This window comes from Pseudomonas sp. GW822-FHT04C11, assembly GCF_058800905.1.
The window spans coordinates 1-56309 of record NZ_JBXAMS010000014.1 but is presented as its reverse complement, the minus strand read 5'-3'; the positions used below and the strand labels follow the sequence as shown (position 1 = coordinate 56309).

The 56309-nt window shown below is 60.3% G+C and carries 49 protein-coding genes (1 of these 49 running past the window's edge); 21 read left to right on the top strand and 28 right to left on the bottom strand.

Annotation, left to right across the window (positions count from 1 at the left end; genetic code table 11):
• Nucleotides 1–102, top strand: the 3' portion of a protein-coding gene (gene glsB / locus AC1RJ3_RS21170) for a glutaminase B (RefSeq protein ID WP_054597690.1). The gene continues 807 nt to the left of window position 1, outside the view; only the last 102 of its 909 coding nucleotides appear in the window; the start codon falls outside the window, past its left edge; it ends in the stop codon at nt 100–102.
• 262 nt (nt 103–364) lie between these two features.
• Here glsB and AC1RJ3_RS21165 read toward each other — a convergent pair whose 3' ends face one another.
• Complete coding sequence (locus AC1RJ3_RS21165; RefSeq protein WP_493080325.1) at nt 365–730, bottom strand: DUF6124 family protein; 366 nt, start codon at nt 728–730, stop codon at nt 365–367.
• An 883-nt stretch (nt 731–1613) separates the two neighbouring features.
• Here AC1RJ3_RS21165 and AC1RJ3_RS21160 point away from each other — a divergent pair.
• On the top strand, nt 1614–1787 hold the full coding sequence (locus AC1RJ3_RS21160; protein ID WP_347926994.1) for a hypothetical protein: 174 nt from the start codon (nt 1614–1616) through the stop codon (nt 1785–1787).
• Between the two features lie 6 nt (nt 1788–1793).
• Complete coding sequence (locus AC1RJ3_RS21155; RefSeq protein WP_347926993.1) at nt 1794–2813, top strand: AbrB family transcriptional regulator; 1020 nt, start codon at nt 1794–1796, stop codon at nt 2811–2813.
• Between the two features lie 443 nt (nt 2814–3256).
• On the opposite strand, the gene AC1RJ3_RS21150 is transcribed toward AC1RJ3_RS21155, so the two are convergent.
• From AC1RJ3_RS21150 to AC1RJ3_RS21120, 7 genes are all read right to left on the bottom strand, one after another.
• Nucleotides 3257–5200: a DNA topoisomerase III gene (locus AC1RJ3_RS21150; RefSeq protein ID WP_493080322.1), complete on the bottom strand. Its 1944-nt coding sequence runs from the start codon at nt 5198–5200 to the stop codon at nt 3257–3259.
• Between the two features lie 96 nt (nt 5201–5296).
• A complete protein-coding gene (locus tag AC1RJ3_RS21145; protein ID WP_347926991.1) occupies nt 5297–5650 on the bottom strand; it encodes a DUF2493 domain-containing protein in 354 nt (117 codons plus the stop codon).
• Nucleotides 5638–7332, bottom strand: a complete 1695-nt coding sequence (locus tag AC1RJ3_RS21140) for a Na/Pi cotransporter family protein (RefSeq protein ID WP_493080320.1) — start codon at nt 7330–7332, stop codon at nt 5638–5640. Before AC1RJ3_RS21140 ends, AC1RJ3_RS21145 begins: the two co-directional genes overlap by 13 nt.
• 28 nt (nt 7333–7360) lie before the next feature.
• Nucleotides 7361–7573, bottom strand: a complete 213-nt coding sequence (locus AC1RJ3_RS21135) for a hypothetical protein (RefSeq protein ID WP_493080318.1) — start codon at nt 7571–7573, stop codon at nt 7361–7363.
• A 113-nt stretch (nt 7574–7686) separates the two neighbouring features.
• Nucleotides 7687–10401 carry a magnesium-translocating P-type ATPase gene (gene mgtA / locus AC1RJ3_RS21130; protein ID WP_054597685.1) on the bottom strand — a complete coding sequence of 905 codons (2715 nt, stop codon included), beginning with the start codon at nt 10399–10401 and terminating at the stop codon, nt 7687–7689.
• A 287-nt stretch (nt 10402–10688) separates the two neighbouring features.
• Nucleotides 10689–10979 carry a hypothetical protein gene (locus AC1RJ3_RS21125; protein ID WP_347926988.1) on the bottom strand — a complete coding sequence of 97 codons (291 nt, stop codon included), beginning with the start codon at nt 10977–10979 and terminating at the stop codon, nt 10689–10691.
• Nucleotides 10980–11369: 390 nt separating this feature from the next.
• A complete protein-coding gene (locus AC1RJ3_RS21120; protein WP_054598352.1) occupies nt 11370–11723 on the bottom strand; it encodes a hypothetical protein in 354 nt (117 codons plus the stop codon).
• Between the two features lie 280 nt (nt 11724–12003).
• On the opposite strand from AC1RJ3_RS21120, the gene AC1RJ3_RS21115 reads away from it, so the two are divergent.
• The gene (locus AC1RJ3_RS21115) at nt 12004–13437 is read left to right on the top strand and encodes a serralysin family metalloprotease (RefSeq protein WP_493080315.1); all 1434 of its coding nucleotides are present in this window, start codon (nt 12004–12006) and stop codon (nt 13435–13437) included.
• An 88-nt stretch (nt 13438–13525) separates the two neighbouring features.
• On the opposite strand, the gene AC1RJ3_RS21110 is transcribed toward AC1RJ3_RS21115, so the two are convergent.
• On the bottom strand, nt 13526–15148 hold the full coding sequence (locus tag AC1RJ3_RS21110) for an MFS transporter (RefSeq protein WP_103316448.1): 1623 nt from the start codon (nt 15146–15148) through the stop codon (nt 13526–13528).
• Nucleotides 15149–15326: 178 nt separating this feature from the next.
• A complete protein-coding gene (locus tag AC1RJ3_RS21105) occupies nt 15327–16979 on the bottom strand; it encodes a GMC family oxidoreductase (RefSeq protein WP_493080313.1) in 1653 nt (550 codons plus the stop codon).
• A gap of 134 nt (nt 16980–17113) precedes the next feature.
• Here AC1RJ3_RS21105 and AC1RJ3_RS21100 point away from each other — a divergent pair, with 134 nt between their 5' ends.
• On the top strand, nt 17114–18007 hold the full coding sequence (locus AC1RJ3_RS21100) for a LysR family transcriptional regulator (RefSeq protein WP_054597680.1): 894 nt from the start codon (nt 17114–17116) through the stop codon (nt 18005–18007).
• A 663-nt stretch (nt 18008–18670) separates the two neighbouring features.
• Here AC1RJ3_RS21100 and AC1RJ3_RS21095 read toward each other — a convergent pair.
• Together AC1RJ3_RS21095 and AC1RJ3_RS21090 are read right to left on the bottom strand one after the other, a co-directional pair.
• Entirely contained in the window at nt 18671–19774 is a 1104-nt protein-coding gene (locus tag AC1RJ3_RS21095; RefSeq protein ID WP_493080311.1) for a DNA alkylation repair protein, read from the bottom strand.
• Between the two features lie 299 nt (nt 19775–20073).
• Nucleotides 20074–21882 (bottom strand): monovalent cation:proton antiporter-2 (CPA2) family protein, encoded by a 1809-nt coding sequence (locus AC1RJ3_RS21090; RefSeq protein WP_493080309.1) that lies wholly within the window; start codon nt 21880–21882, stop codon nt 20074–20076.
• Nucleotides 21883–22077: 195 nt separating this feature from the next.
• Between AC1RJ3_RS21090 and AC1RJ3_RS21085 the strand changes: the two genes are divergently transcribed.
• Nucleotides 22078–22995: a LysR family transcriptional regulator gene (locus AC1RJ3_RS21085; RefSeq protein ID WP_103316663.1), complete on the top strand. Its 918-nt coding sequence runs from the start codon at nt 22078–22080 to the stop codon at nt 22993–22995.
• A 14-nt stretch (nt 22996–23009) separates the two neighbouring features.
• Here the strand turns inward: AC1RJ3_RS21085 and AC1RJ3_RS21080 are convergent, their stop codons facing one another.
• Complete coding sequence (locus tag AC1RJ3_RS21080; RefSeq protein WP_493080307.1) at nt 23010–23786, bottom strand: substrate-binding domain-containing protein; 777 nt, start codon at nt 23784–23786, stop codon at nt 23010–23012.
• Between the two features lie 25 nt (nt 23787–23811).
• Nucleotides 23812–25116 (bottom strand): MFS transporter, encoded by a 1305-nt coding sequence (locus tag AC1RJ3_RS21075; protein ID WP_054597675.1) that lies wholly within the window; start codon nt 25114–25116, stop codon nt 23812–23814.
• 241 nt (nt 25117–25357) lie between these two features.
• On the opposite strand from AC1RJ3_RS21075, the gene AC1RJ3_RS21070 reads away from it, so the two are divergent.
• Nucleotides 25358–25666 (top strand): RcnB family protein, encoded by a 309-nt coding sequence (locus AC1RJ3_RS21070; protein ID WP_347926980.1) that lies wholly within the window; start codon nt 25358–25360, stop codon nt 25664–25666.
• A 100-nt stretch (nt 25667–25766) separates the two neighbouring features.
• A complete protein-coding gene (locus tag AC1RJ3_RS21065) occupies nt 25767–26105 on the top strand; it encodes an FKBP-type peptidyl-prolyl cis-trans isomerase (RefSeq protein WP_493080305.1) in 339 nt (112 codons plus the stop codon).
• A gap of 182 nt (nt 26106–26287) precedes the next feature.
• Here AC1RJ3_RS21065 and AC1RJ3_RS21060 read toward each other — a convergent pair whose 3' ends face one another.
• On the bottom strand, nt 26288–27739 hold the full coding sequence (locus AC1RJ3_RS21060) for an MFS transporter (RefSeq protein ID WP_493080303.1): 1452 nt from the start codon (nt 27737–27739) through the stop codon (nt 26288–26290).
• 54 nt (nt 27740–27793) lie between these two features.
• Between AC1RJ3_RS21060 and AC1RJ3_RS21055 the strand changes: the two genes are divergently transcribed.
• Together AC1RJ3_RS21055 and dmeF are read left to right on the top strand one after the other, a co-directional pair.
• Nucleotides 27794–28069, top strand: coding sequence for a metal/formaldehyde-sensitive transcriptional repressor (locus tag AC1RJ3_RS21055; protein WP_493080301.1), 276 nt, complete (start codon nt 27794–27796; stop codon nt 28067–28069).
• Between the two features lie 14 nt (nt 28070–28083).
• Nucleotides 28084–29016, top strand: a complete 933-nt coding sequence (gene dmeF, locus AC1RJ3_RS21050; protein WP_493080299.1) for a CDF family Co(II)/Ni(II) efflux transporter DmeF — start codon at nt 28084–28086, stop codon at nt 29014–29016.
• A gap of 29 nt (nt 29017–29045) precedes the next feature.
• Here dmeF and AC1RJ3_RS21045 read toward each other — a convergent pair whose 3' ends face one another.
• Nucleotides 29046–30164 carry a cytochrome P450 gene (locus AC1RJ3_RS21045; RefSeq protein WP_493080297.1) on the bottom strand — a complete coding sequence of 373 codons (1119 nt, stop codon included), beginning with the start codon at nt 30162–30164 and terminating at the stop codon, nt 29046–29048.
• Between the two features lie 81 nt (nt 30165–30245).
• Between AC1RJ3_RS21045 and AC1RJ3_RS21040 the strand changes: the two genes are divergently transcribed.
• Nucleotides 30246–31016, top strand: coding sequence for an ArsR/SmtB family transcription factor (locus tag AC1RJ3_RS21040; RefSeq protein WP_347926974.1), 771 nt, complete (start codon nt 30246–30248; stop codon nt 31014–31016).
• 11 nt (nt 31017–31027) lie between these two features.
• Here the strand turns inward: AC1RJ3_RS21040 and AC1RJ3_RS21035 are convergent, their stop codons facing one another.
• Nucleotides 31028–31636: a LysE family translocator gene (locus tag AC1RJ3_RS21035; RefSeq protein ID WP_493080294.1), complete on the bottom strand. Its 609-nt coding sequence runs from the start codon at nt 31634–31636 to the stop codon at nt 31028–31030.
• Between the two features lie 105 nt (nt 31637–31741).
• On the opposite strand from AC1RJ3_RS21035, the gene AC1RJ3_RS21030 reads away from it, so the two are divergent.
• On the top strand, nt 31742–32635 hold the full coding sequence (locus tag AC1RJ3_RS21030) for a LysR substrate-binding domain-containing protein (protein WP_493080292.1): 894 nt from the start codon (nt 31742–31744) through the stop codon (nt 32633–32635).
• Between the two features lie 56 nt (nt 32636–32691).
• Here AC1RJ3_RS21030 and AC1RJ3_RS21025 read toward each other — a convergent pair whose 3' ends face one another.
• The 5 genes from AC1RJ3_RS21025 to AC1RJ3_RS21005 form a co-directional block, all read right to left on the bottom strand.
• Complete coding sequence (locus AC1RJ3_RS21025; protein WP_347926971.1) at nt 32692–33711, bottom strand: branched-chain amino acid aminotransferase; 1020 nt, start codon at nt 33709–33711, stop codon at nt 32692–32694.
• Between the two features lie 316 nt (nt 33712–34027).
• Entirely contained in the window at nt 34028–35413 is a 1386-nt protein-coding gene (gene lpdA, locus AC1RJ3_RS21020) for a dihydrolipoyl dehydrogenase (RefSeq protein ID WP_347926970.1), read from the bottom strand.
• A 6-nt stretch (nt 35414–35419) separates the two neighbouring features.
• A complete protein-coding gene (locus AC1RJ3_RS21015) occupies nt 35420–36697 on the bottom strand; it encodes a dihydrolipoamide acetyltransferase family protein (protein WP_493080290.1) in 1278 nt (425 codons plus the stop codon).
• Complete coding sequence (locus AC1RJ3_RS21010) at nt 36698–37756, bottom strand: alpha-ketoacid dehydrogenase subunit beta (RefSeq protein WP_054597663.1); 1059 nt, start codon at nt 37754–37756, stop codon at nt 36698–36700.
• 1 nt (nt 37757) lies between these two features.
• Entirely contained in the window at nt 37758–38993 is a 1236-nt protein-coding gene (locus AC1RJ3_RS21005) for a 3-methyl-2-oxobutanoate dehydrogenase (2-methylpropanoyl-transferring) subunit alpha (RefSeq protein ID WP_054597662.1), read from the bottom strand.
• A 187-nt stretch (nt 38994–39180) separates the two neighbouring features.
• On the opposite strand from AC1RJ3_RS21005, the gene bkdR reads away from it, so the two are divergent.
• Nucleotides 39181–39669, top strand: a complete 489-nt coding sequence (gene bkdR, locus AC1RJ3_RS21000; RefSeq protein ID WP_493080287.1) for a Bkd operon transcriptional regulator BkdR — start codon at nt 39181–39183, stop codon at nt 39667–39669.
• 195 nt (nt 39670–39864) lie between these two features.
• On the opposite strand, the gene AC1RJ3_RS20995 is transcribed toward bkdR, so the two are convergent.
• The gene (locus tag AC1RJ3_RS20995) at nt 39865–40728 is read right to left on the bottom strand and encodes an MBL fold metallo-hydrolase (protein WP_493080285.1); all 864 of its coding nucleotides are present in this window, start codon (nt 40726–40728) and stop codon (nt 39865–39867) included.
• A gap of 103 nt (nt 40729–40831) precedes the next feature.
• On the opposite strand from AC1RJ3_RS20995, the gene AC1RJ3_RS20990 reads away from it, so the two are divergent.
• The 5 genes from AC1RJ3_RS20990 to AC1RJ3_RS20970 all read left to right on the top strand — a co-directional run bounded on the left by AC1RJ3_RS20990 (nt 40832) and on the right by AC1RJ3_RS20970 (nt 46157).
• Nucleotides 40832–41167 (top strand): ArsR/SmtB family transcription factor, encoded by a 336-nt coding sequence (locus tag AC1RJ3_RS20990; protein WP_054598349.1) that lies wholly within the window; start codon nt 40832–40834, stop codon nt 41165–41167.
• Between the two features lie 36 nt (nt 41168–41203).
• Nucleotides 41204–42448 (top strand): NAD(P)/FAD-dependent oxidoreductase, encoded by a 1245-nt coding sequence (locus AC1RJ3_RS20985; RefSeq protein WP_493080283.1) that lies wholly within the window; start codon nt 41204–41206, stop codon nt 42446–42448.
• Nucleotides 42449–42457: 9 nt separating this feature from the next.
• On the top strand, nt 42458–43258 hold the full coding sequence (locus AC1RJ3_RS20980; RefSeq protein WP_103316641.1) for a sulfite exporter TauE/SafE family protein: 801 nt from the start codon (nt 42458–42460) through the stop codon (nt 43256–43258).
• Nucleotides 43259–43341: 83 nt separating this feature from the next.
• The gene (locus tag AC1RJ3_RS20975) at nt 43342–45009 is read left to right on the top strand and encodes an MFS transporter (RefSeq protein WP_493080280.1); all 1668 of its coding nucleotides are present in this window, start codon (nt 43342–43344) and stop codon (nt 45007–45009) included.
• Complete coding sequence (locus AC1RJ3_RS20970) at nt 45006–46157, top strand: HlyD family secretion protein (RefSeq protein ID WP_103316638.1); 1152 nt, start codon at nt 45006–45008, stop codon at nt 46155–46157. The genes AC1RJ3_RS20975 and AC1RJ3_RS20970 overlap by 4 nt, the downstream gene beginning before the upstream one ends.
• Before the next feature lie 30 nt (nt 46158–46187).
• Here the strand turns inward: AC1RJ3_RS20970 and copD are convergent, their stop codons facing one another.
• Both copD and copC read right to left on the bottom strand, forming a co-directional pair.
• Entirely contained in the window at nt 46188–47066 is an 879-nt protein-coding gene (gene copD, locus AC1RJ3_RS20965) for a copper homeostasis membrane protein CopD (RefSeq protein ID WP_493080278.1), read from the bottom strand.
• Nucleotides 47067–47069: 3 nt separating this feature from the next.
• On the bottom strand, nt 47070–47435 hold the full coding sequence (gene copC, locus AC1RJ3_RS20960) for a copper homeostasis periplasmic binding protein CopC (RefSeq protein ID WP_347926963.1): 366 nt from the start codon (nt 47433–47435) through the stop codon (nt 47070–47072).
• Nucleotides 47436–47560: 125 nt separating this feature from the next.
• On the opposite strand from copC, the gene AC1RJ3_RS20955 reads away from it, so the two are divergent.
• Complete coding sequence (locus AC1RJ3_RS20955; protein WP_103316632.1) at nt 47561–48181, top strand: TetR/AcrR family transcriptional regulator; 621 nt, start codon at nt 47561–47563, stop codon at nt 48179–48181.
• 122 nt (nt 48182–48303) lie between these two features.
• On the opposite strand, the gene preA is transcribed toward AC1RJ3_RS20955, so the two are convergent.
• From preA to hydA, 3 genes are all read right to left on the bottom strand, one after another.
• Nucleotides 48304–49578: an NAD-dependent dihydropyrimidine dehydrogenase subunit PreA gene (gene preA, locus AC1RJ3_RS20950; protein WP_347926962.1), complete on the bottom strand. Its 1275-nt coding sequence runs from the start codon at nt 49576–49578 to the stop codon at nt 48304–48306.
• Nucleotides 49579–50946, bottom strand: coding sequence for an NAD(P)-dependent oxidoreductase (locus tag AC1RJ3_RS20945; RefSeq protein WP_493080275.1), 1368 nt, complete (start codon nt 50944–50946; stop codon nt 49579–49581).
• A 231-nt stretch (nt 50947–51177) separates the two neighbouring features.
• Nucleotides 51178–52617 carry a dihydropyrimidinase gene (hydA, locus tag AC1RJ3_RS20940; protein ID WP_493080273.1) on the bottom strand — a complete coding sequence of 480 codons (1440 nt, stop codon included), beginning with the start codon at nt 52615–52617 and terminating at the stop codon, nt 51178–51180.
• A 622-nt stretch (nt 52618–53239) separates the two neighbouring features.
• On the opposite strand from hydA, the gene AC1RJ3_RS20935 reads away from it, so the two are divergent.
• Both AC1RJ3_RS20935 and AC1RJ3_RS20930 read left to right on the top strand, forming a co-directional pair.
• A complete protein-coding gene (locus AC1RJ3_RS20935; RefSeq protein ID WP_493080271.1) occupies nt 53240–54727 on the top strand; it encodes an NCS1 family nucleobase:cation symporter-1 in 1488 nt (495 codons plus the stop codon).
• A gap of 140 nt (nt 54728–54867) precedes the next feature.
• Nucleotides 54868–56151 carry a Zn-dependent hydrolase gene (locus AC1RJ3_RS20930; protein ID WP_493080269.1) on the top strand — a complete coding sequence of 428 codons (1284 nt, stop codon included), beginning with the start codon at nt 54868–54870 and terminating at the stop codon, nt 56149–56151.
• Nucleotides 56152–56309: the final 158 nt, after the last annotated feature.

Here is a 56309-nt window from a genome sequence, read left to right as displayed (position 1 = left end):
GTGTGCGTCTGGTCACCTGAACTGAACCCGGCAGGTAACTCGCTGGCCGGCATGGCGGCACTGGAATTGCTGAGCCAGCGCATTGGCTGGTCGGTGTTCTAGAAGTTAGGGCATGTCAGTCAAGCCCGAGAACCGTTACGCAAACCGTTACGTGAATGTTTACGCAAGCCGTTACGCAAAACCGTAGCAGCTGCCGAGCCTGCGAGGCTGCGTTCGGTCTGGGCCGCATCCGGACGAAGCGGTCGTGAAATCAGGCAGCCCGTTCTTTCAGGAAAACCGTGTATGCAGGATTTGCGAGGACTGCGTCCGAACGCGGCCCGCCTCTAACGCAGCCTCGCGGGCTCGGCAGCTGCTACGGGCGCTGTTACTCCGGTGGGTCGAGGTGATCCAGTGCGCGATTCACCGCCAACTCGGCCAGGGAAATCATCTGTTGAATCGCCAGCGCGGTGTTGCGTTTAGGGCCTTCGAGGTCGAACGCCAGATCGCTGGCCATGACATTGGCCGAGGCGAGGGTTTCGCAGGCGTGGGCCAGCAGAGTTTCAGAGTCAATGTCGGGGGCGATGACGAAAATGCAGCCGGGACGGCGGTCGGTTAACAATGCCTTGGTTTCAGGCAACACCAGGTAATGGTCGAGCGCACGGTGTGCGGCGGCGTGGAGTTCTTTTGAATCGAGGGAGGCGTAGGGAGAAACCGGATCGGTTTCGGGGGGATTTGGAGTGGCTTTGAACATGGTGAACCTCGCTTTGTCATTGTGAGTTACCACCGTCTGCCGCCAAGCAGATTAGGTGGCGGGTTACACAAGTTTGGCGGACCGGTTCAAAGCGAAAAAATACCGGCATCCCCGAAGGGATCCTTGGGCAACCCGCCATGACACAGGAGAGCAGGCACTAAAGAGTGCCGTCAATCATGGTTGGGACGCTGTTGCGCGCTTTGAATACCGAGCCGCCAAGCCCGTTCGCTGAATGGTCAGCGACACGGAAACGATAGAGGCGAGGACCAAAGCGCACAAGCCGGCGGATTCTGGCGCAGGTGTAGGCCGTGACGCAAGGCGTTGTAGCCTCCGATGGGCACTGCGTAGGCAAGCTTAAACACCCGTTGTAGCAGCTGCCGAGCCCGCGAGGCTGCGTTCGGCCGCAGAGCGGTCGTAAAATCAGGCAACACGTTCGTTCAGGTAAACCGCGTACGCCGGATTGACGAGGACTGCGTCCGAACGCGGCCCGCCTCTAACGCATCCTCGCGGGCTCGGCAGCTGCTACGGGCGCTGTTACTCCGGTGGGTCGAAGTGATCCAGTGCGCGATTCACCGCCACTCGGCCAGGGAAATCATCTGCTGAATCGCCAGTGCGGTATTTCGTTGATCGTTCCCATGCGACGCAAAAAAATGCCTCTGGGGACGCTCCGCGTCCAGTGACGCAGAGCGTCACGGGCTGCATTCCCACGCGGGAGTGGGAACGATCAGTTTCGCTCGCGCCCATCATTTTCGGAAGCGCCTTACAGCCAGCCATGAAGTAGTGTATTAACCTGCCAGTTGCACTGCTCATCGGTGAGTTACGAACCGAGTCAGAGTCGTTCCAGGCGAGTTTTTTCGCCGCACTCCAGCTTAAGGAAGAGTCTATGCTCGCGCCGGCACAACGCTGTGCAGTTCTTATTACTGATCCCCACCTTCGCAACGACATCTTCGCAATCGGCGCCCCTACCGCAGGAGTGTTCTACGCGGTCAGCAATATTGATGTCCTGCAGATGCAGGCTGAAATCATCTACAAAAACCTTCGTGCATTAGGCGCTTGAGAAACTATGAAAACCTTACTGTGTTTGCTGATTGCCACTGCGGTGGGCACTGGTTTTCAGTATGCCGGCGTCCCGCATGGCCTGTTGCTGGGCTCGATACTCGCGACTGCATTGATCGTCAGCAACCGCCAATTTTCGCCGAAGATGCCGCTCGGCCTTGGCTATGTGCAAATTGTATTGGGGATCGCCACCGGCCTGATGTTCGAGGCTTGGGACAGCCAGACAGTCGCCGCGCTGTTGCCCAGCCTGGGTTTGCTGCTGCTGTGCCTGACAGCGCAGATTGTCGCGGCGGGTTTGTGGCTGCGCAACGTGTCGGGATGGAACCTCAAGGACTCGCTGCTGGCCGTTTACCCAGGCGCACTCGCGGCGGTATTCGATTTGCTGGAGTCCGAGCGGGCATCGAGCAAGGTGATCGTCGTGCACCTGGTCCGTCTGTTGTCGATCACCGTGCTGGTCAGTTTTTGCATCCCCGGGCCTGTCGACGCAGTGCTTGTCGAGAACAGTCCGCTGGGCATCAACATCGTGCTGACGTTGTTGTCGCTGGTCGCCCTGTGCCTGGTGCTCGGGCGCCTGCTGTTGCGCATCGGCGTCCCGGCACCGTTCATGCTCACCGCGATTGTCACCACCGGCGTCTACGTCAAACTGGGTTATCTGCATGGCTTCCACATGCCGGCATGGAGCGTTGATGCCGCCGCCGTCGTCCTTGGTGTGCTGATCGGCTCGAAATTCAAGGACATTACCCCGGCGGAGCTCGTGCGCCACGGCCGTGCCGGGTTGATGTCTGTTGCGCTGATGTTGCTGGTCGCCGCGGCGTTTGCCGGGGTAGCGGGGCGGTTGCTGGGCAGCGATCCTTTGGCTTCATGGTTGGCGTACATGCCGGGGGCCATCGAAACCATCGCGATCGTCGCGTTCAGTGGTGGGCTGAACGTGGTGTTCATTCTGTCCCACCACTTGGTGCGGATGGTCGTGTTGCACTTCGCCCCCGCCTTGATTGTTCAGGCGCGTAGACGGCGGGAAAATGCCTGATCAGGCAAAGGCAGCGTAGCCTGTTGATCAGTTACTGCGGCACTGGCTGATCGAAACTATCCAGCGCGATATTTCGTTGATCGTTCCCATGCGGGTGAACGATCAATGATTACGCAAGCCGTTACGCAAACCGTAGCAGCTGTCGAGCCTGCGAGCCTGCGAGGCTGCGTTCGGCTCGGTCCGCGCTCGGGCGAAGCGGTCGTGAAATCATGCAACACGTTCCGTCAGGTAAACCGCGTATACAGGATTGGCGAGGACTCTGTCCTCGAACGCAGCCTCGCAGGCTCGACAGCTGCTACGGGCGCGACTCTGTAATTGGCTGTTCGTTTTTTGCGTTTTCAATAGAAGTGGGCGGACAGCCGATAGCGACCGCCCGCCGTCGTAGGAGCATGGCTTGCCAGCGATGGGGCCCGTGAGATCGCCATCGCCGGCAAGCCGTGCTCCTACAAGGTGGGTTTTGCTTTACGTTTGGTGGCAGGTGCGGTTTTGCGCTTGGTGGTCTTGCGTTTGTTCTTCCAGGGCGCGGCACCTTTGCCGGCCGGGCTTGCCGGGCCGCTGATGGTCAGGCGCAGGCCGGTGCAGCGGCCGACCTGTTTGCTCATCCAGGCGGCTTGTTTGGTGACGAACTCTTCAAGGCTCATTTCGCCGCTTTGCACCATGTCCAGGGCTTGTTCCCAGATGGCTGTGGTGCCGGGGTCGGCGATGGCTCGGGGCACGGCGTCGATCAGGCTGAAGGCCGGCGGTGTGGCGGCCAGGGCCTTGCCGTTCTTGATCAGATAGCCTCGGTCCAGCAACCCCTGAATGATCCCGGCGCGGGTCGCCTCGGTGCCGATGCCGGTGGTGTCCTTGAGCTTTTGCTTGAGCAGCGGATCTTCCACCAGTTTGGCGACGTTCTTCATCGCCTTGATCAGGTCGCCTTCGGTAAACGGCTTGGGTGGCTGGGTCCAGAGGTCCTTCAGCGTCACGTTGGCGACGGCGTAGTCGCACCCTTCAGCCAGTGCCGGCAGCGTCTGCGGCGCCGGAGCTTCCCGTCCTTTGGCCGGGGCCAACGCTTCGGGCAGTGCGCGCTTCCAGCCGGGCTCGACAATCAGTTTGCCCACCGCACGCAAGGCTTGCCCGGCGCAGTCGAAGTCAGCCTGGGTGCGGTCGTATTCGTGATTGGGCAGGAACTGCGCCAGATACCGCGCCCGGATCAAGGTGTAGACCGCACGGTGCTTGCCGGTCAGGCGTTCGAGGTTTTTCGCCGCCGCCGTGGGGATGATCCCGTGGTGGGCGCTGACCTTGGCGTCGTTCCAGGCCCGCGACCGGCGTTGTGGCTCAAGGTGCTTGAGCAACTCGCCAAGGCTGGGGTCGGCCCGCCCAAGGGCGGCGAGAATACCCGGTGCTTCGCTGTGCTGACTCAACGGCAGGTAGCCGCAGTCACTGCGCGGGTAGGTGATGACCTTGTGGGTTTCGTACAACGCCTGGGCCACATCCAGGGTTTCCTGGGCACCGAGGCCGAGTTTTTTCGAGCAGATTTCTTGCAGCGTGCCAAGGTCGAACGGCAGCGGTGCGGCTTCGCGGACCCGCTCGGTGCGCAGTTTGACCAGCTGCGCACTGGCGGCGTTACGCATGGCCGTGGCCGCTTCCTGGGCCAGCGCCTGATTCAGGCAGCGGTCCTGCTCGTCGCAGACGTCTGACGCTGCACGCCATTGGGCGGTGAACGGGATGTTGTCATGCAGCAGCTGTACGTCGATGGCCCAATACGGTACGGGCACGAAGTCGGCAATGCTGCGGTCGCGATCGACCACCAGCCGCAAGGTCGGGGTTTGCACTCGACCCACCGGCAGCACGCCTTGATAGCCCGACTGGCGCCCGAGCAGGGTGAACAGGCGGCTCATGTTCATGCCGATCAGCCAGTCGGCACGCGAGCGCCCGAGTGCCGAGTGATAGAGACTGAAGGTTTCTGCGCCGGGTTTGAGCGCCGCCAGGGCCTTGCGAATCGACGCATCGTCCAGCGCCGACAGCCACAGGCGCTTGATCGGCCCGCGATAGCGGCAATGCTCCACCAGCTCACGGGCAATCATCTCGCCCTCACGGTCGGCGTCGGTGGCGATCACCAGTTCATCCGCTTCGCCGAGTAGTCGTTTGACGGCTTTGAACTGGCTGGCGGTCTTGGGTTTGACCAGCATCTTCCACTTCTCGGGAATGATTGGCAGGTCTTCCAGGACCCAGCGTTTATAACGTGCGTCGTAGGCATCCGGCGGTGCGGTTTCCAGCAGGTGGCCGATGCACCAGGTCACTGTGACGCCCGTTCCCAGCCAGCAGCCGTCGCCGCGCCGGCTGGCACCGAGCACGGTCGCAATGTCTTTGGCCTGGGAAGGCTTTTCACAGAGAAACAGCTGCATAACCACCATCAGTCATCAGGGTTTGAAGGTGCACAGCATGCGGGGTACCGCGGCGTGGATCAACCTTTATCTGTATGGATGTACAGTTAAGGCGGGTTAAACCCCTTCGTTCATCTGCAACGTTTGAATACCGGCCGCCCTGGCCTGCGCGATCAGCTCTTCGGTGTCCTCCCCACCGGGTAGCGCAATGACGATGTCGGGTCGGCTGTCTTGCAGCATGAAGCTGTTGCGCAGACGCTCCGCCAGCTTGCCGTGCAGTTGCCAGTTGGCGGGGTAGCGCACGATGTTCGCGCCCAGTTCCCGGGCCCAGTTTTCGATGTCTCCGCCCAGAAACTGATTGCCGCCGTGGATCAGCACGCGCACTTCATGCAGGCACTGGAAGGCTTCCAGTACCCGGCGGCAGGTACGGGTGTCAGCGTAATAGCGCCCGGCACAGATCAGGACGCGCATGGCAGTTGATCCTTGTCGGCAGACGGTTGCGGATGACTATCTGCCAGGTCATTGCTCTCGATATCGCGTTCCCCGGCGCGTTCGAGTACCGGGTAGGCCAGCGCCGCGATGTGGTGATGCACGCGTCGGTAGTCGCGCAGCAGCCGTTGAAAGATGTCACCGGACTCGGCCCAGGCGCTTTTGTCTTCGCGCAGGGCACGAAAGTGCGCCCGGCTGGCCGCAGCTTCGAGCCTTCTGACCGATTCTTTGCGGTTGACCAGATAGTGGGCGGTTGCAAGGTCTTCGCGAAGAAACACGGTAATCGCCAGGCTCAGGCTTTCCAGCAGCTCGTTGTGCAGCGGATAGAGCGTGCCCAGTTCGAAGGCCGAAAAGTTTTCACCGCGCCGCAGTCGGCGCGCGGCCAACTGCGCAAGGCTGGTGGACAGGATGTCGGCGGCGTGCTCCAGGTTGATCACGAACATCAGGATTTCCTGCGAGCGATCGGCGTCACTGTCACTGATGCCTTCCTGGCCGATGTCCGCCAGATAGGCACGAATCGCTGCGCTGAGCAGATCCAGGGACTGGTCGATCTGCCGTACCTCATCGGCGTTGCGCTGGTCCGAGGTCTGGAACAGTTGCAGCACGCGGTTGAGCATAATCGAGAGCATGTCGGCCAGCCGCAGGGCTTCGCGTGCCGCGTTGGACAGGCCAATGTTCGCCACCGCGAGGCCGGCTTCATCCAGATAGAGCGGCATGCCGGGATCAACATCCCGCGCCGGTGACGGCAGCAGGTGCGTCAGCAGTTTCGCCAGCGGTTCTATCAGGCCGATGAACACCAGCGCCAGCAGCAGATTGAAGCTGGTGTGCAAGCAAACCACCCGTAGCGCGGGTGTCAGCTCTGCAATCGGGCTGCTCTGAGCCAGCATCGGCACGAACGGCAAACACACCAGCGCCCCGATGACCCGCACCAGCAGGTTGCCGACCGGCAAGCGCCGGGCCACGGCGGAACTGGCGTTGAGCACCGAGGGCAGGGCGCCACCGATATTCACCCCGAGCACCAGCGCCATGCTGGTCACCGGCGAGAGCAGACCAGTGGCGGCGAGCGAGGCGATCAGCAACACCACCGCGACGCTGGAATGGCAGATCCAGGTCAGCAGCATCGCCACCAGCAAGGCAATGATCATGTCACCATCGAGGCTGTGCATGAGTGCATGGAAGATCGGCGTGCCTTCGACCTCTCCCAGCGTCGACCCGAGCATGCGCAGCGCCAGCAGCATCAAGCCCAGGCCGATCAGCGCGCAACCGACGCTCTCGTAGCGTGAGTCATCACGCAGGCGGAAGACGATGAACCCGGCCAGCAGGACGATAGGGGTGACGATCGAAATATCGAAACTGAGCAGTTGCACCACCAGCGTCGAGCCAATATTGGCCCCGAGCATCACCGCCAACGCTGGCGCAAGGCCCAGGGCTCCGGCTGCGGTAAAGGAGGTCGCCATCAGGCTGACGGCGGTGCTGCTTTGTAGAATGCCGGTGATCCCGACGCCCGAGAGCACGGCCATCCAGCGGTTGTTGAGGTTTTTGCCCAGCCATTGGCGCAGAGGCGTGCCGAAGCCGCGCAACAGCGCCGAAGAAATCATATGGGTGCCCCAGAGCATCAGTGCGATGGAGCCGGCGAGGTTGATCAATAGAGTAGTTCCCGACATGAGGACTCTCCCTTTGCTGTTTCATTTTTTAGCGGACCGCGAGCCGCAGGGCGGTGCGATGTATGGCACTGGAGAACCCCAGCAGGAATCTGATTTCAATGCCGCTCAACCAGCCTCGGGCATACAGCCTGACGCTGGCGCAGGTGAGCAGTGTTGCGATTCGGGTCAGGCCGGTTACCAGCAGCGACACCAGTGCCCGTTTGGCCAGAGCGTAAAGGTGTTGTTGTGCGACAGGTTTCATATCTGTGCTCTCTGAAAACTCACCGCGTCATGGGCACCGAAGCCGCCCATGACGTCGCCGTTGAGTAAGGGCGCAATCGGCGATCACTCGCCAGCCGCGCCTGGATCAGGCCCTTAGAACCATTGCTTGAAGCGGCGGATGTAGAAGGTCTTCATCAACTGGGCGAACACGCAGTAGCTGAGCAGAGTGCCCACCAGCCATGGGAAGTACTGCCATGGCAGCGGTTGCAGACCGACCAGGGTGCCGAGTGGCGAGAACGGGATGTAGATGCCCAGCACCATCACCAGCCCGGTCATCAGGATCACCGGCAAGGCCGCGGTGCTCTGGAAGAACGGGATCTTCTGGGTCCGCAGCATGTGCACCACCAGCGTCTGCGACAGCAAGCCTTCGATGAACCAGCCGGACTGGAACAGGGTCTGCATTTCCACACTGTTGGCCGAGAACACGTACCACATCAGGGCGAAGGTGGTGATGTCGAAGATCGACGAGGTCGGCCCGATCCACAGCATGAAGCGCCCGATGTTCTTGGCGTCCCACTTGCGCGGCTTGCGCAGGTATTCCTTGTCCATCTTGTCCCACGGCAGCGCCAGCTGGGAGATGTCGTACATCAGGTTTTGCAGCAGCAGGTGGATCGCCAGCATCGGCAGGAACGGGATGAAGGCACTGGCCACCAACACTGAAAAGACGTTGCCGAAGTTCGAGCTGGCGGTCATGTTCAGGTACTTCATGATGTTGCCGAAGGTCTCGCGACCTTTGATCACACCTTCTTCGAGCACCATCAGGCTCTTTTCCAGCAGGATGATATCCGCCGATTCCTTGGCAATATCGGTGCCGCTGTCGACCGAAATACCGACATCGGCGTCGCGCAGGGCAGGGGCGTCGTTGATGCCGTCGCCGAGGAAACCGACGGTGTGACCGTTCGACTGCAGCGCCTTCAGTACCCGGGATTTCTGCAGTGGCGTGAGCTTGGCAAACACCGTGCGTTCTTCAACCCGCAACTTGAGGGTCGACTCGTCCATCTTCTCGATGTCTTGGCCGAGCAGCGGCGTGCCGGGCTCCAGGCCGACTTCGCGGCAGATCTTGCTGGTGACCACTGCGTTGTCGCCGGTCAGCACCTTGACGGTCACGCCCATGTCGCGCAGCGCGGCAATCGCCGGGCCAGCGGTTTCCTTCGGCGGATCGAGGAAGGTCAGGAAGCCGCGAATCACCAGCTCGCGTTCGTCACTGGTCTTGTACTGGTTTTTGCTCTGGGCTTTCGGGATCTCTCGAGTCGCCACCACCAGCACCCGGAAACCGTCTTCGTTGTACTCGTTGGCCATCGCCAGCAGCGCTTTGCGACGCTGCTCATCCAGTGCAACCACCACGCCGTTCTCGTGGATGTGGCTGGAAATGCTCAGCATCTCCTCGACCGCACCCTTGCAGACCAGCAGATGATCGTCGCGACTGTCCTTGACGATGATCGACAGGCGCCGACGAATGAAGTCGAACGGCAGCTCATCGATCTTGCTGTAGGCGAACGGGATCTTGAACGTCGGGTTGCGCTCGGCGAATTGCACCACCGCCTGGTCCATCAGGTTGCGCAGACCGCTCTGGTGATGGCTGTTGAGCCACGCCAGTTCAAGAATCGAGTCGTCGCGCCGGCCATTGATGTCGACGTGGTGCTCGAGGATGATTTTGTCCTGGGTCAGGGTGCCGGTCTTGTCGGTGCAGAGCACGTCCATCGAGCCGAAGTTCTGGATGGCGTTGAGGCGCTTGACCACGACTTTGCGTTTAGCCATCGCCATCGCGCCTTTGGCGAGGTTGGCGCTGACGATCATCGGCAGCATTTCCGGGGTCAGGCCGACCGCGACGGCCAGGGCAAACATCAGCGCATCAGCCCAATCGCCTTTGGAAAAACCGTTGAGCAGGAACACGATCGGCACCATGACCAGCATGAAGCGGATCAGCAGCCAGCTGACGCTGTTCACCCCACGGTCGAAGGCGGTTTGCACCCGCGAGCCGACGATGGCTTTGGCCAGCGATCCAAAGTAGGTGCGTGGACCAGTCGCGACCACCACCGCTCGGGCGGTGCCGCTGACCACGTTGGTGCCCATGAAGCAGATGTTCGGCAGGTCCAGCAGGTTTGACTGGTCGGCGGCTGTCGCGGAGGCGGACTTCTGTGCGACGTTGCCCAGGGTGTCGTATTTCTCCACCGGCAAGGCTTCGCCGGTTAGCACCGCTTGGCTGATGAACAGGTCACGGGATTCGATCAGGCGAATGTCAGCCGGGATCATGTCACCGGCCGACAGCTGAATGACGTCGCCGGCCACCAGTTCACGCATCGGCACTTCGCGCAGTTTGGGCTTCATGCCCATTTGCTCGCGACGCAGCACGGTGGCGGTGGTGCGGACCATGGCCTTGAGCGCTTCAGCCGACTTGGCCGAGCGGTGTTCCTGCCAGAACCGCAGCAGGCTGCTGAGCGACACCATGGTCATGATAATGATGACTTTGGTGAGGTCGATTTCTTCGCCTGCCTGGAGTGGGAGCCAGTAATCGGTCACGAAGCTGATGCCGGCCAGCGCCAGCAGCACATAGATGAACGGATTGTTGAGGGCCTGGAGAAACTGGACGATGGCGTGAGGTGGCTTGTCATGCGCCACTTCGTTGAAGCCTTCGCGTTGCAGGCGGCCTTCGGCATCAAGCTCGGTCAGGCCGTCGGCGGAAGTCTTGACGTTGGCGAGGGTAACTGCGAGGCCGTTTTGCGCCTCACGGGCGGCGCGCATCGACAGCTTGGTGTCGTCGTTCGTGGCGCCCCGGACGTGCTTTTTCGGATCTTTTACAAGGGTCATTGCGTGTGCTCCTGCCGCAGTCTTGCGGCACGACACACTGCAAACTCAGCTAATTAAAGGCGAGCGAATGTAGGTCGAGTCGCAAGTAAGCGGTCGATTAAAGTTATTGTGTTTTTTAGTGTTTAACGTTCGCTGCACGCCCAATAAAAAACGGCATGCAGCGAACCTACTACTGGCCTCGTCCATAACGAACCTCATGAAGTCTGTGTGTTAAATAGGCAATAGAAAGTTGCCGAATTCCTTATTAAGGAAAACGCTGGTTATACACCCTTGGAAGTACTTTCAGATCAACTGAAAGTGCGTGCCCCGAGGTGCAGGCCGAGCCATACGCTGGCCTGCTGCAGGAGGTGCGCAAAGCACCAACTCGGTGGTTCCTGGCTTTCGTCGAGGCTCCAGCGTTGCTGAAGTTGGCCGGTCGACGGGCAGACGCGCCAAGTGGCACGCAACTGAGCCTGAGTGCGCGAAGAAGGGGAGGAAAACGGCGAACGAGTCGCCACAGGGCGCTCACGGCAAGGCTTTACGCGCATCGTCGAGGCGAAGGCGCGTACACCTGGCATTACAGTAGATTTGAAGTTCATAACATGCCTCGCAACCGGACTGACGCCGGAGAGGCAAGTTACGATGGAGCGTCAAGCCCTAGCGCAGCTCACCCGACCGAGGAGTCGAGTCCCGTCATTTTCTGGGTTAAGTGCCCAGCTCTGCGAAAACGCATCAGCCAGACAGCGTCTAGATACTGTGTCCATTGGATTCTTTTGTGAGTTGAAAAAAGGCCTGAGTTACCGGCCCGGGCAATGTACTCAGGCAGCCCGCTGACGTCAACCTTAAATCCATGTTGTTAAGGCATTAGACAGATAAGGACAGTGCAGAAGGGACGGTCAGAATAATTGCAGTCGACAGTGATCGATATTAAGGCGCGAAGTGCTCATGACATTCAGTCGTCATGAGCACAAGGGATTACGCTGTAACGCTTAATGATGCATGTGTCGGGAAATATCCCGGTAAGTATCGCTGTCCGTTGCCGCCAACAGCTTGCGACCATCCTTGAGCGTGGCGATGAACGTAATCTCGGTCTCCTTGCCCGCCATCAGGTAGCCGGCGATTGCCCCGATGGGGCCGAGCAGCATGGCGCCGGCGATGCTGTAGCCAATCGCATCCTTGTTGGTCACGCTGTCCTCGGTTGCCACTTCCAGGGTTTTGAATGCCGAGGGCCGCACTTTGATTTCCTGGTTAGGGTTGAAAAGGGTTTTCAACTGCAACGCCCCTTCACGGTACTCGCTATCGCCTTGTTGAAAATCTCCTGCCAAAACGGTGACATTGACCATGTTGAACTCCCCTTGTTCGAACATTGCTGAACCTGTTATCTCGCGCTTGCAGGGGGCAGACGTCAATCAGCTGGCGATGAAGGGGCGTACCATCAGTCCGGTCAAAAAAAGAGGCATGACGCTTCGCCCTTGAGCGGTGGCTATCTAAAAATTCAATAGCCCCGCTGCTTCAAACTGTGTCAGTTTCGTTACGCCTTCAACAGGGCGAGTGATAGGACGATCTCGCGAAGGGGTCGCCGTGGTCTATCGGAACCGACTATTTGAAACAAGGACGTAAGTGATGTCACAGGCCAAAGCAAAAGCGCTCATTTCTTCAGGGCAGGTCAGTTCGGCCTACAGTCAGGTCGATGCCTTCAGCCATTTGTATGATCGCGGTGGCGCTGAGCTGATTAACGGCAAACCGTCGTTCACCGCGGATCAGGCGGCTGATCAGATTCTGCGTAAAAACCTGTCCTGGCACGACACGGACGGCAATGGCAAAGTCGAACTGAGCTTCAGCTTCATGACGTCGGCGCCGGCGAACTACAACACCAAGCTGGGTCATTTCAGCGAGTTCAGCGATCTGCAGAAAGCCCAGGCGAAACTCTCTCTGCAATCCTGGTCGGACGTGGCCAATGTCACCTTCAAGGAAGGGGCCGCAGGCGGTGACGGGCACCTGAGCTTCGGTAACTACGATGTCAGCACCGGTGGCGCGGCGTTCGCCTACTTGCCGTCGGGCGGTAGCTACGACGGTCAGTCCTGGTACCTTATCAACGATCAGTACCGGGTCAACGAGACGCCGGGCACCAACAACTACGGGCGTCAGACCCTGACCCACGAAATCGGTCACAGCCTGGGCCTGTCCCATCCGGGCGTCTATAACGCGGGTAGCGGCAACCCGACCTATAACGACGTGACCTACGCTCAGGACACGCGCGGCTACAGCCTGATGAGCTACTGGAGCGAGAGCAACACCGGTCAGGACTTCAGCAAGGATGGCAGCGGTGCGTACGCCTCGGCACCGCTGATGGATGACATTGTCGCGGTGCAAAAACTCTACGGTGCCAACCTCGAGACCCGTGCCGATGATACGGTCTATGGCTTCAACTCCAACGCCGGTCGCGATTTCTACAGCGCCACGTCGGCTGAATCGAAAGTGGTGTTCTCGGTGTGGGACGGTGGCGGCAACGACACCCTGGACTTCTCGGGCTTCAGCCAGAACCAGAAGATCAACCTCAACCAAGGCTCGTTCTCTGACGTTGGCGGCCTGGTCGGCAACGTGTCCATCGCCCACGGCGTAACCCTGGAAAACGCTATCGGTGGTTCGGGCAATGACCTGCTGATCGGCAACGCGGTGGCCAACCTGCTCGAAGGCGGTGTCGGCAACGACATCCTCTACGGCGGCGGTGGCGGCGATAGCTTGTGGGGCGGGGCAGGGGCGGACACCTTCGTGTTCGGCGCGGCATCCGATTCGACCATGACCGCGCCGGACTGGATCATGGATTTCACCAGCGGTGAGGACAAGATCGACCTGTCGGGCATCGCGCAGTTCGCGTCTGGCGCCGCCACGCTGAACTTCGTCAGTGGCTTCACCGGCCATGCCGGCGACGCGATCCTGACGTACTTCGCACAGACCAACCAGACCAGTTTGTATATCGATCTCACCGGCCACGGTGCGGTAGATTTTGCCGTGGGAACGGTCGGTCAGGCGGCAACCACTGATATTGTCGCCTAAACTCTGCTGACAGGAACCGCCGATGCGGTTCCGTGCAGTGAAATGAAAGTCCGCCCAGGGCCAACATGGGCGGACTTTTTTTATGCCGTCAGTTTTTCTCCAGGTCCACGTCCTTGGTTTCGCGCAAGCAGAGCATGCCCACCACCAGGCTCACCCCGGTGATCAGTATCGGGTACCACAGCCCGTAGAAAATATCCCCGGTGTAGACCACCAGCGCGAACGATACGGTCGGCAGGAAACCACCAAACCAGCCGTTGCCGATGTGATACGGCAGGGACATCGAGGTGTAGCGGATGCGCGTCGGGAATAGTTCGACCATCAGCGCCGCCAGCGGCCCGTAGCACATCGCCGAAATGATGATCAGCGCGACGATCAGCACGACGATCATCGGTTTGTTGATCTGCTGGGTGTCCGCCTGTTGCGGGTAACCGGCCAGGGTCACGGCACCGCGCAGGGCGGCTTCGTCGTAACCATCGATAGTGACATCGCCAACGCTGACCTGCACCGCGCTGCCAGCGGCGGCGGCTTTGCTGCTGTAAGGCAGGCCTTGTTTGACCAGGAAGGTTTTGACTTTGTCGCAGGGGCTGTCAAACCGCGCCTTGCCAACCGGGTCGAACTGGAAGGTGCAGGTGGCCGGGTCGGCCAGCACGCTGATCGGCGCTTGTTGACTGGCGCGGTCGATGGCCGGGTTGGCGTAATGGGCCAGGGTTTTGAAGATCGGGAAGTACAGCACGGTGGCCAGCAACAGGCCGATCATCAGGATCGGTTTGCGCCCGACCCGGTCCGACAGCCAGCCGAAGAAAATGAAGAACGGTGCACCGATCACCACGCTGACAATCAGCAAGGTGTTGGCCAGGGCCGGGTCCATTTTCAGGAACTGGGTGAGGAAGAACAGCACATAGAACTGTGCGGCATAGAAGGTCACCGCTTGCCCGGCGTTGATGCTGAACAATGCAATCAGCACGACTTTGAGGTTTTCCCAGTTACCGAAGGATTCGCGGATCGGTGCTTTGCAGGACTTGCCTTCTTCTTTCATTTTCAAAAAGGCCGGCGACTCGTGCAGGCTCAGGCGAATCCAGGTCGAAATGCCCAGCAGCACGATCGACAGCAGGAACGGAATGCGCCAGCCCCAGACTTCGAATTGATCACCGGTGAAGTAGCGGCAGCCGAGCACCACCAGCAGCGAGAGCAGCAAACCGAGGGTCGCGGTGGACTGAATCCAGCTGGTGTGGAAACCGCGTTTGCCGACGGGCGCGTGTTCTGCCACGTAGGTCGCGGCACCGCCGTACTCGCCGCCGAGTGCCAGACCCTGAAGCATGCGCAGCACCACCAGAATGATCGGTGCGGCAATACCGATACTGGCGTAGGTCGGCAGCAGGCCGACGGAGAAGGTTGCCAGGCCCATCAGGATGATCGTGGCGAGGAAGGTGTATTTGCGCCCGATCATGTCCCCCAGTCGACCGAACACCAGAGCGCCGAACGGCCGCACGATGAAACCGGCGGCGAAGGCCATCAGCGCGAAGATGAAGGCGGTGGTGTCGTTGACCCCGGCGAAGAACTGTTTGCTGATCACCGCCGCGAGGGCGCCGTAGAGGAAGAAGTCATACCATTCGAACACCGTCCCGAGGGACGAGGCGAAGATGACTGTCCGGGTTTCCTTGCTGGTGCCGGCGCTGAGCGTTGCGGCGATGGCTTGAGCCTGTTCTGACATGTCGGTATCCCTCACAGTGTTTATTTATTGTTGTTCCACTGTCAGCGCCGGCCGTATGGGCTGGTGCTGCTCCTGCTGGTATTGCACGGTCCTCGTAGGAGCCGAGCTTGCTCGCGATGCAGGCGACGCGGTGTATCCGGTGATCCGCGTCATCGTTCATCGCGAGCAAGCTCGGCTCCTACAGGTGCGGCTCGGTGACCCGTTCTATTTCCGCGGTAGCGTTCCAGGTCGATGCGGCGAGAATCAGCTGCGCCGCTTTTTCGGCGATCATCAGTGTTGGTGAACAGGTATTGCCCGAGGTGATGTGCGGCATGATCGACGCATCGGCGATACGCAATCCGGGAATGCCGTGAACCCGCAACTGGGCATCGACCACGGCATCGGCATCGTTGCCCATGCGGCAGGTACCGACCGGATGGAAAATCGTCGTGCCGATGCGCGCGGCGGCTTCGTGCAGTTGTTCTTCGCTTTGCAAGGCCGCGCCCGGCAGGTATTCGACCGGGTTGAACGGTTGCAAGGCCGGTGCGGCAACGATGCGCCGGGTCAGGCGAATCGCATCGGCGGCTACGCGCAGGTCTTCGGGATGGCTCAGGTAATTGGGTTGAATCAGCGGCGGCTGTTGCGGGTCGGCCGAGCGAATCTCGACGCGGCCACGGCTTTGCGGGCGCAGGTCGCAGACCGACGCGGTAAACGCCGGGAACGCATGCAAGGGTTCGCCAAAGCGTTCGAGCGAGAGCGGCTGGACGTGGTATTCGAGGTTCGCCGAGGTTTGTTCCGGTCCGGAGCGGGCGAAAGCGCCGAGTTGACTGGGGGCCATCGACAGCGGGCCACTGCGGTCGTACAGATAGCGCAGGCCCATGCCGATTTTGCCCCACAGGCTGCCGGCGATCTGGTTCAGGGTCCGGGCGTTTTCCAGCTTATAGATCAGCCGCAACTGCAAGTGATCCTGCAGGTTGCCTCCCACGCCATTGAGTTCGTGGGCGACGCCGATACCCAGGCGTTTGAGTAGGTCGCCCGGGCCGATGCCGGAACGTTGCAGGATGCTCGGCGAACCGACTGAACCGGCGCTGAGGATGATCTCCCGGCGGGCCGCAAAGGTTTTTTCCTGGCCTTGCCAGCGGGCGCTGACCCTGGATGCCCGGCCGTTTTCCAGCAGCACACGGTCGACGTCGACACCGGTCAGGACGGTAAGGTTTGGTCGGCGGCGAACCGGTTTGAGAAAGGCCTTGGCAGCATTCCAGCGCACCCCGGCTTTCTGATTCACCTGGAAGTAGCCGCAGCCTTCGTTGTCGCCCTGGTTGAAATCATCGACGCTGGCGATGCCGCTTTGTTCGGCGGCGCTGCGGAAGGCGTCGAGAATCGGCCACGACAGCCGCTGGCGCTCGACGCGCCATTCACCGGCGGCGCCGTGAAACGCCGAGTCACCGGCAAAATGGTTTTCGCTCTGTTTGAACAGTGGCAGTACGTTGTTCCAGCTCCAGCCGGGGTTGCCTTCGGCGGCCCAGCGGTCGTAATCGCCGGCCTGGCCGCGCATGTAGATCATGCCGTTGATCGATGAGCTGCCGCCCAGCACCTTGCCGCGTGGATAACTCAGGCTGCGGCCTTGCAGGCCGGTTTGCGCTTCGGTCTTGAAGCACCAGTCGGTGCGCGGGTTGCCGATGCAGTACAGGTAACCGACGGGTATGTGAATCCACGGGTAGTTATCGCGCCCGCCGGCTTCAAGCAGCAACACCCGGTGCTGCGGGTTGGCGGAGAGTCGATTGGCCAGCAGGCAGCCGGCCGGTCCGGCGCCGACCACGATGTAATCGTATGCATCAACGGCAGGTTGCATCCATGACCTCGCAGCGTGTTGTTCTTATTGGGATCCATCCTAGTTGTTAGTTTTCGGCAAAAGAATGTTAGTTTTTGCTCAGCTGCTGTGCGTTTTTAAACAGTGATCAACTCCCACGCATGTAAGGAAGGCTGATGTTCGACTGGAATGACTTGCGGTTTTTTCTCGAATTGCAACGCAGCGGCCGCTTGCTGACCGCCGCCCGGCGTTTGAAAACCACCCACGCTACGGTGGCGCGACACATCGAGGCGATTGAAACGAGCCTCGGCACCGCGCTGTTTGTCCAGCAAGCCCAGGGTTACCAACTGACCCCGGCTGGCGAAGCGCTGCTCAAACATGCTGAAGCCATGGAGAATGTCGCCTTGCTGGCGCAGGAGGAGATCACCCAGTCCAGTGCGCCGCTGGGCAAGATTCGCGTCGGGGTGACCGAAGGCTTGGGGATCATGTTTCTCGCCAGTCGCATGCAGGGTTTGTTTGATCGCTATCCGGGGCTGGAAGTGGAGTTGGTGGCGGTGCCGCGTTTCGTCAGTATCCTCAATCGCGAAGCCGAGATCAGTATTCATCTGGAGCGCCCGGCGGCTGACATGCTGGTCACTCGCAAGCTCACTGATTACCGTTTGGCGCTTTACGCCAGTCAGGCTTACCTCGACCGTTCGCCGCCGTTGCGCAGCCGTGAGGACCTGGCGCGGCATGCCTGGATCGGTTACGTCGACGATCTGTTGTTCAGTCAGGAATTGATGTTTCTCAACAGTTTTTGCCGCAGTCCTCAGGTGGTGTTTCACAGTACCAGTGTGATTGCCCAGCAGCAGGCGGCGCGCTCGGGGTTGGGGATTGCGGTGTTGCCGTGTTACATGGCCAGCCATGATCCGGAACTGGTGCCGCTGTTACCGGCTGAAAGTATTCAGCGTAGTTACTGGATCAGTACCCGGCGTGAGTTGCACAAGTCGGTGCGGTTGCGGGTGTTGTGGGATTATGTGGTGGGGTTGTGTGATCGCGAGCAGGCGCTGCTGCTTGGGCCCGGCTCTTAAGTGTAGGCTGCGATTTTTTGGTCCAGGCGGCCTGATAGCCGGCCTATCTCTCGCAGGTGTACATATCCATTCCTGTGGTAACGGCGACTTATGGTTTCGCTCTTACAGCGAGTCCCTTTTTCAAACGCCAAAAAGGAACCAAAAGGCTTCGCCCCAAGCGTACGGCACCTCGCTTAGGCTCGGCGTTCCCTCGCTACGGTATTCATCAGGAGGCATCGCCTACGGTCTGCTTCGCGACGACCTCCTCTCGATGTGTCCGGCTACGCCGTACGGCGCTACGCGCCAACCTCCTGATGAACACCTCCGCTCGGCCTCCCGAAGGGGCGGGTGGATCAAGATCAACAGCGGCAGGCGAGCTAACGCTCGGCCTGTTGAGTGGTGAAGGCGACGGTATGCGCTGCTTTGCCTTTTTGCCTTTTTGCCTTTTTGCCTTTTTTGTGGGAGCCGGGCTTGCCCGCGATGATGACCTGGCAGCCGGCCTATCTTTTGCGGATGTACCCCAATCAAAAGTGTGGGAGCTGGCTTGCCTGCGATGGCAGCCTGACAGCCGACCCATCTCCCGCAGATGTACACCAATCAAAACTGCGGGAGCGCGGCTTGCTGGCGGTAGTGATTTTACCGACCCCATCGCTGGCTAGGGCTAGGCGCGTGCCTGCTCCGGGATTACGGGGTAATTTCGAACGCGGTGCTTCCCAGTCGCTCGCCATTGACCATGATGTGTACCGCATGCGTGCCTGCGTAATGTTTGCGGGTGGTCAGCTCGCGGATCTGCTGGGTGCGGCTGAGGGTTTGGCGGGCGTGGGCGGGCAGGGTGAGGCCCTTGAGTTTGAAGACTTTCGCCGAGGTAGCGCCTGAGGCTTTGACGTAGTCGATGGCGTAATCGACCACCAGTCGCTGGTTGTCACTGGCGGTTGAATGAAGGTCGAACGAGAGCTTTACGGTCTCGCCGAGACTGATCACCGCCGGTTCAACCTTGAGGTTATGGATCTGGACCTCGGGCTTGCCGCCAGCGCCGATAATGGCCAGTGCCCGTTGGTTGCCCTGTTTGATCAGGCTGCGCAGGGCGTGTTTGGCGATCCACGCGGTGCGCGGGTTTTCCAGCGACCAGCCTTCGATCAGGTTCAGCACCCACTCGGGGTGGTCTTTGGTGATGTCGTTGAGGTGGTTGGCCACCGACTTGCGCACGTAAAGGCTGCTGTCGGCCTTGAGGTTGTCGAGGATTGCTGCTGCCAGCGTCGGGTCGGCTTGTACCGGTTCGAGGCGAAACGACCACGGCAGGCGCGGGCGACTGCCTTCGCTGGCCAGGCGGCGGACGTGTTCGTTGTCGTCCAGCGACCAGTCGTGCATCAGTGCCAGTGAGCGTTCGAAGTCGCTGCGCAGGAAATGCCGGATCGCGAACTCCGAGGAACCGAACGTGGTGAAGTACTTGAGCGCGTCCATCGACAGCTCGAACGCGTGGGCACCATAAGTGGCGACGTACTGAGGCAGGAACATGCTGACGAAGCCGCTGTTCAAGCGTGGTGCGAGCGGGCGCAGGATTTCCAGTGTCTGCTCATAGCTCAGCGGCAACACCGCGTGCAGGCATTCACCGACCCGCGCCATGCGCTGCATCACCGACAACTCGGCCAGGCCTTCATTGGCGAGTTTCAGGAACGCCTTGGCGTTGAACGCCGGGTACACCGCGTGCATTTCGCTGGCGATGTGTTGCAAGCGCTCGGTGTTGAAGATTTCCTTCAGGGCGGGGGAGGATTGCTCGACGGTGCTCATCAAGGACTCCTTTGAAAAATCGGTTACCGGATAGGCCGCGATGGGCATAAGTATCTATACATTTCTGTGTTCTAACTCCCGTAGCAGCTGCCGAGCCTGCGAGGCTGCGTTCGGCTGCGCAGCAGTCGTTAAATCAGGCAATGCGTTCTTCCAGGTAAAACGTCGAACTAGGATTTGCGAGGACTTCGCCCGATCGCGGTCCGCCTCGAACGCAGCCTCGCAGGCTCGGCAGCTGCTACGGACATAGTCCTTCACCGTACTTCAAAATTGCGTAGATACCTATGCCGCGATGAGCATCCTCAATGCTGCCCCGTTTCTTCCTCAATCCGATCCGCCTCGAACAACCGCGCCAGTTCGGCTCGGGCTTCCTGGGCGCTTTGCATGACTTTCGCGGCATCGTCGTAGATCGCGTGCTGGGCTTCGAGCACTTGTTCGTCGTGATGCTTGAAACGCTCGATGCGGGCGTCGGCCTGGGTCTGGCTCAGGCCCAGACCGATCAGGGTCCGGCGACTCATTTCCAGGCTTGAATAATAGGTTTCGCGGATCGCCTCGGCGCCGAGGTCGACCAACCGGTGCACATGCTGACGGTTACGCGCACGGGCGATGATTTTCATGTGCGGGTAGAGTTTGCGCACCAGTTCGGCGGTCTTGATGTTGGTGTCCGGGTCATCGGTGGCAATCACAAAGTATTCCGCCTGCCCGACCTTGGCCGCATGGAGTATTTCCGGGCGCATCGGATCGCCATAGAACACCGGCACACCGCCAAAACTGCGCGACAGCTCGATGGTTTCCACCGATGTATCGAGGGCGACGAACTGGATTTTCTGTGCCCGCAGGATCCGCGCGACGATCTGTCCCATACGGCCCAGGCCGGCGATGACTACGCGCGGGGCGTCGGTGTCGATTTCACGCAGGTGCGGCGGCACGGCAACGGGTTGGACTTTCGATTTCACCAGTCGGCCGCACATCAGCAGCAACAGCGGGGTCACGGCCATCGACAGGGTGATGGTCAGCACCTGCAGGTCGTACATCCGTGGGTCGAACAGGCCTTGGTCGCGGCCGATCTTGAACACCACGAACGCAAATTCACCACCCGCCGCCAGCACGATGCCCAAGCGCAACGCACTCAGCCGGTTCAAACCTCCGGCCAGTCGCCCGACGACAAACAGCATCGGCAGCTTGAGCATGATCAGCAGCAGGGTCAGGCCCAGCACCGTCGCTGGGGCGCTGAACAGCAGGCTGATGTTGGCGCCCATGCCGACGCTGATGAAAAACAGCCCCAGCAGCAGGCCTTTGAATGGTTCGATTTGCGCTTCCAGTTCATGGCGGTATTCCGAGTCCGCCAGCAGCAGGCCGGCGAGGAATGCGCCGAGTGCCATCGACACGCCGACCAGGTCCATCAGCCAGGCAGTGCCGATCACCACCAGCAGCGCGGTGGCGGTCGAGACTTCCGGCAGACCGGTTTTGGCGACCACACGAAACACCGGCCGCAACAGGTAACGCCCGCCGATCACCACCACTGCAATGCTGCCCAGCACCCGCAGGACATGGTTCAAATCGTCAGCGGCGGACGTGCTGTGATCACCGCCAGCGAGCAGTGGCACCATGGCGATCAGCGGGATCGCGGCGATGTCCTGAAACAGCAGAATCGCAAACGCCAGTCGCCCGTGCGGGCTGGTCAGTTCCTTGCGTTCAGCCAGGCTTTGCAGGCCGAAGGCGGTGGACGACAACGCCAGCCCCAGGCCGAGCACGATCGCGCTATTGAGCGCCTGGCCGAACACGTAGAACGCCAGCACGCCGATCACCGAACCGGTCAGCAGCACTTGCGCCAGACCGACGCCAAACACCGCTTTGCGCATCACCCATAACCGTCGCGGAGACAGCTCAAGACCAATGATGAACAGCAGCAACACCACGCCGAGCTCGGAAATATGGCTGACACTTTGCGGGTTGCCGATCAACCCCAGCACCGACGGCCCAATGATGACGCCGGCCAGCAGATAGCCCAACACCGCGCCCAGTTGCAGGCGTTTGGCCAAAGGCACGGTGAGCACCGCCGCGAACAGAAAGACGACAGCGGCTTGCAACAGGTTGCCTTCATGGGGCATGGCTTACTCCTGGGAAAACGTCGAACAACAAAAATTGCAGACAATCATGGGTTGGAAAGGCGACAAGGATAAAGGCTGGGCCGGCATCAGTCAGTCATGAGTGCCGTCTATTGCGGATTTTCGCGTTACATTTTGCATCAGTTTGTTACATTCATAGGATAAGCTGATCAATTCGTTTGCCGCTGAGTGCGCTTCATGGCCATCAACTTCGACCTGAATGACTTGCAGGCTTTTCGCGCCGTGGTCGAGCAGGGCAGCTTTCGCAAGGCCGCCGACGCGGTGCGCATCTCCCAGCCGGCGCTGAGTCGACGGATTGAAAAGCTCGAAGACGCACTGGGCGTCAAACTGTTCGAGCGCACCACTCGCCGCGTTAGCCTGACCCAGGCAGGGCGCGCGTTTGCGCCGAGTGTCGACCGGTTGCTGGATGACCTGGATGTGGCGTTGCTGGGGATCAGCGACGTGGCGTCGACCCGTTTGGGCTACGTCACTGTGGCCTGCGTGCCGTCGGCGGCCTATTACTTCATGCCGCGGGTGGTCGCCCAATACCATCAGCGATTTCCACGAATCAAGGTCAAGGTGCTCGACTCCAGCGCCCATGACGTGCTGAGCGCAGTGGTCAATGGCGAGGCGGATTTCGGCTTGAGTTTCATGGGCACGCTGGAGGCCGACGTCGAGTTCGAACCGCTGGTGCAGGAACGTTATGTGGTCGCTTGCCGGCGTGACCACGCCTTGGCCAACCGCGCCAGTGTGAGCTGGAGCGAGCTGTACCAGCAGGATTACATCTCCCTCGACAAGACGTCGGGCAATCGCTTTCTGCTGGATCAGGCGTTGAGCGGGATTGTGCCGGCGCGTCAGAGCATCTGCGAAACCCGACACGTCACCACTATGATCGGTCTGGTTGAAGCCGGGCTGGGTATTGCTGCGGTGCCGTTGATGGCGATGCCCGGCAGTGACCACCCGATTCTGACTCACGTACCGCTGACGGATCCGCAAGTGATGCGCAGCGTCGGCCTGCTCAAGCGTCGGGGACGGACGCTGACGCCGGCGGCGCTGGAGCTGGAACGGCTGATTATTGAAATGAAGGTCAAACCGGCCTCAGCCTGGATTGGCTGAGGCCGGTATCAGGCTTAACGGCTGACCGAGTCCAGTCCGGTTGCCTTGACATCTGGCTGGGCGGCCGGGGAGGCGAGGTAGTCGAGCAAGGCCTTGGCTTGCACCGGATGTTGCGCACCAACCGGAATGCCGGCGGCGAAGCGTGTCACTGACTGCACGGATTCCGGAATCTTGCCGACGAAGGTCACGCCGGGCACCGGGAGCAATTCACTGACCTGTTGAAAGCCCAATTGGTAGTCGCCCGTGGCAACCACAGAAGCCACCGGGATTTTAGGCACCATGGTCGATTTGGCTTTGAGCTGCGGCTCGATCCCCAGGCGCTTGAACAGCTGATCCTGGATGTACACGCCGCTGGCGCTGTCGGAGTAGGCCACGGATTTGGCATTGAGCAATGTCGTCGTCAGCCCTTCGACCGAGCTGATATCCGGCTTCGCCGCACCCTCGCGCACCACCAGGCCAATCCTCGAATCGGCCAGTTCAACCCGTGACCCGGGCAAGACCTTGCCTTGCTTGATCAACTCATCCAGGGCGTAGCCGACCATGATCACCACATCGGCGTGCTCGCCACGGGCCAACCGGTTGGGGATCGCTTCAGGCGCCTTGCCCATCGACGGGCCAAGCGCCGTATCGAGGGTGTTGCCGGTGGCGGCGGCGAACTTCGGACCGAGTACTTTATAGGCGGCCGTGAAGCCACCGGAGGTCATCACGTGCAGCTCTTCAGCCTGGGCAACGCTGCTCAGGCCCAGGGCGCCGATCAGGGTCAGCGCCGCAAGGTTCAGTAATTTTTTCATCGATACCTCTCTGTCTGGGGTTGGCTTATTGCACGGCGACTTGTAAACGACCGGTCGAGCGCCGGTACAGGTACAGCGTTGCGCACAACGCACACAGCGCGGCGAAACTCATCCAGTAACCGGGGGCGGCTTTGTCGCCGGAGTACTGAATCAGGAAGGTCGAAATCGCTGGGGTGAAGCCGCCGAATACTGCGGTCGCCAGGCTGTAGGCCAGGGAGAAACCGGCCACGCGGACTTCCACCGGCATGATTTCGGTCAGCGCTGCAACCATGGCGCCGTTGTACAAACCGTAGATGAACGACAACCACAGCAGCACCAACAGCATGTTGATGAAGCTCGGTGCCTGGACCAGATACGTCAATGCCGGGTAGGCCGTGGCCAAGGTCAGCAGGGTCATCGCCACCAGCACCGGGCGCCGACCGATGCGGTCCGACAGTGCGCCACCCAGTGGTAGCCAGCAGAAGTTCGACACGCCGACCAGCAAGGTCACCAGTAGCGCATCGGAAGTGCTCAGGTGCAGCACGGTTTTGCCAAAGGTCGGCGCGTACACGGTGATCAGGTAAAACGCGGTGGTGGTCAGCGCCACCATCAGCATCCCGGCGATCACGATCTGCCAGTTTTGCAGCAAGGTGCCGAACACCTGACGCATGCTTGGGCGGTGGCGGCGGGCGGTGAACTCTGCGGTTTCTTCAAGGCTGCGCCGCAGCAGGAAAATAAACGGCACGATCATGCAACCGACGAAAAATGGAATGCGCCAGCCCCAGTCGGCAACCACTGTCGCCGGCATCCATTGGTTCAGCGCATAGCCCAGCGCCGCAGCAACGACGATCGCCACTTGCTGGCTGGCCGACTGCCAACTGGTGAAAAAGCCCTTGCGGCCCGGCGTGGCGATTTCCGCCAGGTACACCGACACGCCGCCCAGTTCCGCACCGGCGGAGAAGCCTTGAAGCAGACGGCCGATCAACACCAGCGCCGGAGCGAACAGACCGATGGTCTCGTAGCCGGGCACCAGCACAATCAGAATCGTGCCGCTGGCCATGATCGACAGGGTGACGATCAACCCTTTGCGGCGGCCGACATCATCGATGTAGGCACCAAGAATCACCGCGCCCAAAGGACGCATCAGAAAACCTGCGCCAAACACTGCGAAGGTCATCATCAGCGAGGCGAATTCGCTGCTGGCAGGGAAGAACGCCGCCGCAATATAGGTGGCGTAGAAACCGAAGAGGAAGAAGTCGAACTGTTCCAGGAAGTTGCCCGAGGTGACCCGGAAAATTGCACTGACTTTGCTGCGAGCGGATGTCGCTGGCGGATGGGTTGTAGCCTGCATGTTGTGTCTCCCGCGCTTTTATGACATGCGCAACGTGGCGCATGGATATTATTAAGGCCGGATACTGGGGCAGGTCGATCGATATGATAAGTGCATATTTAACATCCATTGATGCGTATGGATTATCACTGCGGTGAGATCAATCGCAGAATCATCGCTACAGTGAGGTGTGAGCGTTTCGAATGACCGGACGCAATGGCGGTCCTAGAGCGGGTGTCACCCATTCACTGGAGAAATACCGATGCTGCGTCAAAGAAATCTGGCTGCCATGGCGGTGCTTGTGAGTCTTGCAGTTATCTGCCCGACGGTCCTGGCCGCCGATACCCTGCAAACTATCGTCCAGTCGGCGCCAATCAATGCCCGCAACCTGCACGTCGGCGACCAGGCGCCGGACGTCTACACCCGCAGCGAAAAAGCCCTGGTCGACTGGAAAAGACGCGGCTTGAATACCCCGCAAAGTCAGAGCCAGTGGGTGCAAATCAACGACAAGTACATGCTGGTGCAGACCACCAACGGGCAGATTCTGGCGGTCATGCCGATAGAGCGTTGAGCGGGTGCCTGCATCAGCGTCTTCAACAGGATTGCCCTGCAGCGCGAAATCTGAGAAAACGCGGACCGTGTTTACGGTCACCGCGAACGAGAGAGCAGTAATGAACGAAGAATTGCAGGTCATCGACCTTGAACTGGGTGACGGCAAAGTCGCCGTCAAAGGCGCCTTGATTACCACCCAGTACCGCGGTTTTCTGGAGGACGGTACGCCGTTCGATTCTTCCTGGGAGCGCGGTAAACCCTTTCAATGCGTGATCGGCAGCGGCCGAGTGATCAAGGGCTGGGATCAGGGCTTGATGGGCATGAAGGTCGGCGGCAAGCGCAAGTTGCTGGTGCCGGCACACCTGGGGTATGGCGAGCGCTCGATGGGCGCCATCCCGCCCAATTCCAACCTGGTTTTCGAGATTGAATTGCTCGAAGTGCTGACCCGCGACGACTGACCACTGTTACGCCTCGAACCCCGGTAAATGGCAGATTCGCTCGCTGAGAAACTCGGTGAGCAACCGCGCACGCAACGGTCGGTAGCGGCGTTCGGGGTAGAGCGGATTTCAGATCGGCCCTTGAAGTCCGGCATAGTGAAAGGCAACTCCGTTTGTAAGAGGCAGAGGCATGGCGAAGCACGTCAGTGCGCAAACGCTTCAGGGTATTTGTCCAGATAGGCATCATTGAGCTGCGTATCCTGGGAACGCATGAACGTTTTGAAGTCGGGTACCAGAAAGACCAGCAGAGACAACAGCAGCACCATGACGCCCAGCAGCGTGATTGTCAGTGCAACCCCCAGATAGGCGATCAGGGTATTCATCGCGAAACTGCCCAAGGGGCTAGCCGCCGCAGACAGAAATGAAACCGTGGCAAAAATCCGGTTGCGATGGAGCTTTGGCGTCGCCAGCAACCTCACAGCGGAGGTGGGGATGTTGATCAACATCAGGCCGACGCCGCCGCAGAAGAAGGCCACGGGCACGATGAACGACGATGAAACGGTGCCGACTGCCACCAGATTGCCCCCCAGTAATGCAAAACCTGCGGACACACACATGTCACGGGGGACCCGGTCGGATAACCAGCCGATGATCTTGTAACTGCCCGCCAGAATGCCCAGCCCGAAGCACGAATCCAGAAGACCGATGTAAGTGACCGGGTACTGGATGACGTCCTTTACGTACAGAGGGATCAGGATGGTGAAGAACGGAAACAGGGCAAAGTTGATCAGCATTGCAATGATGGCCAGGTAAAACTCGACTTTCACTCCGTAAACCACTTTGAAGCCGGAATAGATCATGCTGAAGCCACTGGCACCCGGGGCTTTTTCGTCTTGGCCAGTGGCACCGATGTGGCTCGGGATGGTCGCGATCAACGTCCCGGCGATGAGAATCGCAAAAAAGTCGGCGGCAAAGGCGAAGGTGATACCCAACCTGTAAATCAGCCCGCTGGCCAACACCGGCCCCAGCAGAATGGAAAAGGACGACATCACGCTTTTGGTCCGAAAGGCCAGGGAGACTTTATCGTCGTCTGCAAACAAAGGAATGATCGACGCCTGGAGAGGGTCGCGTACGCCGACGATCGCACTGCTGATCATCATCAGTGCGCCCACGGTCCAGGGGTTGAACGACCCCGTGGCGGACAGCACCACCATCAACAGCGCTGTCAGCAGGCTGATGCATGAGGCCAGCTTGATTATCAGGATTTTGTTGTACTTGTCCCCCAGCCATCCCAGCACGGGTTTGGCTAACACTTCCGCCGCGATGGAACAGGCAATCATGTTGGCGAAATAGAGCGCAGAGCCTGTTTCCTGCAAGGTCCACCAGGCCACCGCCAGTTGATTGCACCGTCCTCCCAGAACCATCAGCAAAAAACTGAATTGCACTTTCAGCAGACGCCGGTCGATGCCGGGAAAGCCCCACGTAATGCCTGAAAAATTTGCACTCATTGACATTCCTTTGATCGGGATAGGGCGACTGCGCAAGCAGGAACGTTCAAGAGTACAGGTCGACGCGGCCCCTGAAACAAACTCAACTTGTTCTAGCGCTGTTCCGCGGCATATCCCATGACCATTGGGTGAATGCAGGGTTGCCAATATTGACGTGATCGACGACTATTCTTTCCGTAGATAGGTATAGGGGGTATGGGTATGTCGCACATTCACGAACACAAGGACGATCTGCTGAAGCGGGTTCGTCGTATCGCCGGCCAGGTTCAAGCCGTCGAGCGGGCATTGGAGTCGGAAGCCGACTGCGCCAAGACCCTGCATCTGGTCGCGGCAATCCGTGGCGCGGTCAACGGTCTGATGGACCAGTTCATCGAAGCCCACGCCCGTGAACACGTGGCCAGCCCCGAGCTCAGCGATCATGAACGCGCCGAAGGCCTTGAAGAGTTGCTGCAAGCCATTCGTCGTTATTCAAATTGAAGGTCATGCAACCCATGAGCAGTACACCTCAGGTTTCACGTTATTCCCACGATCACATGTTCCTGGCGGCCACCCACGATGAGAATGCCAGACGTACGCTGTGGGTCGTCGCGCTGACGTTCGTCATGATGGTTGGCGAGATCATTGCCGGTTACATCACCGGTTCCATGGCGCTGTTGGCGGATGGTTTCCATATGGCCACCCACGTCGGTGCGCTGGGCATTACCGCAATTGCCTACGGGTTTGCCAGACGAAACGCCGGTAATGCGCGCTACAGTTTTGGTACGGGCAAAGTAGGGGATCTGGCGGGCTTCGCCTCGGCCATGGTGCTGGGGCTGGTCTCGATCTTCATTGCTGTAGAGTCCGTCATGCGGTTGTTTCAACCGACTACCGTGGCTTTCACCGAGGCAACACTGATCGCCGTAGTGGGCCTGGCCGTGAACATCGTCAGCGCGCTTTTACTGGCCGGCAACTTTGCGCATCATGACCACGGTCACGGTCACGGTCACGGTCACGGTCACGGTCATCATCACGACAACAATCTGCGTTCGGCTTATGTCCATGTGCTGGCCGATGCGATGACTTCCGTGCTGGCAATCGCTGCGTTGTTGGCTGGTCGTTATCTGGGTTGGGTCTGGCTGGACCCGGTGATGGGTATCGTCGGCGCAGTCGTCATCGCCAATTGGGCCTATGGCTTGATGCGAGACAGCGCCGCAGTGCTGCTGGACACGACCGATGAACACGTTGCCGCCGAAGTTCGTGAGCTGCTGGAGTCGACAGGCGATGTCAGCATCACCGACCTGCATGTCTGGCGCGTAGGCCCGCAGGCCCGGGCAGCGATTGTCAGCGTCGTGACCTCGGCAGCCGTCACGGCCGATGCCATCCGAGAACGACTGGCCCCGGTCCATGAGCTGTCACACCTGACGGTTGAATATCGCAACGCTTGAGCAGTCGCTGGCGATCATCGCTGAACCCCTCACCGCTCGCGAAACACCGGAATGCGCCCATTCAGTGACGGGCGGTACTCCCAGGCAAGCTGATCGAGCAAATCGTTGTGCGTCAGGATTTCGCTGAGCGTGGCGCTGGCGATGTTCAAGGCCAGTGCCTGGCCGGGGCACTGGTGGCGGCCGGCGCCGAAGGTGAAGCTGCGGCGGGTTGGGCGGTCGAGGAGCAAGGCGTCCGGGTTGTCATTGAGCTGTGGGTCGCGGTTGGCCGAGGCCAGCAGTACCAGGATGACATCGCCGGGTTTGAGACTCACGCCGTCGATTTCACAAGGCGCGCTGACGAAGCGACGGGTGTTCTGCACCGAAGGGTCATGGCGCTGGACTTCCGCCAACAGATCTTTGACCCGCGCCGGGTCGCGCTGCATTTCAGCCTTGAGCTGCGGATTACGGATCAATGCCAGCACCGCGTTGCCGATCAATCCGGCAGTGGCCTCATAGGTCTGGGAAAGCAGGCCAATCAGGTTGGCGCGCAGGGTGTCGGGGTCTGCCTGGCGTTGACGAATCCCTTCAAGTAGAGGGCTTTGGTGATCCTGCGCGCTGAGGCGTTCTATGAAGTAACCGTTCAACTGTTCCGCCGCTGCATGGGCCGTGTCCAGTTGAACCGGGTTGCTCAGCGGCGACAGGCACGCGACGAAATCAGCCGTCAGATTGCTGAGGGTTCGACCTTCGGCTGGCGTAAAGCCGAGCAACGCAGCGACCACGCACACCGGGCCCATGAACATGGCCTTGTGCAGTCCGTCAGCAGAAGAGCTGATCAACCGGGCGCGCATCAGTGCGCTGACTTCATCGGTGTCGATCACTTCAAGTCCCGGCTGTATGGCCGACCTCGGGCAGCGCTGGCGTTCGCCATCGTTCATTCGCATCAATTGACCAAACACCTTGCCAGCCGCGCCGTGTGCAATGGCGTTGGGCACTGGTTCGTGGGCCGGTCGGACCTTGCAGTCAGGATGAGCCAGCACGGCGGCAACGGCCTGGGCGCTGCTGGCCACCCACAGACTCAGTCCTTGATGAAATGAAAGTCCGCCGTCGGCGCGCAGACTGGCGTAATAAGGGTAGGGGTCGGTATGTGTCGCGGCGATGATCGGGTCCATGAAGCGCTGCCTTATTCGTGGGGGGAAAGTGTTGCTACTATCTCCAGTCGGGCAGGGCGACGATTCGTCAGGGAGCGAAATATGAACGTAGAGCAGCACGACATCGGCGTCTCGCAAGTGGCGGCAGCCATTGCCGAGCCGGCCCGAACGAAAATCCTTTGCTCGCTGATGGACGGCCACGCGCGCACCAGTACTGAACTGGCCGTGATCGCCGACGTCAGCGCCTCTACCGCCAGTGCCCACTTGGCGAAACTCAAGGAACTTGCCTTGGTGCGGCTGCATGTTCAGGGGCGTCATCGTTATTACAGCCTGGCGGACCAACGGGTCGCCCAGGCCCTGGAAGCGCTGATGGTGATCGGCCAAAACGCCGCGCCAACCTTTACTCCCCGAACCCCGGATCGCCTGCAATTTGCTCGCACTTGCTACGACCATATGGCCGGTACCTTGGCCGTGCTGCTGCATGACCGGATGCTGGAAGCGGGTTGGTTGGCAGTGTCGGAGCAGGGTGATCAGCAGCACGTGCTGAGTGAAACCGGTGAGCGGTTTTTCGAAGGGTTGGGCATCGACGTGAAGTCCTTGAACAGTCTGCGTCGACGTTTTGCCTGCCCTTGTCTCGACTGGAGCATGCGTCGCCCGCATCTCGGCGGCTCATTGGGCGCGGCGTTGTTGCAGACGGCGATCAAGCGCAAATGGCTGACACAGGATCTGGACAGTCGAGCGCTGGCGTTGACGGCGACCGGGCGTAAAGAGATCACGGCCAGATTCGCGATTGAACTGCCGGCGCTGGCGAAGGTGAACCTGCGGAGTGCCACTGAGTCAGGCAGTCGCGCGGTTGTCAGTCCTTCGCCATAACGGCGTATTCGCTATCGACTGGCCGAGGCCATCAGCACGCCGAAGCTGGCGAACGTAACGCCTGACACCTTCGCCGCCAGCCAGGAACCTTTTTGACTGGACAGCCAGCCTTTGGCTGCATTGGCGAGCAGCGCATAGCTGCCGTGGATCAGGATCACCAGCAGGCTGTAGGAACTGACCAGGCTAAAAAACTGGCTGTAGTAGTGCGTCGAGGTATCGATGAACTGCGGGAACACCGCGAGAAAGAAGAACACCGCTTTTGGGTTCAACAGCTGCAGCGATGCTGCTTCGACGAAGCGATACCCAGGGCCGGACGAGTTCACTTCATGCTCAGGAATGAAACGATCAGTGCGCCAACTTTTGTAACCCAAGTACAAGAGGTACGCGGCACCGGCATATTTCAGCACGGTGAACGCGCTCGCGGAGGTCGCGAGTATCAGGCCCACGCTGGTCGCGCTGATCCCGGCGACGACAAAGGCCCCGAGGGCGATGCCCAGGATACCCGGCAGCGCGCCGGTCCAGCCATGACGCAAGGAGTTGGTCAGCGTGAGCACCACGCCGGGCCCAGGACTCAGAATGGTCAGGGCGGCGAACAGTAAAAACACTCCGTAGCTATTCATCTCTCACTCCATCAGGTGGCATCGGCTGCATGCCCGCAGATTGGCGTGACGATGGAGGTGTGACAAACGCTTTAATTGCACGGCATATGTGACTAAATTAGACGCATGATTAATCAACTCCCTCCCTTGAATGCGGTTCGCGCTTTCGCGGCCGCCGCTCGTCATCAGAGCTTCAGCCTCGCGGCCGAGGAACTGCACGTCAGTCACAGTGCCGTCAGCCGTCACATCAAACGGCTTGAGGAACACCTGGGCGTGCTGCTGTTCGAACGGCGCATCCGGCAATCGGTGCTGACCCCGGCTGGACAGAGCTTCTATGAACAGGTCAGCGCTGGACTGTCACAGATTGCCAACGCCGCCGCGGCACTCAAGCAACACGCTTCGCTGCGTACCGTAAAGATCAACGTCCGTCCGACCTTTGCCCAGCGCTGGCTGAGACCCAGGCTGGCGGAGTTCATGGCGCTGCACCCGGAGATCAAACCCGAGGTGGTCACGTCCACGCTGGCGCCCGATCACGCACGAGACAGGTTCGACGTCGTTATTCGACGGGGCCGCGACGGCTGGGCGCCGGACATTCACGCTCAGGTACTGTTTGAAGACGAATTGCTGCTGGTCGCGGCACCTTCGCTGATCAAGCGTCTGCCGCTCGACGACTTGAACGCCCTCAGCCGACATACCTTGCTGACCGCCAAGACCCGCCGTGAGGACTGGCACAACTGGGCGCTGTTGTTCGGCGAAACTCAGTCAGCGACTCAGATGACGCTGCAGTTCGATCACATGCAGCCGGTGCTTCAGGCTGCCGTGGAGGGACAGGGCATAGCCTTGTGTCCGGCCTCGTTGCTGGGCGATGACCTGCCGAGCGGCCGGCTGATTTGCCCATTGCCCGATTTGCGTATGCCGTTGCCGCGTTACTACTTCGGTGTTGCGCCGGATGTGACAGAGCAGACCCAGGTGTTTCTGAAATGGCTGTTTGCCCGGCTCGACGTAGATGCCGGCCAATAAAAAGCCCACCCACCGCGTAAGCGATGGGTGGGCTTTTCAGTGCCGCAAGCGCTGGATCAGACCTTGACGATCCAGCCTTCTGGCGCTTCGATGTCGCCAGTCTGCACACCAGTCAGCTCTTTGTAGAGTTTCTGGGTGACCGGGCCAACTTCGGTTTCGCTGTGGAACACGTGCAGCTTGCCGTTGTACTCGATGCCGCCGATCGGCGTGATCACCGCAGCAGTACCGCAGGCGCCGGCTTCCTTGAAGTCGCTGATCTTGTCGATGAACACGTCGCCTTCAACGACTTCCATGCCCAGGCGCGATTTTGCCAGCTCGATCAACGACAGACGGGTGATACCCGGCAATACCGAAGGGGATTTCGGCGTGACGAATTTGTTGTCCTGGGTGATACCAAAGAAGTTCGCAGAGCCGACTTCTTCGATCTTCGTGTGGGTCATCGGGTCCAGGTAGATGCAGTCGGCGAAGTGCGCCTTCTTGGCCTGGGAGCCAGGCATCAGGCTGGCGGCGTAGTTGCCACCGACCTTGGCAGCGCCGGTGCCTTGTGGCGCGGCGCGGTCGTAGCTGGAGATCAGGAAGTTGTGTGGGGTCAGGCCACCTTTGAAATAGGCGCCGACCGGGATGCAGAAGATCGAGAAGATAAACTCGGGAGCGGTACGCACGCCGATGTTGTCACCCACGCCGATCACGAACGGACGCAGGTACAGCGCGCCGCCAGTGCCGTACGGCGGAATGAAACGCTCGTTGGCACGCACCACGGCCTTGCAGGCCTCGACGAATTGTTCGGTGTCGACCTGCGGCATCAGCAGGCGAGCGCAGCTGCGCTGCATGCGTGCGGCGTTCTGGTCCGGGCGGAACAGGTTGATCGAACCATCCTTGCAGCGGTAGGCCTTCAGGCCTTCGAAGCATTGCTGGCCATAGTGAAGGGCAGTGGAGCCTTCGCTGATGTGCAGCACGTTATCGGAGGTTAAGGTGCCTTGGTCCCAGGCGCCATCGCGCCAGTGCGACAAATAGCGCTTGTCTGTCTTGATGTAGTCAAAACCCAGCTTGTCCCAATTGATGCTTTCGTTACCCATGACACCCTCTATCACTTAACAATCGCCTGAATGGTTCAAGGCTTCTGACGTTTTTCTGGATGGGGACAACAATACTTCATTCCAGGCCTAAATCGCAGCCCGGACTATCGGGTGATTGGCAGATTTCTTAGCCCGCTCACGAAACTTGCCGCCGATCCTTCATTATTCGAAACCCTGTGGCGAGGGAGCTTGCTCCCGTTCCAGTGCGCAGCACTGGTAAAACCGGATACTGAGGTGTATCAGGCAGATCGCAGTGACGCGATTGGGGCCGCTTCGCAGCCCAGCGGGAGCAAGCTCCCTCGCCACAGTTGAGCGGTTACAAATGCAGGGCGTGGCCCAATGCGCGCAACGCCGCTTCCTGCACCGCTTCACCCAACGTCGGGTGGGCGTGGATGGTGCCGGCGATGTCTTCCAGGCGTGCGCCCATTTCCAGGGACTGGCCGAATGCCGTCGACAACTCGGACACCCCGACACCCACCGCCTGCCAGCCGACAATCAGATGATTGTCACGCCGCGCGACCACCCGCACGAAGCCGCTTTTCGATTCCAGGGTCATCGCCCGGCCGTTGGCGGCGAACGGGAAGTTCGACACGATGCAATCCAGGCCAGCGGCCTTGGCTTCATCCGGGGTTTTACCGACTACCACCAGTTCCGGGTCGGTAAAGCACACGGCGGCGATGGCGGTGGGATTGAACTCGCGGTGTTTGCCCGAGATCAGCTCGGCGACCATTTCACCCTGCGCCATGGCGCGGTGAGCGAGCATCGGCTCGCCGCTCAGATCGCCGATGGCCCAGACGTTGCGCATGCTGGTCGCGCAGCGGTTGTCGATCTTGATCGCCGAGCCGTTCATGTCCAGGTTCAATGCTTCAAGGTTCCAGCCCTGGGTGTTGGGTTTACGCCCAACCGCCACCAGCACCTGATCGGTGGCCAGGTTCAGGGTTTCACCGTTCGGGTCGCGCACTTGCAAGGTATTGGCTTGTGAATCAAAGCCTTCGACGCTGTGCTTCAAGTAAAGCTTTACGCCGAGTTGCTTGAGCGCTTCGTTGACCGGCTGGGTCAGTTCGGCATCGTAGGCTGGCAGAATCCGATCCTGCGCCTCGACCACGCTGACCTCGGCGCCGAGCTTGCGGTAGGCAATGCCCAACTCAAGCCCGATGTAGCCGCCACCCACCACGATCAGCCGTTTTGGCACGCTTTTCGGCGCCAGAGCTTCGGTGGAAGAGATGATCGGCCCGCCAATTGGCAGCATCGGCAGGTTGACGCTTTTCGAACCGGTGGCCAGCAGCAGGTGCTCGCACTGGATACGCGTGTCGCCGACCTCGACGGTTTTACCGTCGATGACCTTGGCCCAGCCTTGAATGACCTGGACCTTGTGCTTTTTCAGCAGCGCCGCGACGCCGGTGGTCAGGCGATCAACGATACCGTCCTTCCACTCGACGCTTTTGCCGATGTCCAGGGTCGGCGCCGAGACGTTGATCCCGAGGGCCGAATGCTGGCTGTGATGCTGAGTCTGATGGAACTGCTCGGCCACATGGATCAGCGCTTTCGACGGAATGCAGCCGATGTTCAGGCAGGTGCCGCCGAGCGCCTGGCCTTCGACCAGAATGGTGCTGATGCCCAACTGGCCCGCGCGGATCGCCGCCACATAACCGCCGGGGCCGCCGCCGATAATCAGCAGCGTGGTGTTCAGAGTCTGTTGCATGCCTTACTACTCCACAAACAGGGTTGCGGGTTGTTCGAGCAAGCCACGAATGGCCTGGATGAATTGCGCCGCGTCCATGCCATCGACCACCCGGTGATCGAAGGAGCTGGAGAGGTTCATCATCTTGCGAATCACGATCTGGCCTTTGATCACCATTGGCCGCTCGACGATCTTGTTGACGCCGACGATCGCCACTTCGGGCAGGTTCAGCACCGGGGTGCTGACGATGCCGCCCAAGGCGCCGAGGCTGGTCAGGGTGATGGTCGAGCCGGACAGTTCATCGCGGCTGGCTTTGCCATTGCGCGCAGCCGTGGCCAGACGGGAGATTTCCGCAGCGCTGTCCCACAAGCTGCGAGCCTCGGCGTGACGCACCACCGGTACCATCAAGCCAATGTCGCTTTGGGTTGCGACGCCGACATGCACCGCACCGAGGCGGGTGATGACCTGGGCTTCGTCGTCATAACGGGCGTTGATCTGCGGGAAGTCGCGCAGGGCGACGACCATGGCGCGGACCAGGAACGGCAGCAACGTCAGCTTGCCGCGAGTTGCGCCGTGCTTTTCATTCAGATGCGCACGCAGTTCTTCCACTGCCGTCACGTCGATTTCTTCGACGTAGCTGAAGTGTGCGGCACGCTGAGTCGCATCCTGCATCCGCTGGGCGATCTTGCGACGCATGCCGATCACCGGGATCTGCTGTTCGTCGTTGCGTTCGGCGTATGCGGCCACAGTGCTCGATGCGTTCGACTGACCTTGTGCCAGATAAGCCTCGAGGTCTTCGTGAAGAATCCGCCCGGCAGGGCCGGTGCCACGGACCAGACGCAATTGAATGCCGGCATCCAGCGCGTGTTTGCGTACGGCCGGGGAGGCCAGCGGACGCTCATCGGCTTCGCGAGCGACCATCGGGCCTTGCGGCGCAACTGGGCGAGCCGGGACGGCGGGTTTGCTTTCAATCGCGGCTTCGACTTTCGGTGCGGCAACCGCTGCGGGCTTCGGTGCTGGTGCAGCCGGTGCTGGCTGAGACGACGCTTTGACGTTGCCTTCACCTTCCACTTCGATACTGATCAGAATGCTGCCGACGGCCATGACTTCACCTGGCTCACCGCCGAGGGAGATCACCTTGCCATGCACCGGGGACGGAATGTCGACCATCGCCTTGTCGGTCATCACATCGGCCAGCACCTGATCTTCGACGACCATGTCGCCGACCTTGACGTGCCACACCGACAGTTCAACTTCTGCAATGCCTTCGCCAATGTCCGGCATTTTAATAACGTGCGTGCCCATTCAGACCTCCATGACCCGTTTCAACGCCGCGCCCACACGGGACGGGCCTGGGAAATACGCCCACTCTTGCGCATGCGGGTAGGGAGTATCCCAACCGGTCACACGCTCGATTGGCGCTTCCAGGTGGTGGAAGCAATGTTCCTGAACCAGCGCGACCAGTTCGGCGCCAAAGCCGCAGGTGCGGGTGGCTTCGTGGACGACCACGCAGCGGCCGGTTTTCTTCACCGACTTGACGATGGTTTCCAGGTCCAGCGGCCACAGGCTGCGCAGGTCGATGACTTCGGCGTCGATGCCGGTTTCTTCAGCGGCCACTTGCGAGACATACACGGTGGTGCCGTAGGTCAGGATGGTCACGTCCTTGCCTGGACGGGTGATGGCGGCGAGGTCCAGCGGAACGGTGTAGTAGCCGTCCGGCACTTGCGCGGCAGGGTGTTTCGACCACGGGGTTACCGGGCGGTCGTGATGGCCGTCGAACGGGCCGTTGTACAGGCGCTTTGGCTCAAGGAAGATCACCGGGTCATCGTTCTCGATGGAGGCGATCAACAGGCCTTTGGCGTCGTAGGGGTTGGACGGCATCACTGTGCGCAAGCCGCAGACCTGAGTGAACATCGCTTCGATGCTCTGGCTGTGGGTCTGGCCGCCGTAGATGCCGCCGCCGCAAGGCATGCGCAAGGTCATCGGGGCGGTGAACTCGCCGGCCGAGCGATAGCGCAGGCGTGCCGCTTCGGAAATGATCTGGTCCGAGGCCGGGTAGACGTAATCCGCGAACTGGATCTCGGCCACTGGCCGTAATCCGTAGGCGCCCATGCCAACTGCAACGCCGACGATGCCGCTTTCGGAGATCGGCGCATCGAACACCCGCGAGGTGCCGTATTTGCTCTGCAGGCCTTCGGTGCAACGGAACACGCCGCCGAAGTAGCCGACGTCCTGGCCGAACACCACGACGTTGTCGTCGCGCTCGAGCATCACGTCCATGGCCGAGCGCAGGGCCTGGATCATGGTCATGGTGGTTGTGGTCATGGCGGTTTCCAGCTCGATATTATTGTTGTGATCGTTCATGTCAGATCCCCAACTCTTGACGCTGGCGCTTCAAGTGCTCCGGCATCTCTTTATAGACGTCTTCGAACATGGTCGCAGCGCTCGGAATCTGGCCACCGGCCAGGGTGCCGTACTGTTCGGCTTCTTTTTGCGCGGCGATGATTTCGGCTTCCAGTTCAGCGCTGAGGGCCACGTGTTCCTCTTCGGACCACTGACCGATTTTCACCAGATGCTGCTTGAGGCGCGCAATCGGGTCGCCCAACGGGAAGTGACTCCAGTCGTCGGCAGGGCGGTACTTGGAAGGATCATCGGACGTCGAGTGCGGGCCGGCGCGGTAGGTGACCCATTCGATCATGGTCGGGCCGAGGTTGCGGCGGGCGCGTTCGGCGGCCCAGGCAGAGGCGGCATACACCGCGACAAAATCGTTGCCGTCGACCCGCAGGGAGGCGATGCCGCAGCCGACGCCGCGACCGGCGAACGTAGTGGCTTCACCACCGGCAATCGCCTGGAACGTCGAGATCGCCCACTGGTTATTGACCACGTTGAGGATCACTGGCGCGCGGTAAACGTGAGCGAAGGTGAGGGCGGTGTGGAAGTCGGATTCTGCGGTGGCGCCGTCGCCGATCCAGGCCGAGGCGATTTTGGTGTCGCCCTTGATCGCCGACGCCATGCCCCAGCCCACGCCTTGTACGAACTGGGTGGCGAGGTTGCCGGAAATGGTGAAGAAGCCGGCGTCTTTAACGGAGTACATGATCGGCAACTGACGGCCCTTGAGCGGATCGCGCTCGTTGGACAGCAGTTGGCAGATCAGGTCCACCAGCGGCACTTCGCGAGCCATCAGAATGCTTTGCTGACGGTAGGTGGGGAAGCACATGTCGTCGATGTTCAGGGCCAGGGCCTGGGCGCTGCCGATGGCTTCTTCGCCAAGGCTCTGCATGTAGAACGACATCTTTTTCTGACGTTGGGCGACCACCATGCGGTTGTCGAAAATCCGCGTCTTGAGCATGGCGCGCATGCCTTTGCGCAGAATCTCCACAGGCACGCCTTCTGCCCACGGACCGAGGGCATTGCCCTGATCGTCGAGCACGCGAATCAGGCCCTTGGCCAGATCAGCCGTGTCGGCAGGTTCTACATCGATTGGGGGTTTGCGCACCGTACCGGCATCGGTCAGGCGCAGGTAGGAGAAGTCGGTTTTGCAGCCGGGGCGGCCCGAGGGTTCGGGAACGTGCAGGCGCAGGGGTTCGTACGCTTGATTCATGGCTTTCTACGCTCGATCTTGTGAATTTCTTGTAGTGAGCTGACCGTCATCCTTCGGGTAGAAGAAATCTTGTCCTACAACAATCATAGGCCGGGGCAAGAAGAATATTTATCTCTGTTTCGTTGCAGTTGAAGCCATTTGAGGATAAAAAATCTGCATAAACATAAAAAACAGGTTGTTTTGTCTCATGCGCAAACTGGACCGTACCGACATCGGCATTCTCAACAGCCTTCAGGAGAACGCCCGCATCACCAACGCCGACCTCGCACGCTCGGTGAATTTGTCACCGACACCGTGCTTCAATCGGGTCAAGGCGATGGAAGAATTAGGGCTGATTCGCGAGCAGGTTACGTTGCTGGATGCCGACCTGCTGGGGCTGCACGTCAACGTGTTCATCCACGTCAGCCTGGAGAAACAGGTGGAAGAGGCGCTGGCGCAATTCGAGGCCGCCATCGCCGACCGTCCGGAGGTAATGGAGTGTTACCTGATGGCCGGCGACCCGGACTATCTGATCCGCGTACTGGTGCCGACCATTCAGTCGCTGGAACGCTTCATGATGGACTTCCTGACCAAGGTCCCGGGCGTCGCCAACATCCGCTCAAGCTTTGCGCTCAAGCAGGTGCGCTACAAAACCGCGCTGCCATTGCCAGCCAATGGCCTGACCCTGGCCAACTGAGATCTCCCCACATACCCGTAGCAGCTGCCGAGCTCCGCGAGGCTGCGTTCGGCGGCGCAGCCGTCGTAATCCGGCTGATACGGTCTGCCTGAATGAACGCGGTGGCAGGTTTCGCGACGGCTGCGCCGCCGAACGCAGCCTCGCGGGGCTCGGCAGCTGCTACGAGATAAAGTGTGGGGTCCCAACGTGTTGGGGTCAGAACTGGTTGATGGGGATCTTCAGGTAGACCACGCCGTTGTCTTCAGCCGGTGGCAAATTCCCGGCCCGCACATTCACCTGAATCGCCGGCAGTATCAGCGTCGGCATGCACAAGCCCGCATCGCGCCGGGTGCGCATGTCGACGAACGCCGTTTCGTCGATGCCGTCATGCACATGAATATTGTTTTTGCGTTGCTCGCCAACGGTGGTCATGCACTGGGAAGTGCGGCCGGCTGGCGGGTAATCGTGGCAGACATAGAGACGGGTGTCGGCGGGGAAGGCCAGCAACCTGTGTATCGAGGCGAATAGCTGGTTGGCGTTGCCGCCAGGAAAGTCGCAGCGGGCGGTACCGACGTCGGGCATGAACAGCGTGTCGCCCACCAGAATCAGTTCATCGTCGATCAGGTAGGCCATGTCTGCCGGAGTGTGACCGGGAACATGCAGCGCCTTGGCCTTGAGGTTGCCGATGGAAAATTCCTCGTCCGGCGCAAACAGATGGTCGAACTGCGAACCGTCGCTGCGAAACGCCGGCTCAAGGTTGAACAGGTTCTTGAAGACGTCCTGCACCTGACTGATGGCCTGGCCGATGGCGATCTTGCCGCCCAACTCGCGGCGCAGGTAAGGCGCGGCGGACAGGTGATCGGCATGGGCGTGGGTTTCCAGCAGCCATTGGGTTTGCAACTGGTGCTCGCGAACGAAAGCAATCACCCGGTCAGCCTGCGTGGTGGCGGTTCGACCGGACGCCGGGTGGTAATCGAGCACTGAATCGACAATGGCGCACGGGCCGCCGTCGTGTTCATAGATCACATAGGTGTAGGTCTTTGATGCGTCGTCAAGGAAGGCTTGGATCAACGCTGGCATGGCGGCGGGTCCTGGCTGGGTGGCAGAAAGACACAAAGGCTTGCAACACTTTATGTTTAAACATAATGTCCGCAGCTTAAGTGACGACTAAGGTTATCTGCAAATGCAATCCAGTCTAAGCGAAGGTGAAGTGGCGCAATTGCGTGCCTCGGCCTCCAAGGCCTGCGCGCTGCTCAAGGCATTGGCCAATGAGGACCGCCTGCTGATCCTCTGCCAGTTGACCCAGGGCGAGCGTAACGTCGGCGAATTGGAAACCATGACTGGCGTGCGTCAGCCGACGTTGTCCCAGCAGTTGGGCATTTTGCGCGATGAAGGCCTGGTGGGCACTCGACGTGAAGGCAAGTACATTTTCTACGGCCTGGCCAGCCACGAAGTGATTCAGGTGATGAAAACACTCTCGGGCCTGTATTGCGGCGCGGTGCTAAAAAGCTGGGCGTGAGCCTTTTCGGGCAGCCCCTTGTAGAGGCAATAACTTATGCAGGACCAACACTGGGGCCAGACCATCAGTGCCGACATCGTGGTGATAGGCGGTGGTACCGCGGGTATCGGCTTCGCTGCCAGCCTGCTCAAGCGCGATCCGCACTTGAACGTCACCGTCATCGAACCCAGCGCCCAGCACTATTACCAACCGGCCTGGACGTTGGTTGGCGGCGGCGCGCATGAACTCAAGAACACCGTACGACCAATGGCGGCGGTGATGCCGCGTCAGGCTCACTGGGTGCAGGCTGCGGTCAGCAGCGTCGACCCCGAAAACCGTCTGCTGACGCTTGATGATGGGCGCAGCGTCTCTTATCAGAACCTGATCGTCTGCCCTGGCTTGCGACTGGCCTGGGAGAAAATCGAAGGTCTGCAAGAAGCCCTCGGGCAGCACGGTGTCACGTCCAACTACAGCTACCGGCATGCGGCCTACACCTGGCAACTGGTCAAAGGTCTGCGCGGCGGCAAGGCAATCTTTACCCAGCCAGCGGTGCCGATCAAATGCGCCGGGGCGCCGCAAAAGGCGTTGTACCTGTCGTGTGATCACTGGCTCCGACACGGTGTGCTGAAGCATGTCGACGTCGAGTTCAACCTGGCCGGCGCCGCGTTGTTCGGCGTGGCGATCTTCGTTGCGCCGCTGATGAAGTACATCGAGAAATACCGTGCGCGGTTGGCATTCAACTCCAACCTGGTGAAGGTCGACGGGCCGGCGCAAACCGCCTGGTTCGAGGTCAGGGACGCCGCCGGAGCGGTCACGCTGCAAGCGAAAAAATTCGATCTGTTGCATGTGGTGCCACCGCAGGTGTCGCCGGACTTCATCCGTCAGAGTTCGCTTGCCGATGCCGCAGGCTGGTGCGAAGTGGACGTCCACAGTTTGCAGCATGTGCGTTATCCGGACGTGTTCGCCCTCGGCGATGTCTGCTCTACCAGCAACGCCAAGACTGCTGCCGCGGTGCGCAAGCAAATCGTCGTGGTGGCGGAGAACGTGCTGGCCTTGCGCAAGCAGCAACCCTTGCCGCTGAAATACGACGGTTATGGCTCCTGCCCGCTGACGGTGGAGAAGGGCAAGGTGATACTCGCCGAGTTCGGCTATGCCGGTAAGCTGCTGCCGACTTTTCCCCTCGAACCGACCGTGGCGCGACGCTCGGCATGGTTTCTCAAGGCGACGCTGCTGCCGTGGTTTTACTGGAACGGCATGCTCAAAGGTCGTGAGTGGCTGACTCGTGTGTCCAAGGTCGATTGAGAAAACCCTATGCTGCTGGCGACATTGTTTGGTGTGGTGATGGGTCTGATCCTGGGGCTGACCGGGGCCGGCGGAGGCATTCTTGCAGTCCCGGCCCTGGTGCTCGGGCTGGGCTGGAGCATGACCCAGGCAGCGCCGGTGGCGTTGTTTGCGGTGGGCAGTGCCGCGGCGGTCGGTGCCATCGACGGCTTGCGCCATGGATTGGTGCGCTACCGTGCGGCGTTGTTGATCGCGTTGCTGGGGGCGGTGTTCTCGCCGGTGGGCATCTACTTCGCCCATCAGTTGCCGGAAAAAGTCCTGATGATCCTGTTCAGTCTGCTGATGATCATGATCGCCTGGCGGATGCTGCGGCGAGAAAAGCCGCAAGCGGGGCCGAGCGATCACGGCCACGCCAGCTGGGGCCAGAAAAACTGCATGCTCGATCAACAGACCGGGCGCTTTTCCTGGACCGCCAAATGCACCGCAACTCTGGCTGCATTGGGGGCGGTGACCGGCGTGGTTTCAGGCTTGCTCGGGGTCGGTGGGGGTTTCCTGATCGTGCCGGCCTTCAAGCAACTGACCGACGTACAGATGCGCGGCATCATCGCCACCTCGTTGATGGTGATCAGTTTGATCTCGGCAACCGGAGTGATCGGCGCCTTTCATGCCGGGGTGACCATCGATGCCCAGGGCGCGGCTTTTATCGCCGCGAGCATCGCCGGGATGGTCGTGGGGCGACGACTGTGCGCCCGCGTTCCGGCCCGGGCACTTCAAGTGGGGTTTGCCAGTGTGTGCCTGATGGTGGCCGGCTACATGCTGCTCAAGGCCTGAAATCGGTGGTTGCCGTGCGGCGAACTGGCAAGAAATCTCTGGCTCAGGTTTACTGCCTTCATTACCGATGACAAGGCCACGCCATGGATCACTACGCCCCGCGCAACTGGCAGCCCCACGAACGGCCAAGCTTGCCCGGTTCCCCCTCGACCCCTTTACACCCAACACCAAAGCGCTTGGCTTATGCATTGGTCGGGTTGCTGGTGGCATTGACCGGTGGGTTGGGCAACGCGTTGGTGGTCGCCAACCTGCCTTACCTGCAAGGGGCGCTGGGGGCGACGACCGCCGAGATGGCCTGGCTGCCAGCGGCTTACGTGATGACCAACGTCTCGATGAACCTGCTGCTGGTGAAGTTTCGTCAGCAGTTCGGCCTGCGGGCGTTCACTGAAGTATTCCTGGTGCTGTATGCGCTGGTGACCTTCGGCCATTTGTTCGTCAACGACCTCAGTTCGGCGATTGCGGTGCGCGCCGCCCACGGTATGGTCGGTGCGGCGCTGAGTTCGCTGGGCCTGTATTACATGGTGCAGGCTTTCCCGGCGAAGTGGCGCATGAAGGCGCTGGTGCTCGGCCTGGGTACCTCGCAACTGGCATTGCCACTGGCTCGGCTGTTCTCCGAAGACCTGTTGCAGATCGCCGAATGGCGCGGGCTCTATCTGTTTGAACTGGGCATGGCGCTGACCTCACTGGGCTGTGTGTTCATGCTCAAGTTGCCGCCGGGTGACCGCTTCAAAACTTTCGAAAAACTCGATTTCCTGACCTTCGCCTTGCTGGCGGGTGGAGTGGCGCTGCTCTGTGCGGTGTTGTCGTTGGGCCGTATCGATTGGTGGCTCGAAGCACCGTGGATCGGTGTCGCCTCGGCCGGCTCGATCGTGTTGATCATGGCCGGCCTGGCCATCGAACATAACCGCAGTAACCCGATGCTGATGACCCGCTGGCTTGGTAGCGGGGTGATGATTCGCCTGGCATTGGCGGTGATCCTCATCCGTATGGTGCTCACCGAGCAATCCACCGGGGCGGTGGGTTTGCTGCAAACCCTGAACCTGGGCAGCCAGCAGATGCACAGCCTTTACGTGGTGATGCTGGTGGGCAGCGTCGCCGGCCTTGCCACCAGCGCGCTGACGATCAATCCCTCGCACCTGTTGATGCCGTTGATCATTTCCCTGGCGCTGATGGCCACAGGTTCCGTGATGGACAGTTTCTCGACCAACCTGACACGCCCGGAAAACATGTACCTCAGCCAGTTTCTGCTGGCCTTTGGCGGGACGTTTTTCCTCGGGCCGACGATGGTCCTCGGCACCCGCAACGTGTTGACCAATCCGCGCAATCTGGTGAGTTTCTCAGTGCTGTTCGGGATCTGCCAGAACCTCGGCGGCCTGATTGGCGCTGCGTTGTTGGGGACGTTCCAGATCGCCCGGGAAAAATTCCATTCCAGCCATATCGTCGAGCGCCTGACCCTGGTCGACCCGCAAGTGGCCAGCCGTGTGCAAGGCAGCAGCGCGAGTTATGTGTCGAGTATCGCCGACCCGGCGGCCCGCACCACCCAGGGCATTCGTAGCCTGGCAGCGGCTGCAACCCGGGAGGCAAATGTCATGGCCTATAACGACGTGTTCATGCTGATCGCGGTGATCGCGATGCTGACCATGCTCTGGATCTTCATTCGCAGCCTGTGGCTGCTGAGCACGACCAAGGCTGTCGCTCCCGCGCCGGCCAGTCCGACTTCCGTTCCTTCCAGCGGTGCCTCTTCTTCATGACCGACCCGATCACCACAACCACCAACGCCATCGCCTCGACTCCCGAGGGCGTGGCACCGCCTAAAACTTCTGGCACCGAGCCGCGTTCGTTGCCGGTGCGGATTATTTCGTCCTTGGGCTTTGCTGCCATTGCCATCGTCGGGGTGCTGATCGTGCTGTATGCCTGGCAGTTGCCGCCGTTCGGCAGCGCCATCGAAAGCACTGAAAATGCGCTGGTTCGCGGCCAGGTAACGATCATTGGCCCGCAACTCAGCGGCTACGTGTTTGAGGTGCCGGTGCAGGACTTCCAGTTCGTCAAGACCGGCGACCTGCTGGTGCGGCTGGATGACCGGATCTACAAGCAACGTCTGGATCAGTCGCTGGCACAACTGGCGGTGCAGAAAGCCGCGCTGGCCAATGCGGTGCAACAACGCAACAGCGCCGAGGCGACCATCAAGCTGCGTCAGGCGGCGCTGACCGACAGCCAGGCCCAGGCGCAAAAAAGCGCAGCGGACTTGCGGCGTAATGAGGCGTTGATCAGCGACGGCTCGGTGTCAAAGCGCGAGCTGGACGTGACCCGTGCCGCTAATGCGCAAACCATCGCTGCGGTGGCACAGGCCCAGGCCAGTCTGGAAATTGCCCGGCAGGACCTGCAAACGGTGATCGTCAATCGCGGTTCGCTGGAGGCGGCGGTGGCCAGTGCCGAAGCGGCGGTTGAGCTGGCGCGGATCGATCTGTCCAATACTCGCGTGGTCGCCCCGCAGGACGGCCAGCTTGGGCAGATCGGCGTGCGTCTTGGTGCCTACGTCAACTCCGGCGCGCAGTTGATGGCCTTGGTGCCGAGCCAGTTGTGGGTGATCGCCAACATGAAAGAAACCCAGATGAACAACATCCACATCGGCCAGCCGGTTACCTTCACCGTCGATGCCTTGAATCACCAGAAATTTCACGGTCGGGTGCAGCGCATTTCACCGGCCACCGGTTCCGAGTTCAGCCTGTTGCAAGCCGACAACGCCACCGGCAACTTCGTCAAAATCGCCCAACGCGTGCCGGTGCGCATCACCGTTGACGCGAACCAGGCGCAAAGCGAACGCCTGCGGCCCGGCATGTCGGTGGTGGTGAGTATCGATACCTCGGGGCAAGGCAATGCCGTCGCTGGCAATCCGTAGGTGTCGATGATCGTTCCCATGTGGGAACGATCAGTTACCGGCCACCATCGGCGGCAATGTACCCAATAGGGAAACCGCCGCCACTGCCGCTATCCCCAGCAACCACTCCAGCATCACGCTGGTGCGTAGCGCCGAGAGGCGTTGCTCGCAGTGCTTGATTTTCAAGCGATTGAACAGCGCCAGGCCAAGCATGGCGCTGACCAACAGCACCTTGATCAACAGAATCAGCGCGAACCCTGACAGCAGCGGTGTCGGCCAGAAAGCCCCGGTCAACACCCGGACGTTGATCAGGCCGGTTACCAGCAAACCCGCCACCAGCCCATAACCGATCCCGCTGAAGCGTTGCAGTATCGGCTTGACAGTGTGGGTCGTCGGTCGCCGCAGAATCATCATCAGCAGCATGAGTCCGCCCAGCCAGGCACCGACGCAGGTCAGGTGAATCACTTGATTGAGGATCAGCAACTGGCCACTCAGGCCATCAAGCATCGCGCCATGGCCGACCGGGGCGAGGGTCATCAGCAACAGGCTGCTCAGGAGCATACGCAGCGCAAACCAGTTGCTCAGCGGGCTCAGCAGGCAGACCACCAACAGCCCGTTGAACAGCAGATGCCAACGCCAGACCTGCCCGAAGAAGGTGTTGCTCAACACTAGTTGCACGGTCGGCCAATCAAACGCCGCCGACAGCGAGCCGGCCATGCTGGCGGTGATCAACAGCAGCCAGCAAACCCCGGTGAACAAGGCGAACCCGGCGAGCAGCCGACTCAGCCCGGCGAGGCGTTGATCGAGTGTCGCGAGCGCTTGGGTCAGAGGTTCATGGCGCAACAGCAGGGGCCTGAACAGGCAGGCCCCAAACAGCATCAGCACGACGATGAAATGCAGGAAGCGGCCCAGGACCAGCGCGCTCGACATCGATTACTGACTCACCTTGAAGCTGTAGTCGCCAGCGCTTTTATGGGTGTCGACCGACACTGCATGCCATTCGACTTTGTAGTTACCGGCGCTCAGAGGGGCGGCGGGAGTAACGACCAGGGTCTTTTTATCGGCGCTTTCGGTGACGATGCTTTTCACGGCAACGGCCACGCCATCCTTGCTGATATCGACTTTGGTGAAACTGGCTTCAACCCCTTCGGAGAACGCCAGGCGCAATTCGGCAGGTGCGGCAACGTTGCTGTCGGCGGCTGGCGTCGAGCTTTTCAGGTGAGCGTGAGCAAACACCGAGGAGGCGGCGAACAGCGAGCCGAGGAGGGCAGTCACAGTCAGGGCTTTTTTCAGCAACATCGGTCAGCACCTATCAGGCAGATTGGAAGATGCGACAGTTTACCTATGCCTCGGACCCTGTACGACGTTTCGTTTCGCAGGTGGCGAATGCTAGTCTTGACCCATGCCGCTGTCAGGGAGCCCTTATGGGCAATCACAAAATCGAGATCCGCCGCAGTAACGTCGAGAAAATCCTCCTGGCCGCCGAGAAGGTCTTCGCCGAGAAAGGTTTTGGCAGCACCGCGATGGCCGACATCGCTAAGGAAGTGCAACTGCCGCGCTCCAATCTGCATTACTACTTCAGCACCAAGGCTGAGCTGTACAGCGCGGTGCTGTTCGATTTGCTGGAAGTCTGGAAGCAGGACGCGCTGTGCTTCGAGATGTTCGATGACCCGCGGGTGGTGCTCAGCAGTTACATCCGCGCCAAGATGAACCATTCCCGCAGCCGGCCTTACGGCTCGAAAGTCTGGGCCAATGAAATCATCCACGGTGCGCCGACATTGGGTGAGGCGCTGGACGTCAGCCTGTACGACTGGGCCAAGATGAAGGAAGCGAAAATTCGCCAATGGGTGGAGGACAAACGCATCCTGCCGGTGGAGCCTTCAAGCCTGCTGTACATGATCTGGGCCTCGACCCAGCATTACGCTGACTTCGATCACCAGATCAACATCCTCAACGACCATCAACCGCTGTCGGACATGCAGTTCGAGCGTGCGGTGCAGACGGTGACCAGCGTGATTCTGCGGGGGATCGGGTTGGAACCGTAGGATTGTCATCGCGGGCAAGCCCTGCTCCTACGGGTTTAGTGTCGATCACCTATTTGTGGCTCGACACAAATCCGTAGGAGCAAGGCTTGCCCGCGAAGGCGTCAGTTCAGGCGACGCGGATCTCAACCCGCGACATGATAGGGATTCCTCGGATCATGGTCCCAGTCCAGAAACGGTTTCCCGTTATCGACCGGCACCATCGCGATGCAGTCCTGCACTGGGCAAGTGATCTGGCACAGGTTGCAGCCCACGCACTCGTCATCGATCACTTCATATTTGTGGGTACCATCCGGCTGTTTCAGGCTGGCGATGGCCTGGTGCGAAGTGTCTTCACAAGCGATGTGGCAACGGCCGCAACCAATGCAGGCTTGCTGGTCGATCTTGGCGATCACCTGATAGTTGATGTCCAGGTATTTCCAGTCCGTGGTATTACCCACCGCACGCCCGGAAAAATCCTGCACGCTTGAGTAGCCTTGGCTGTCCATCCAGCGGGACAATCCGTCCTTCATTTCCTCGACGATCCGAAAGCCATGCAGCATCGCCGCCGTGCACACCTGCACCGCGCCACTGCCCAGCGCCATGAATTCGGCTGCGTCACGCCAACTGCCAATGCCGCCGATGCCACAAATGGGCAGGCCTTGGGTCTGCGGGTCACGGGCGATTTCGGCGACCATGTTCAACGCAATCGGTTTGACCGCCGAACCGCAGTAACCACCGTGGGTGCTTTGGCTGCCGACCATCGGATGCGCAACCATGCGATCCAGGTCGATGCTGGTGATCGAGTTGATGGTGTTGATCAGCGACACCGCATCGGCGCCACCACGGTGGGCTGCCCGGGCGGCGACGCGGATGTCGGTGATGTTCGGCGTGAGCTTGACGATCACCGGCAGCGAGCAATAGGTCTTGCACCAGCGAGTGACTTGCTCGACGTATTCCGGCACCTGACCGACAGCGGCCCCCATGCCACGTTCCGGCATGCCGTGGGGGCAGCCGAAGTTCAGTTCGATGCCGTCGGCACCGGTGGCCTCTACCAGCGGCAGGATGTTTTTCCACGATTCTTCAACGCAAGGCACCATCAGCGACACGATCAGTGCGCGATCCGGCCAGTCTTTTTTGACCTGGGTGATTTCCCGCAGATTGATTTCCAGCGAGCGGTCAGTGATCAGCTCAATGTTGTTGATGCCCATGACTTCACGGTTGGCACCAAAGTGCGCGGAGTAACGCGACGAGACGTTGACCGCCGCCGGGTCTTCACCCAGGGTTTTCCAGACCACGCCACCCCAGCCGGCCTCGAACGCACGGACCACGTTGTAGGCCTTGTCGGTGGGCGGCGCGGAGGCCAGCCAGAACGGGTTGGGAGCTTTGATACCGGCGAAGACAATCGAAAGATCGGCCATTTACGCAGCCTCCACGTTGAGCATGAGTTGGGCATGGATCGCTTCAGCTGCGAGTTTGCCGTGCTGCACGGCCTGTACGGTGAGGTCCTGATCGAGGCTGGTGCAATCGCCGCCGGCATAGACGCCGGGAATGCTGGTACGCATCTGTTCATCCACCTGAATTCGGTCGCCCTGGCGTTTCAGCTCGCGGGCCAGCGGATCGCTCAGCGCGTTGTCGTCGAATTTTTGCCCGATGGCTTTGAAGATCGCATCGGCGGCCAGCTCGAAGGTGTCCCCGGTGCTGATCAGCCGACCATTTTCGAGACGCGTGCGGGCGAAACGCATTCCACGCACCTGGCCTTTATCGTCGAGCAAGACGTCCTGCGGTTGCGCCCAGGTCATCAGCCGTACCTGATTGGCCTTGGCGATGTCCTGCTCATGAGCGGTTGCGCCCATGTCCTCAAGACCACGGCGGTACACCAGATTCACGTCGCGGGCACCGAGGCGGGCCATTTGCACGGCCATGTCGATTGCCGTGTTGCCGGCGCCGAGGACGATGCAATGATCGGCCAGCGGCAATTGGCTCAGGTCATCGGCCTGGCGCAGTTCGCGAATGTAATCGGTAGCGGCCAACAGCCCTGGGGCGTCTTCGTCAGCCAACCCCAGCTGTTTGCTGGCGGCCAGGCCAAGGCCGAGGAATACTGCGTCGAACTGCTGATGCAGTTCGCTGAGGCTCAGGTTCTCACCGAGTTTTTGCCCGTGGCGGATTTCGATGCCGCCGATTTCCAGCAGGAAGTCCAGCTCATGCTGGGCAAAGTCATCCACCAGTTTGTATTTGGCGATCCCGTATTCGTTGAGTCCGCCGGCCTTTTCCCGCGCCTCGAAAATTACCACCTCGTGGCCATGCATGGCGCTGCGGTGCGCGCACGACAAACCGGCAGGCCCGGCACCGACCACGGCAATTCGTTTGCCGGTGGCCGCTGCGCGTTGGAATGGGTGTTCGCTGAAGTGCGCGTTGTCGATGGCGTAGCGCTGCAACAGGCCGATCAGTACCGGTGCGCATTCCTCGGCGTTGTTGCGTACGCAGGCGTGCTGGCAAAGGATTTCTGTCGGACAGACCCGGGCGCAACTGCCACCCAGGATGTTCGCCGAGAGGATGGTTTGCGCAGCGCCCTGGACGTTCTCTTGATGGATGTTGCGAATGAACGACGGGATATCGATGTCGCTCGGGCACGCGTTGACGCACGGCGCGTCATAGCAATACAGGCAGCGCGAGGCTTCCAGATGTGCCTGACGGTGGTTGAGCGGCGGCGCCAGATCGGTGAAATGGCCGGCGAGGGTGGCCGCATCCTCGGCAGGATGGGGCAAGTGGCTCAGAGTCTTGATCACGGTGTTGGCCTCACGGTTATTTGAGGTACTGCCTCTGATGGGCATTGTTTTTTGTACATGACGCAAATAGGTGGTTGGTAACGCCGCATCCTGTGGCGAGGGAGCTTGCTCCCGCTCGGGTGCGTAGCGCCCGTAAACCAGACAACTCGTCACGCAGATAGGACGCAATCGACCGGTTTGGGAGCGCTTTACACTCCAGCGGGAGCAAGCTCCCTCGCCACAGGGGTAGCGTCAGCGTTTCACGGCAGTCGGCTTGTGCAGCTCAGCGCGCTTGCTCAGCAAATCGAACACCGCCGGATACGCCGGGCGTTCGATGTAGCGCCCGGCACCGCGTTCGGCACGCAGGTCGCCATCGGCCCAGACCAGTCGACCCTGGCTGACGGTGTGGCTGGGTACGCCGCGCACGGTCTTGCCTTCAAAGATGTTGAAGTCGACGTTTTGGTGATGCGTCTTGGCAGAAATGGTCCGCGTACCTTGCGGGTCCCAGAGCACCAGGTCGGCATCGGCGCCGACGCGGATCGAGCCTTTGCGCGGGTAGAGGTTGAAGATTTTCGCGGTGTTGGTGGAGGTCAGCGCAACGAAATCCTGCATCGACAGGCGCCCGGTGTTGACCCCTTCATCCCACAGCACCGCCATGCGATCTTCGATGCCGGCCGTACCGTTGGGAATTTTGCTGAAGTCGTCACGCCCCGCAGCTTTCTGTTCGGCACAGAAACAGCAGTGATCGGTGGCGGTGGTGTGCAGGTTGCCCGATTGCAGGCCGTGCCAAAGTGCTTCCTGGTGGCCGCGCGGACGGAAGGGCGGGCTCATCACGTAACCGGCGGCGGTTTGCCAGTCCGGGTGCTGGTAGACGCTGTCATCCAGCAGCAGATGCCCGGCCAGCACTTCGCCGTAGACCGGTTGGCCTTTGCTGCGGGCGTAGGTGATTTCATCCAGCGCTTCCTTGGTCGAGACGTGGACCAGGTACAGCGGCGTGCCAAGCGTTTCTGCAATACGGATCGCCCGGCTCGCGGCTTCACCTTCAACCTGAGACGGCCGCGACAGCGGGTGCGCTTCAGGGCCGGTGATGCCCTGGGCCATCAGTTTGCGCTGCAGGTGATAGACCAGTTCGCCGTTTTCTGCGTGCACGGTTGGCACGGCACCGAGTTCCAGACAGCGCTCGAAACTGGCGACCAGCGTGTCGTCGGCGGCCATGATCGCGTTCTTGTACGCCATGAAATGCTTGAAGCTGTTGACCCCATGATGGCTGACCAGCTCAGCCATTTCTTCGCGAACCTGTTCGCTCCACCAGGTGATGGCGACGTGAAAGCCATAGTCGGAGGCTGATTTTTCAGCCCAGCCACGCCACTGATGGAAAGCTTCCAGCAGCGATTGCTGCGGATTGGGAATCACGAAGTCGATGATCGACGTGGTACCACCCGCCAGACCCGCCGCCGTGCCGCTGAAAAAGTCTTCGCTGGCCACGGTGCCCATGAAGGGCAATTGCATGTGCGTGTGCGGGTCGATGCCGCCGGGCATCAGGTATTGGCCGCTGCCGTCGAGCACTTCGCAGCCGGCGGGAGTATCGAGGTTGTTGCCGATGGCTTTGATCACGCCGTCGGCGCACAAGACATCGGCGCGATAACTTTCATCATGGGTAATAACGGTGGCGCCACGGATCAACAGAGACATTCCGAGTTCCTCGCAGGCTTGACTGGCTTATGCCGGTTCTAAGTGTTTTATATGTAGCAGGCTAAGGAAGTTGTATTCCTGTCAGCGCTGTCAGGAATAAACGCTAGCTGGAGATATCGGATTGGGCAAGAATATTTTTTATAAGCTTATATCGATATTAACTTGTTGAAATTAAACGATTAAAAGTGCAAATCACCAAAATGGTGAGGTCTCTCACCATTTTGACGCACTTGACAGGATCGAAATATGGTCAAGATTTCCTATGTGAAATCAGCTATTTGAGGTGCGCCTGTGGCTGACAGAAAAAATACAAAATAAATGTAACGCACCAGATTGAGCCCTGACGGCTCGGACGACTTGCCCGGCATTTTGCCTGAGTGCCCGGACAAGTCTTCGCGGGCTTGATTGTTGTTTGAATAAAACTGATGAACATCAGTTGTTTACATGGATTTTACCGACGCGCAAAGGTCGTCAGCAAAGCCTCCGGCATGCTTATTGATTGCTGCCGCTGACACCTTGGCCGGTCGGTAAAAGTCGTAAGTTCTCCGGCCATCGTCCGGCTCGTGGTTTAACCGCAGGCCAGCCCGATGAGCAAAATAATCAAAAAAACAGTGGAGCGGCCATGCAACAGAACAGATCGCACGTCACCGAGCGCGAAGGGTTGTACGAACTGGACGCCGGCAGCGACGTCCTCGACAGTCCCCGGTACAACCACGACATTGCGCCGACCAAGGTGCACGAACGAACCTGGAACAAATGGCACATCACCGCGTTGTGGATCGGCATGTCGGTGTGCGTGCCGACCTACACCCTTGGCGGGGTGCTTACCGCGTACTTTGGCCTGAGCGTTGGCGAAGCGCTGCTGGCGATTCTGCTGGCCAACGTCATCGTGCTGATCCCACTGACCCTTAACGCCTTTGCGGGCACCAAGTACGGGATTCCGTTTCCGGTATTGCTGCGTTCCTCGTTCGGGGTGATCGGTTCCAACGTGCCGTGCCTGATTCGCGCGCTGGTGGCCTGCGGCTGGTTCGGTATCCAGACGATGTTTGGCGGGCTGGCGATTCACCTGTTTCTCGGCTCGGTTTTCGAGGGCTGGAAATCCCTCGGGGGCACCGGCGAAGTGATTGGCTTCATGATGTTCTGGACGCTGAACCTGTGGGTGGTGCTGCGCGGTGCCGAGTCGATCAAATGGCTGGAAACGCTCTCGGCACCACTGTTGGTGGCGGTGGGGCTGGGGCTGCTGGTCTGGGCCATGCCGAATGTGTCGCTGACCGAGTTGCTGGCCCAGCCGCCGAAACGTCCTGAAGGCGCCAGCGTGACCGGTTACTTCCTGGCCGGGCTGACCGCGATGGTCGGGTTCTGGGCGACCTTGTCGCTGAACATCCCGGACTTCAGCCGTTACGCCAAAAGCCAGAAAGACCAGATCCTCGGACAGATTTTCGGTTTGCCGCTGACCATGTTCCTGTTCGCCTCGCTCGGGGTGGTGATGACTGCCGCGTCGGCGAAACTGGTGGGTGTGACCGTCTCCGATCCGGTCAGCCTGATTGGGCATATCCAGAGCCCGGTGTGGGTGGCGTTCGCCATGGCGCTGATCATTATCGCGACGCTGTCGACCAACACCGCGGCCAACATCGTTTCGCCGACCAACGACTTCCAGAACCTTGCACCTAAACTCATCAACCGCACCAAGGCGGTGATGTTTACCGGCCTGGTAGGGCTGGCGCTGATGGGCCACGAACTGCTGAAGAAGCTTGGGCTGATCGTCTCTAATGTCAGCCTGGAAACGGTCTATTCCAATTGGTTGCTCGGTTATTCGAGCCTGCTCGGGCCGATCGCCGGGATCATGGTGGTGGATTATTTCCTGATCAAGAAACAACAACTGGACCTTGCTGGCCTGTACCGCGATGACGTGTACCCGGCGTGGAACTGGAACGGTTTCATCGCCTTCGGTGTGCCAGTGGTGTTGACCTTGCTGTCGCTGGGCAGCGATGCCTTCAGCTGGTTCTACAGCTATGGCTGGTTCACCGGCTCGGCCCTTGGTGGCCTGATGTATTACGGGTTGTGCACGATGCGTAGCAACGACACGGCTGTGGCCGATACCTCGATATAGGAAAAGGGTGATCGTTCCCATGCTCTGCGTGGGAATGCAGCCGGGGACGCTCTGCGTCCCAAGAGCGGACGTAGAGCGTCCAGAGATGAATTCCCACGCAGAGCATGGGAACTATAAAAATCAGCCTGAAGGAGATCACCATGAACGCTGCCGTAGACGTTCTGCAGTCCAGCCATCAGCACATCAATCGCGACCGCCTCTGGCAGTCGCTCATGGAGCTGGCCAAACTCGGTGCCACGGTCAAGGGCGGCGTCTGTCGCCTGGCCCTGACCGACCTCGATCGCCAGGCCCGCGACATTTTTGTCAGGTGGTGCGAGGAGGCGGGCTGCACGGTGAGCATCGACGCCGTCGGCAACATCTTCGCCCGCCGCGCCGGACGCAATCCGCAACTGCCACCGGTGATGACCGGCAGCCACATCGACACCCAACCCACTGGTGGCAAGTTCGACGGCTGTTTCGGCGTGTTGGCCGGGGTCGAAGTGCTGCGCACCCTCAACGACCTGGGCGTGGAAACCGAGGCGCCGCTGGAAGTGGTGGTCTGGACCAATGAAGAAGGCTCGCGCTTCGCCCCGTGCATGATGGGCTCCGGGGTGTTTGCCGAAAAATTCACCCTTGAAGAAACCCTGGCCAAGACCGACGCCAGCGGCGTGACCGTGGGCGAGGCGCTGAACGCCATCGGCTATGCCGGTCCGCGCAAGGTCAGTGGCCACGCAGTCGGTGCCTACTTTGAGGCACACATCGAGCAAGGCCCGATTCTGGAAGACGAACGCAAGACCATTGGCGTGGTAATGGGCGCGTTGGGACAGAAGTGGTTCGACCTGAAACTGCGCGGTGTCGAGGCTCACGCCGGACCAACGCCGATGCATTTGCGCAAGGATGCCTTGGTCGGCGCCGCCGCAATCGTCGCCGCCGTGAACCGTACCGCGCTGGGTCATCAACCTCACGCCTGTGGCACCGTCGGTTGTCTGCAAGCCTATCCGGGCTCGCGTAACGTCATCCCCGGCGAAGTGCGCATGACCCTGGATTTCCGTCATCTTGAACCGGCGCGGCTGGACTCGATGATCGCGGAAGTGCGGCAGGTGATCGACAGCACCTGCGATGAGCACGGCCTGACTTATGAACTGACGCCAACTGCCGACTTCCCGCCGCTGTATTTCGACAAGGGCTGCGTCGAGGCAGTACGCGGTGCGGCACAAGGCCTTGGGCTGTCACACATGGACATCGTCAGCGGGGCGGGGCATGACGCGATCTTCCTCGCCGAGCTAGGGCCGGCCGGAATGATCTTCGTGCCGTGCGAGGGCGGCATCAGTCACAACGAAATCGAAAACGCCACCCCGGACGACCTGGCGGCCGGATGTGCGGTGTTGTTGCGGGCGATGCTGGCGGCTTCGGCGGCGATTGCCAGTGGTGAACTGGCGGCCTGAGGTCTCGCCGCGTATGGGGGGAGGGGTAAGACCTCTCCCCATTCGAGCACTTACTTAATATTCCATCGCTTTGTCACATTTTGTAGTGGTCAACTAATTCCGGACACCTCGATAGGTGGTTTAGACGCCATTGCCGTTCGTAAACGGTCGGTGGCAGA

What these genes read in the sequence shown, in the direction of transcription:
- AC1RJ3_RS21165 (WP_493080325.1), bottom strand. Translation starts at nt 730, where the DNA reads ATGTTCAAAGCCACTCCAAATCCCCCCGAAACCGATCCGGTTTCTCCC.
- AC1RJ3_RS21160 (WP_347926994.1), top strand. Translation starts at nt 1,614, where the DNA reads ATGCTCGCGCCGGCACAACGCTGTGCAGTTCTTATTACTGATCCCCAC.
- AC1RJ3_RS21155 (WP_347926993.1), top strand. Translation starts at nt 1,794, where the DNA reads ATGAAAACCTTACTGTGTTTGCTGATTGCCACTGCGGTGGGCACTGGT.
- AC1RJ3_RS21150 (WP_493080322.1), bottom strand. Translation starts at nt 5,200, where the DNA reads ATGCAGCTGTTTCTCTGTGAAAAGCCTTCCCAGGCCAAAGACATTGCG.
- AC1RJ3_RS21145 (WP_347926991.1), bottom strand. Translation starts at nt 5,650, where the DNA reads ATGCGCGTCCTGATCTGTGCCGGGCGCTATTACGCTGACACCCGTACC.
- AC1RJ3_RS21140 (WP_493080320.1), bottom strand. Translation starts at nt 7,332, where the DNA reads ATGTCGGGAACTACTCTATTGATCAACCTCGCCGGCTCCATCGCACTG.
- AC1RJ3_RS21135 (WP_493080318.1), bottom strand. Translation starts at nt 7,573, where the DNA reads ATGAAACCTGTCGCACAACAACACCTTTACGCTCTGGCCAAACGGGCA.
- mgtA (WP_054597685.1), bottom strand. Translation starts at nt 10,401, where the DNA reads ATGACCCTTGTAAAAGATCCGAAAAAGCACGTCCGGGGCGCCACGAAC.
- AC1RJ3_RS21125 (WP_347926988.1), bottom strand. Translation starts at nt 10,979, where the DNA reads ATGAACTTCAAATCTACTGTAATGCCAGGTGTACGCGCCTTCGCCTCG.
- AC1RJ3_RS21120 (WP_054598352.1), bottom strand. Translation starts at nt 11,723, where the DNA reads ATGGTCAATGTCACCGTTTTGGCAGGAGATTTTCAACAAGGCGATAGC.
- AC1RJ3_RS21115 (WP_493080315.1), top strand. Translation starts at nt 12,004, where the DNA reads ATGTCACAGGCCAAAGCAAAAGCGCTCATTTCTTCAGGGCAGGTCAGT.
- AC1RJ3_RS21110 (WP_103316448.1), bottom strand. Translation starts at nt 15,148, where the DNA reads ATGTCAGAACAGGCTCAAGCCATCGCCGCAACGCTCAGCGCCGGCACC.
- AC1RJ3_RS21105 (WP_493080313.1), bottom strand. Translation starts at nt 16,979, where the DNA reads ATGCAACCTGCCGTTGATGCATACGATTACATCGTGGTCGGCGCCGGA.
- AC1RJ3_RS21100 (WP_054597680.1), top strand. Translation starts at nt 17,114, where the DNA reads ATGTTCGACTGGAATGACTTGCGGTTTTTTCTCGAATTGCAACGCAGC.
- AC1RJ3_RS21095 (WP_493080311.1), bottom strand. Translation starts at nt 19,774, where the DNA reads ATGAGCACCGTCGAGCAATCCTCCCCCGCCCTGAAGGAAATCTTCAAC.
- AC1RJ3_RS21090 (WP_493080309.1), bottom strand. Translation starts at nt 21,882, where the DNA reads ATGCCCCATGAAGGCAACCTGTTGCAAGCCGCTGTCGTCTTTCTGTTC.
- AC1RJ3_RS21085 (WP_103316663.1), top strand. Translation starts at nt 22,078, where the DNA reads ATGGCCATCAACTTCGACCTGAATGACTTGCAGGCTTTTCGCGCCGTG.
- AC1RJ3_RS21080 (WP_493080307.1), bottom strand. Translation starts at nt 23,786, where the DNA reads ATGAAAAAATTACTGAACCTTGCGGCGCTGACCCTGATCGGCGCCCTG.
- AC1RJ3_RS21075 (WP_054597675.1), bottom strand. Translation starts at nt 25,116, where the DNA reads ATGCAGGCTACAACCCATCCGCCAGCGACATCCGCTCGCAGCAAAGTC.
- AC1RJ3_RS21070 (WP_347926980.1), top strand. Translation starts at nt 25,358, where the DNA reads ATGCTGCGTCAAAGAAATCTGGCTGCCATGGCGGTGCTTGTGAGTCTT.
- AC1RJ3_RS21065 (WP_493080305.1), top strand. Translation starts at nt 25,767, where the DNA reads ATGAACGAAGAATTGCAGGTCATCGACCTTGAACTGGGTGACGGCAAA.
- AC1RJ3_RS21055 (WP_493080301.1), top strand. Translation starts at nt 27,794, where the DNA reads ATGTCGCACATTCACGAACACAAGGACGATCTGCTGAAGCGGGTTCGT.
- dmeF (WP_493080299.1), top strand. Translation starts at nt 28,084, where the DNA reads ATGAGCAGTACACCTCAGGTTTCACGTTATTCCCACGATCACATGTTC.
- AC1RJ3_RS21045 (WP_493080297.1), bottom strand. Translation starts at nt 30,164, where the DNA reads ATGGACCCGATCATCGCCGCGACACATACCGACCCCTACCCTTATTAC.
- AC1RJ3_RS21040 (WP_347926974.1), top strand. Translation starts at nt 30,246, where the DNA reads ATGAACGTAGAGCAGCACGACATCGGCGTCTCGCAAGTGGCGGCAGCC.
- AC1RJ3_RS21035 (WP_493080294.1), bottom strand. Translation starts at nt 31,636, where the DNA reads ATGAATAGCTACGGAGTGTTTTTACTGTTCGCCGCCCTGACCATTCTG.
- AC1RJ3_RS21030 (WP_493080292.1), top strand. Translation starts at nt 31,742, where the DNA reads ATGATTAATCAACTCCCTCCCTTGAATGCGGTTCGCGCTTTCGCGGCC.
- AC1RJ3_RS21025 (WP_347926971.1), bottom strand. Translation starts at nt 33,711, where the DNA reads ATGGGTAACGAAAGCATCAATTGGGACAAGCTGGGTTTTGACTACATC.
- lpdA (WP_347926970.1), bottom strand. Translation starts at nt 35,413, where the DNA reads ATGCAACAGACTCTGAACACCACGCTGCTGATTATCGGCGGCGGCCCC.
- AC1RJ3_RS21015 (WP_493080290.1), bottom strand. Translation starts at nt 36,697, where the DNA reads ATGGGCACGCACGTTATTAAAATGCCGGACATTGGCGAAGGCATTGCA.
- AC1RJ3_RS21010 (WP_054597663.1), bottom strand. Translation starts at nt 37,756, where the DNA reads ATGAACGATCACAACAATAATATCGAGCTGGAAACCGCCATGACCACA.
- AC1RJ3_RS21005 (WP_054597662.1), bottom strand. Translation starts at nt 38,993, where the DNA reads ATGAATCAAGCGTACGAACCCCTGCGCCTGCACGTTCCCGAACCCTCG.
- bkdR (WP_493080287.1), top strand. Translation starts at nt 39,181, where the DNA reads ATGCGCAAACTGGACCGTACCGACATCGGCATTCTCAACAGCCTTCAG.
- AC1RJ3_RS20995 (WP_493080285.1), bottom strand. Translation starts at nt 40,728, where the DNA reads ATGCCAGCGTTGATCCAAGCCTTCCTTGACGACGCATCAAAGACCTAC.
- AC1RJ3_RS20990 (WP_054598349.1), top strand. Translation starts at nt 40,832, where the DNA reads ATGCAATCCAGTCTAAGCGAAGGTGAAGTGGCGCAATTGCGTGCCTCG.
- AC1RJ3_RS20985 (WP_493080283.1), top strand. Translation starts at nt 41,204, where the DNA reads ATGCAGGACCAACACTGGGGCCAGACCATCAGTGCCGACATCGTGGTG.
- AC1RJ3_RS20980 (WP_103316641.1), top strand. Translation starts at nt 42,458, where the DNA reads ATGCTGCTGGCGACATTGTTTGGTGTGGTGATGGGTCTGATCCTGGGG.
- AC1RJ3_RS20975 (WP_493080280.1), top strand. Translation starts at nt 43,342, where the DNA reads ATGGATCACTACGCCCCGCGCAACTGGCAGCCCCACGAACGGCCAAGC.
- AC1RJ3_RS20970 (WP_103316638.1), top strand. Translation starts at nt 45,006, where the DNA reads ATGACCGACCCGATCACCACAACCACCAACGCCATCGCCTCGACTCCC.
- copD (WP_493080278.1), bottom strand. Translation starts at nt 47,066, where the DNA reads ATGTCGAGCGCGCTGGTCCTGGGCCGCTTCCTGCATTTCATCGTCGTG.
- copC (WP_347926963.1), bottom strand. Translation starts at nt 47,435, where the DNA reads ATGTTGCTGAAAAAAGCCCTGACTGTGACTGCCCTCCTCGGCTCGCTG.
- AC1RJ3_RS20955 (WP_103316632.1), top strand. Translation starts at nt 47,561, where the DNA reads ATGGGCAATCACAAAATCGAGATCCGCCGCAGTAACGTCGAGAAAATC.
- preA (WP_347926962.1), bottom strand. Translation starts at nt 49,578, where the DNA reads ATGGCCGATCTTTCGATTGTCTTCGCCGGTATCAAAGCTCCCAACCCG.
- hydA (WP_493080273.1), bottom strand. Translation starts at nt 52,617, where the DNA reads ATGTCTCTGTTGATCCGTGGCGCCACCGTTATTACCCATGATGAAAGT.
- AC1RJ3_RS20935 (WP_493080271.1), top strand. Translation starts at nt 53,240, where the DNA reads ATGCAACAGAACAGATCGCACGTCACCGAGCGCGAAGGGTTGTACGAA.
- AC1RJ3_RS20930 (WP_493080269.1), top strand. Translation starts at nt 54,868, where the DNA reads ATGAACGCTGCCGTAGACGTTCTGCAGTCCAGCCATCAGCACATCAAT.